The organism is Clostridium sp. TJA038, from assembly GCF_058310255.1.
Window position 1 is genome coordinate 749,727 of the sequence record NZ_JBZEFA010000001.1, and the last position, 57,671, is coordinate 807,397.

Here is a 57,671-nt window from a genome sequence, read left to right on the forward strand (position 1 = left end):
CTTGTAACTGGTTTATTAATGGGAGATATGAAAACAGGTATATTAATGGGAGCTGCTTTAGAGGCAGTATTTTTAGGAAATGTTAACATCGGTGGTGTTATAGCTGCAGAGCCAGTTACAGCAACAACTCTAGCAACAACATTTGCTATTATTTCTAATGTTGAAACAAAGGCAGCAATTACTTTAGCTATACCAATAGGTATGTTAGCAGCTTTTGTTGTTATGTTTTTAAAGAACGTTTTAATGAATGTTTTTGCACCTGCTTTAGATAATGCTGCAAGAGAAAATGATCAAAAGAAAATAGTAGCACTTCATTATGGAACATGGGCTTTATATTATCTTATAATTTCTGCAATATCTTTCTTAGGAGTTTTACTTGGTAGTGGTCCTGTAAACGCTTTAGTAGAAAATATACCAGCTAGATTAATGAATGGCTTAAGTGCAGCAGGAGGACTTTTACCAGCTGTTGGTTTTGCAATGTTAATGAAGTTACTTTGGGATAATAAGTTAGCTGTATTTTATTTATTAGGTTTTATTCTTACAGCATATTTAAAATTACCTGCTATTGCTGTAGCAGTTTTAGGAGTTGTTATATGTGTTATAACATCTCAAAGGGATTTACAAATTTCAAAACTTGTTCTTGTAGGGCCTAAAAATTCAGGACCTATAACTAAAGAGGATGAAGAGGAGGAATTTTTTGCATGATGAAAATGAATGAAAACTTATCAATTGAAGATAAAAAAATGTTACGTTCAGTATTTTGGCGTTCTTGGACTATGAATGCTAGCCGTACTGGGGCAACTCAGTATCATGCTGTAGGGGTTATATATACTCTTTTACCTGTAATAAATAGATTTTATAAAAGTAAAGAAGATAGAGCAGAGGCTTTAGTTCGTCATACCACTTGGTTTAATGCAACAATGCATTTAAATAATTTTATAATGGGTCTTGTTTCAGCTATGGAGAAGCAAAATAGTGAAGATGAAAATTTTGATTCAGGTTCTATAACTGCGGTTAAGGCTTCCTTAATGGGACCTCTTTCAGGAATAGGTGATTCATTTTTTTGGGGAATATTAAGAGTTGTAGCTGCTGGAATTGGTATCTCATTAGCTAGTACAGGTTCTCCACTAGGTGCGATTGTTTTCTTATTATTATATAATATACCAGCATTTTTAATACATTATTATGCTCTTTATAGTGGATATTCAGTAGGAGCAAACTTTATTCAAAAGCTTTATGAAAGTGGAGGAATGAAAATATTAACTAAGGCTTCAAGCATATTAGGACTTATTATGATGGGTTCTATGACTGCATCAAATGTTAAGTTTAAAACTATACTTCAAGTTGCAGTAGAAGGTAGTGATAAACCTATAATGATTCAAGAATATTTAAATCAATTATTTATTGGAATAGTTCCATTATGTGTAACTTTACTTGCTTTTTATCTTTTACGTAAAAAAGTAAATATAAACATGGTTATGTTTGGTGTTATGTTTTTAGGAATAATATTAGGATTAGTGGGAATATGTTAGTTTAATTAAAAAATGAAGGTATATATTTTAATATATCCTTCATTTTTTTACTTTTTAAAGGATAAAAGTAAAAATTAAATATATTTTATACAAATTTTTTTATGTGATATAATTTATATTAATGATTTAAGTATTTGTTTAGGAGATTGTTATGGAAGTAAAAGAAATATTTAAGGATAAGGGTGTTAAAGTTACCAAGGCTAGATTATTAATATATGATTTATTAAAAGAAAGTGATAGAAGCCTTACAGCAGATTACATATATAATAAATGTAAGGAGATAAATTTATCTACTGTTTATAGAACTTTAGAGATTTTTTTAGAAAAAGGTCTTGTTGATAAGTTTGAATTAGGAGATGGTAAAAGTTATTATAAATTAAAAAGTAATAATATGCATAAGCATATTTTAGAATGTGATTTATGTCATAAAGAAATAGAAGTTCCTTGTCCTATGCAACAAATAGAAGAGCTTTTGAGAAATCAAACTGGATTTAAGGTTAAGGAACATAATCTTACTTTAAAGGGAATATGTAAAGAGTGCATAAATGAAAATAATAAATAAATTAGAATTTAAAGCTTTAAGAGAGTGAAATAATTCATTTTCTTAAAGCTTTTTCACTTTCTTGTATAAATTCACAAAAAAGAAAATTTAAAGAAAATATTTTATAAAACTAAAATTTTTCCATTGTTTATAATAATTAGATTACTTAAAATTATGGTAAAAAGAGGAGGGGTTATATGATAAAGTTTAAAGAGCTAAAAAAGGATAATATTACTATAGTTAATATATATAATTTTATAAGAAAAACAGTTTATCCAAGTGGTGAATTTGTAGAGGATGATTTTAATACTGTAGTTAAAGAAATTGAACTTATAAAACAGTATGGATTTCCTGCAACTTATGCCTTAAAACATGATGCATTAATGGATGAAAGGTTTATAAAGCTTATAAAAAGTTCTTTAGAGGAATATGATGAAATTGCTGCTTGGTTTGAAATAACAGAAGAATTAGCAAAAAAGGCAGGAGTTCTTTGGAAGGGAAAAACTCCAATAAATGATTATGTAAATATTGGGTACTCCTTAGGGTATACGCCAGAGGAGAGATTTAAATTAATAGATGCATATATGAAAGATTTTAAAAATATATTTGGTTATTATCCAAAGACTGTAGGTTCTTGGGTTATAGACATAAGAAGTTTAAAATATTTTAAAGAAAAATATGGAGTTATTGGAGGAGCTATTTGTAGAGACCAAATTGGAACAGATGGTTTTACTCTTTGGGGAGGATATTTTAGTCAAGCTTATTACCCAAGTCTTTTAAATGAATATATGCCAGCTCAAAGTTTTGAAAATCAACTAGATTTACCTTTGTTTAGACTTTTAGGGCCAGATCCAATTTATAATTTTGAAGAAGGTTTAAGAGAGGAATTAAAAGGGGTTCACACCTTAGAGCCAGCTTGGATAATTGGACAAGACAAAAGATGGATTGAATGGTTTTTTGATTGTTTAAATAATAAGGATAATTTAGGGTTTTCTTACGCTCAAGTTGGACAGGAAAATACTTTTTTATGGAATACAATGTATAAAGGGTATGAAGTTCAAATAGAACATATATCTAAATTAGAAAAAGAAGGGAAAATAAGAATTGAAACCTTAGAAGAAAGTGCAACTTGGTTTAAGAAAAAATATAGATTAACTCCAGTAACAACAGCTTTAGCTAAAAAAGATTGGAATACTTACAATATGAAAACTCTTTGGTATAATAGTAGATTTTATAGATGTAGTTTTTTATATGAAAATAATATATTAAGTATTAGGGATATACATTTATTTAATGAAAATTATATGTCAAGATATTTTAATGATTTTTTAAAGGAGAATGAAAGTATTTTTGATACTCTTCCTTTGATGACTCCTCATTATTGGAAAAAATATATAAGTGAAAGACCTAATATAAGCTTTTTAAGATATAAAAAATTAGGAGATTATGAGAAGGTAGAGGCTAAGGATTTTGATTTTAAAAAGATAAGTGATGAGATTTGTAAGGGAATTTTAAAATTAAATGATAAAGAGGAAATAAATATTCTTCTTAAAGAAGATTCTATAAATATTGTTTTTAATTTAAAAAATGAAGATAAATATTTATTATGTATAAATATTTTACCAGTTTTAAAGAAGTTAAGTAAAAAGATGTTATTCTGTGAACATAAAGGTTTTGAATTTAATGTTTCTTTAAAGGAAGGAATTTTTATTTATGAAGATGGAAAGGTATTAATAATTCCAGAGAATAATAAAATAATATTAAATTTAAATACACTTTGTGAAAAGGTTTTAAAAGAAAGCTTTTTTACTTCTTATTATTTTAAAAATAAAGAAAAGGTAGACCTCTATATTCCTAAATATAAAGGTGTTAAGAGAGAGAATAAAATTAAGCTAAGGGCTTTTAGGCCAAAAGCTAATATAGATACACTTTTACTTAGTAAACCTTTTTCTAAGGAAATTATTTTAGAGAAAAAAGATGATTTTGGGGAAATTAGATACACTTTAGATGGAAGTGAGCCAAAGATAGATTCTCCTTTATATCAAACTCCTTTAGTTGTAGAGGATAAAACTTTTTTAAAAGCTAAGGTTTTTAGAGAAGGGTATAAGGAAAGTGATACCATAGAAAGCAGAATATATGTAACCTTGCCTATAAAAGATATAAGAGGTTTAACTAATCCTACAGAACATTATATGTATAACAGAAACGGAGTTTATGATTTAATAGATGGAAAAAAAGGAACCTTACATTATACAGATGGAAATTGGTTAGGATATACAGAGGATGTAGTTGTTATAGTTGACCTAGGAGAAGAAAAATTAATAAAAGAAGTAATGATTGGTTTTTTACAAGATACAAGAGCATGGATATATTATCCTAAGTTTGTTGAGTTTTATTCTTCTTTAGATGGAGTGAACTTTTCTCTTTTAGAAAGAATAGAAAAAGACTTAAATGAAAAAAGAGAAGAGGTTGGGAAAAAAGATATATGTGCAAAGAGGAATTTAAAAACAAGATATATAAAGATTTATGCTAAAAATGAGGAACTTTGTCCTTCATGGAGTATAATGCCAGGAGAGGGACCAACATTTATTTTTGCAGATCAAGTAACTGTTATATAAAATAATTTTAAATATTTAGCTTAATAATTATATAGATTATAATTTTTAATGATAATTTTAAAAAAATAAGGGGGCAAAATGGACAAAAGAATTGATTTAACTAAGGGGAAAATAACAAGTAATCTTATAAAACTTTCCATACCTATTATGGCAACCTCCTTTATACAGATGGCTTATAATATGGCAGATATGATTTGGGTTGGTAGAGTAGGAAGTAATGCAGTAGCTGCTGTTGGAACTGCTGGATTTTTTCCGTGGCTTGGTATGGCTTTTGTTATGATTTCAAAGGTTGGGGCTGAAATAAAGGTTGCACAAAGTTTAGGAAGACAAGATATTGAAGGAACAAAGGAATATATAAAAAGTGCTTTTCAAATAAATATTATCTTAGCTCTTTTATACTCACTAATTTTGCTTTTATTTAATAATCAATTAATAGGATTTTTTGATTTAGGAAATCTTGAAGTTATAAAAATGGCTAGAATATACTTAATAACTATTTCAATAGGAATGATATTTAGTTTTTTAAATCCAGTTTTTACAGCAGTTTTCACAGGTTCTGGAGATAGTAAAACTCCTTTTATAGCAAATACTATAGGATTGATTTTTAATATAGTATTTGACCCTTTATTAATATTTGGAGTAGGATTATTTCCTAAGCTTGGAGTTTTAGGTGCTGCTCTAGCCACAGTTTTAGCTCAAGTTATAGTTACTATTACATTTTTATATATAATGATAAAAAGTAAAGCTAAGTATTTAAAGGTTAATATATTTACTAAAATAAATATAAATTATGTAAAGATTTTATTTCATATTGGTTTACCTGCTGCCTTTCAAAGTGGATTATTTACTGTTTTCTCAATGTTTATAGGAAAAATAGTTGCAGTTTTTGGTCCTATTCCTATAGCGGTTCAAAAGGTAGGTTCTCAAATAGAAGCAATTGCATGGATGACCTCAGGAGGAATAGCCACAGCTTTAGGGACCTTTGTTGGGCAAAATTATGGAGCTAAGAAATTTAAAAGAATATCTGAAGGTTTTAATATAACAATGATAATAGCTATTTGTGTAGGGATTTTTGCTTCTTTTATTTTAATTTTCTTTGGAGAAGAAGTATTTAGTGTATTTATACCAGAAGCTAAGGCTATTGAAGAAGGAATTGTTTATTTAAAAATTCTTGGATATTGTCAAATACTAGTTTGTATAGAAATAACTACAACAGGTGCTTTTAATGGTCTAGGAAGAACTTATATACCTTCTATAGTTAGTGTTTTATTAACTGGTGCTAGAATTCCAATGGCTTATATAATGTGTAAACCAGAATTTTTAGGTTTAGAAGGAATTTGGTGGGCTATAAGTATAACAGGAGCTTTAAAAGGTATTGTTATATATGGAATATATAGATATTTATATAAAAAAGATAAATTATTTAAGTATAATGAAGAAGGAAAAGATAAGACTATAAGCTTATAATATTAAAAGTACAAATAAATTAATGAAAATTTTAAAGGTATTTCATTAAATTTATTTGTACTTTTTATTATGATTTTTTTCTATTTAATATTAAGGATAAAATAAGAACTACTACTGAGGTTAAAGCTATAGTTCCACCAGGGGCTAAGTCAAATAAAGAAGATAAAAGTAAACCACTTAAAACATCTATAACACCAACTATCATAGATATGATTAAGGATTTAGTAAATCCCTTCTTAAATTGCATTGCAGTTGCTGCAGGAATTACAATTATAGAAGAAATAACAAGTATTCCCATAACCCTAATAGAAACTGATATAGTAGCTCCTACTATAATAGTAAAAATATAATTTATAAGTTTTGTATTAATTCCAGCAATTTTAGCACCTTCTTCATCAAAGGTTGTGTATATTAATTTGTTATATAATAAAAATATACCTATAAAGCAAAGAATAGAAACTAATCCTATTATTATTAAATCACTTTTTGAAACTGTTAATATACTTCCAAATAAAAAGGAATTAACTGTTGTACTAGATTTACCACTACTAATTAATATAAGTGCTAAACCTAAGCTAAAGGTAAGTATAATAGACATTGATAGTTCTGCATATTTTTTGTAATAATTTCTTAAAAGTTCAATAAGCAAAGCACATATAGTTGTAAATATAAATGCACTTAAAAGAGGATTTATACCAAAAACTAATCCTATAGCAACTCCAGCAAAGGAAGAATGTGATAAGGTATCTCCTATCATTGAATATCTTTTTAGCACTAAGAAAAGTCCTATACAAGGACATAAAAGAGATATTATAAACCCTGCCATAAAAGCATTTCTCATAAATTCAAATTGAAAAATATTTTGTATAATAGACATTTTAAAAGACCTTTCTATATAAATTCCGTATTTGTTTTATTGATTTTTTTAAAGTAATCTGAGGCTTTATATAATTTAGCCTTAGAAGATTTAAGCTCTAAAATATATGAAGAATATCTTAGAGATTTTTGTATATTGTGTTCAACACATATAATTGTCATAGCTTTTTCTTTATTTAATTTATATATAAGTTCATATATATCTTTTTGAGTCTTTTCATCTATTCCTGTGGAGGGTTCATCTAAAATTAAAATTTTAGGATGGCCTATTAAAGCTCTAGCAATAAAAACTCTTTGCTGTTGTCCTCCTGAGAGAGAACCTATTAGCTTATCCTTAAATTCTAACATATTAACAGCTAAAAGAGCTTTATCTATTTCGCTTTTATCCTTTATCTTTAAGGTTTTTAAATGTATTTTTAAGACTTCATAAACTGTAATTGAAAATTGAGAATTGAAATTATCAACCTTTTGAGGAACATAGCCAACACTTTTTAAGTTTATTTCTATATTTCCTTCAATAGGTTTTAAATATCCTAATAAAAGTTTTAAAAGAGTAGTTTTAGAACTTCCATTTTCCCCTACTATAGATATAAATTCCTTCTCTGGTAAATTTAAGTTTATATGGTCTAATTGATAAGGCTTTTTACCATTATAGGAGAAGGAAAGATTGTTTATTTTTATCAAGTTTTATCACTCCTAATTTAATTCTAAATAAATTATACATGGATTTTAAAGTAAGTGCAAATAATTTGCATTTTAAGTTAACCTTTCTATTTTTTCTAAGGACCATATATTATTTTTATTCTTTTTAAAGTATGCTAAGGCATTGGTAGATTTATGGGGCTTTTCATAAGTAAGACCCTGTATATTTAAAATAGCAATATCTTTGTCTAAAAATTTTAAGTCAAAATTTTTTATTGTTAAGAAACTATTTTCTATATCTCCCTTTGTTGATAAATATTCTGTAGCAAAGTATAAATCTTTACATTTTTGATTAACATAAAACTTATTAGCTATAAATAAGGAAGGAAAAATAATAAGAAAGATAAGAGAAATTAAAAAAATAAATCTTCTTATAAAAAATTTATTCATTAAAAAACCTCCTTTAAATATTTATAGTAATATTTTACCATAATTTTACATATCAATAAAAGTTATAAAGCTTATTTATATATATAATATATACTTGCAAATATAAATATAAAATTTATAATTAGTATATATAGATATAGAGGAAAGGATGATATAATATGGATTTTTCTTCATTAGTCATAATGGAAAAGGATAAAGAAAATGGAATTATAAAAGGGGAACTTGGTAGTTATTATATTTTAGAAGGAAGTAATTTTGTTAAGAAGTTATATTGTGTAGATGGTGAGGTAAGTCTTTTTTTTGATACAGATAAAGATGTGTTAGAATGGGAGTTTTCAGCTATATATGATTTATTTGAAAGTGAAAAATTTACTTCTTTAGGTTATAGTATAGAAGAGGTTGATGAAGAATATAATCCAACTTGGAGAGTTAAATTTAATTTTGAAGAAGAACATGAAGAAATGAGAGCAGTCTTAAATGAACTTTGCTCAATTATAAATAATCAAATGAAAAAGGTTTTTTTAGATATAGAAGGTAAGGAAGAAGATTACAAATAATATTTGAAGGGAGAATTAAGATGAGTGAGGTTAAAGAGTTAAAAACAAGAGATGAAATATTAGATTGTTATAAGTGGCGAATTGATAAAATATATAAAGATGAAAATAAGTGGAATGAAGATTTAGATAAATTAAAAAAAGAAGCTAAAGCTTTAAAGGATTTTGAAGGAAAATTAGATAATAAAGATGAATTAAAAGCCTTTCTTTTATTAAATGAAAAATTAAGTAGAAAATTTGAAAAGTTATATGTTTATGCTCATATGAGAAGTCATGAAGATACAACTAATGCTAAAATGCAAGATTTAGTAAATAAAATAGATTTTTATTCAGCAGAATTTTTAAGTTATACTGCATATTTTGTTCCTGAAATTTTAAGTTTAAAAGATGGAGTGATAGAAGAATTTATAAAAGAAGATAAGGATTTAAAAAAGTATAAAATTTATTTTGAAATGATATTAAAGGAAAAACCGCATGTATTATCAAAGGAGGCAGAAGGGATTTTAGCTTCAGTTTCAGATTGTCTAGGAGCCCCTGAGAGTATATACTCAATGCTTACAAATTCAGATATGACCTTTGGAGAAATTTTAGATGAAGATGAAAAGTTAGTTACTTTAAGTGAAGGAAATTATAGTTCTTTTATAAAAAGTAAAAATAGAAGAGTAAGAAAAGAGGCATTTAATCTTTTATTTTCAACTTATAAAAAATACGAAAATACCTTAGCAACAAGTTTATCAAGTTCTATTAAAAATTTTGTTTTTAATAGTAAAATAAGAAAATATAAAAACTCTTTAGAGGCTTCCTTAGAGCCTAATAATATTCAAAGTGATGTATATTATAATGCTTTAAAAGCAGTAGAAAATAATTTAGATTCACTTCATAGATATGTGGAAATTAAGAAAAAGCTTCTTAATTTAGAGGAAATTCATATGTATGATTTATATGTTCCTGTTATAGATAATAATAAGGAAGTTTTAGAGTATAATGATGCTATAAATTTAGTTAGAGAAGGTTTAAGGCCTTTAGGAGAAGAATATTTAAATATATTTAATGAAGGAATAAATGAAGGCTGGGTAGATGTTTATGAGAATAAGGGAAAAAGAAGTGGTGCTTATTCATGGGGTTCTTATGACACTATGCCTTATGTACTATTAAATTATAATTATGAACTAAATGATGCCTCAACTTTAGCTCATGAAATGGGTCATTCTATACATTCTTATTATACTAGAAAGACACAACCTTATATATATGGAGATTATAGTCTTTTTTGTGCAGAGGTTGCTTCAACAACAAATGAAATTTTACTTATACACTATTTAATAGAAAAGGAAAAAGATAAAAATAAAAAGTTATATTTAATAAATCAAGAGTTAGAACAAATAAGAACAACTGTCTTTAGACAACTTATGTTTGCAGAATTTGAACTAAAAACTCATGAAATTGTTGAAAGTGGGGAGTCAATAACATCAGAAGTTTTATGCAACATGTGGAAAAACTTAAATATAAAATATTTCGGTAAGTCAATGAATGTAGACGAAGAAATAGCTATAGAATGGGCTAGAATACCTCATTTTTATTCTGATTTTTATGTATATCAATATGCTACAGGATATGCAGCGGCTTCTTCCTTTGCAAAAGAAATTCTTACAAAGGGAGAGGAGGCTGTTAAAAGATATAAAGAATTCTTAAAGGCTGGAGGTTCAATGTATCCTATAGATACCTTAAAAGTAGCAGGAGTAGACATGACTACAGAAAAACCTCTTCAAGATACATTTAATAGATTTAATGAGCTTTTAGATATGTTAGAAGAAATTATTTAGAAAATGAGGAGAGGCAATGAGTAAATTTGAGCAAGATTATTTTAACTTACTTATAAATAATTATGGCTTTTATGTTGAAGATTTAAAGGGAAAAGGTAAGGAGTTATGGATAGCCTTAAAAACTGTTAAAGATGATGGTAAATATGCAGTTATAATATCTAAGTCTTATGAAGAAGAAGAAAATTTAGAAATAGCAAAAGAGTATTTAGAAACTTTAGATAAGCCTTATTCTCTTCATAATATAGTTATATACAAAAACTATGTTAAAAATGAAAAGGAGGAAGAAGACTTTGCTATAGAAGAAAATTGCCATAGAGTAATTGTTGATGCTGAAAAAAAAGAAATTATAAAAAGTGATAGAAGCTCTGAGCCTTTAGTTAAAATACTTGATTTTTTATTAAAGAAGAAAGAGGAAGTAAAGCTTCCTTGGTATAAAAGATTAAAATGTGGAAAGGTTACAGCTATATTAATAAGTTTAAATATTTTAGCCTTTTTAATTTGTCTTATAATAGCAACTGCTCTTGGAGCAGGATTTTTTAGAAATCTTATAGAGATGAATCCACAGATTTTATATTGGATGGGAGCAAAGCATAATAATGCCATAATATTTAATGGAGAATATTATAGGCTTATAACCTCAATGTTTTTACATGATGGAATTGTACATCTTGTATTTAATATGTATGCTTTATATATATTAGGAGATTTTATAGAAAAAATTTATGGAGCAAAGAAATATTTAGTTATATATTTTGTTTCTGGTATAGTTGCTAGTTTATTTAGTCTTTATTTCTCACCACTTATGGGAGTTGGAGCATCAGGGGCTATATTTGGACTTTTAGGGGCTAGTTTAGTTTTTGCTTATAGTGAAAAGGATAAAATTGGAAAGAGTTTAATAACTAATATAATAGTTATTATTCTTCTTAATATATTTATAGGTCTTTCTCTACCTAATATAGATATTTCTGCACACTTTGGAGGTTTTATAGCAGGAGCTATTTTAGCTATTTTTTTCAATAACTATAAGATAATAAAGAAATAATATAAAAGACTTTTCTTATTATTACATAAGAAAAGTCTTTTTTTAGAATAATTTTAAAAGATTTAATTTTAAAAATACACTTATAGAATTATCTTCAAAATTTATAGTAAATACTATATACTAAAAGGTGGATAATAATTAAGGATAGGAGAGAAATGTTTTGCAAATTTCAAAGGTTGATATAAAGTTAAATGAAGAGGATATAAAAAGTTTTATTAATGACTTTGTTAAAATAAAAGGACTTACTATAAATAGTTTGAAAATAAAAGAAGGGATAGAAGTTGAAGGTGTTTTTAAAAAGGTTCTTTCCTTAGGATTTAAGGCAAGAATAGATATTTTAGGTATAGAAGATAACAACTTAGTTTTAGAATTTTCAAAGGCTAAGCTTATGAGTGTTGGTATATTAAAACCCTTTAGAAAAATAGGGTTAAAAATAGCTTTGAAGGGTTTTAAAGAACAAGGAATTTTAGTAAAGCAAGATAAAATACTTGTAAGTTATAAGAAAATTTTAGAAAAAATACCTTTTTTAAATTTAAACTTTAATACTTTAGAGATTAAAGAAGGACTTTTACATATATCTTTAGATAAAATTGATCTAGAAATTTCAAAACTTAAAGAACCTGTTTTAGAAATAGAAGTTAAAGAAGACATTGAGGAAGAAAAGACAGAAGATTATATAATGAGTATAAATGTAGAAAAGGTTAAGGATAGTTATACAAGTAGTAGGGAATTTGTAGTTGAGCATATTCCAAATAAGGTAAAGGATTATAAAGATTACATAATGTTTATACCAGATATAGTTGCTTTGATTTTTAGACTTTTAAAAGATAAAAGAGTACCTCTTAAAACTAAAGCTATAGTTTCAGCCTCTTTAGGTTATGTAGCTTGTCCTATAGATATTTTACCTGATAAGATTCCTTTTTTAGGAACTCTAGATGATTTTACTGTTATTTTTTTCGCTTTAAATAGAATAATAAAAGATGTAGATATAAATATTATATTGGAAAATTGGCAAGGAAAAAATGAGTTTGTTATTGTTTTAAGAAAAACTGTAGAGTTTTTCGGAGGCTTTACAGGAGCTAACAATTTAGAAAATATATATGAAGTTATAGATTTAATTACAAATTAAAAAGGAGAATAATATGGCTAAAAAGTATTATGCAGTAGCAAAGGGAAAGTCAGGAGTGGCAAAAATTTTTGAAACTTGGCAAGAGTGTCAAAGTGAAGTTATAGGAGTTAAGGGAGCTAAATATAAAAGTTTTGCTTTAAAAGAAGAGGCTGAAGAATTTATTAAGCTTCATGAAAGTGGTGTAAGTATTAAAGAAACTAAAGGATATGAGGAAAATATAGATGATTTAATCTATATTTATGTAGATGGTAGCTTTATGGTGCAAAAAGGTAACTATTCTTATGGTTTTTTAGTTGTAAAAAACAATGAGATTTTACATGAAGATAAGGGAGTTGGATATAATAAAGAAGCTATAGCTTTAAGAAATGTTTCAGGAGAAGTTGAAGGTGCTATGAGAGCAGTTAGTTATGCTATAGAGAAAGGATATGAAAATATAATTCTTTGTTATGATTATCAAGGAATAGAAAGTTGGGCTTTAGGAACTTGGAAGAGGAATAATGACATAACAAAGAATTATCATGAGTTTATGAAAGATAAGTTAAATAAAATCAATGTAAAGTTCAAAAAAATAAAGGGGCATAGCGGAAATAAGTTTAATGATAGAGCTGATATTCTTGCTAAAAAAGCCTTAGAAAGTATTTAATGCTATTACTTACCTCTTATAAAAATTTTTTAACTACACAAAATAGTTATAAATCAATTATTATTAAAGAGGTGATTATTATGGGAAAAAAAATAATGACTACTTTAGCAATAGGAGCCATAGGAGCAGCTGTTGGAATGATGGTTACACCAAATCTAGACAGAAAAACACAAAGAGCTTTAAAAAGGGCTTCAAGAAGAATGATTGATGCCGCCGGCGAAAGTATGGGCTGGATGGAATAAGATTTATTAAAAAAGCAGCTTTAAGCTGCTTTTTTGTATATATATAGAAATTTTTTTTCATAGTGGAGAATTTTTTGATTATAATATATAATATTTTTAAATAATAAGTGTGTATATTAAAAAAACAGAAATATAACTTCTTAAAATTAAAGTATATTATTAAAAGATTTTAAAAAATGCACAAAGATATAGATTTTTTTACAAAAATACTGAATAATTGACATTCAAACCTAAATTTATGATATAATTTAAGTGGTTATGGATGTTAAAATAATAACAGTAAGAGGATGATTTAAGCTATGGAAATATTATCATTGGGAGAAAAAATAAAAAGAAGAAGAAAAGAATTAAATATGACTCTTAAGGAATTAGCAGGAGATAGAATAACTCCAGGACAAATTAGTTTAGTTGAATCTGGAAGATCAAATCCTTCTATGGACCTTTTAGAGTACATTGCACTTACATTAAATACTTCTGTTGAATATTTAATGGAAACTGAGAAAACACAGGCTGAGAAAATATGTTTATACTATGAACAGATAGCTGAAAGTGCTATTTTAAATGATGATATAAAAAAGGGTGAGAAATTTATTGAATATGCTATATATTATGCAGATAAGTATGACCTTATATATAGAAAAGCTAAAAATTTAGCTTTAAAGGCAGAGATGCATTTGAAAAATGAAGAACATCTTTTAGCCCAACAGTATTTTCTGTCTGCAAATATGTTATTTTTACAAATCAATAGTCATATAGATATGGTTAAAACTTACGTTAATATAGCAAAAATAAGCATTCACTCTAAGGCATATTATTCGGCAAATTCATACTTAAAAGAAGCAGAGAAGATATATATAAATAATAAGCTTACAGAGGATTTACTTTTAGGTGAAATTTATTATTTAATATCAAAAACATACTTCTTTATTGAAAATTTACAAAAGGCAATAAATTTTGCATTTTTAGCGAAAAGCGAATTTGAAAAAGTTTACAACAAAAAAGCTTATGCTAAAAGTTTAGAATTATTAGCAGAGGAACATGCTAAAGTAGGAGATTTAGAAAGCGCTATAGCATATTCTAAGCAAAGTCTTAACGTATATAGAGAACTAGAACAATTAGATAAAATAAGTGCTATAGAAGATTCTCTAGGAAAATTATTCTTTGAATTTGATAATATAGAGGAATCTTTTGAGCATTATAATAGAGCTATGAAGATAAGAGAAGAAAATACAGATTCTAAACTTTTAGATACTTTATTTAATTTATGTGAAAATCATATTAAAACAAAAAATATTACTAAGTGTATAGAAATTTTAAATGAAATAAAAAATAAATTAAATATTAGTGATGTTAACAGATTAATAGAATATAAAATTTTAACCTTTAGAATTGAAGTTCTGCAAAATAATATAAAAGAAGCAGAAAATATTTTATTAGATACACTTGAAATTGCAAAAAGAAATAATATGAAAAAGAAAGAAGCAGATATCTCTATTAGACTTGGAAAGTTTTACTTAGAATTAAAGAGAGATTATGAAGCTGCCAAATATTTAGACAAGGGTATAAATAATCTTAAAAATTTAGGTGTAATTAAAAGTTAAGGTATAGGTGAGAGTAATGGATTTTTTATCTACAGGGGAGAAAATAAAAAGAGCTAGAATATATAAAGGTTTAACCTTAAAGCAGCTTTGCGAAGACGACATATCTATATCTAGAATGAGTTGTATAGAAAATGGAAAAGTAAAAGCTGATAAATGGGTATTAGAATTAGTTGCAGATAGGTTAAGTTTAGACCTTGAATATCTTTTATGCGATGATTTAACACAATTAAATAATTCTATTAGTAAATACATGAAAAAAAATATATTAGATGATGAAGAAGCAGAAGAAATTAGAGAATATTTAGAGTATTCTTTAAGTAAAGGTTATGAAGATATATCTTCAAAGCTTATGCATATTCTTTTTATAAGTTACACAAATCTTAGAGATTTTAAAAAGGCTAAGGATTTATTAAGTGAATATTCAAATATTTATGAAAGTAACAAAGACAGTAAAAGAAGATATTATGAAGATTTAGCTTTATATTTTACAGTAAGAAAAAATTTTTCAGATGCTATAACTTACTATAATATGCTTTTAGATTTTTTACTAAAAGAAGGAATAGAAAAAAATACTGAAATTTATATAAAAAATGCAACAGCTTTAGCAATTTGCAATTATAGAGTTGGAAACATAAATAAAAGTAAAGAAATAATTGAAGATATTTTTTCTATAAAAGGAATTAATGTTAATGAAAAGTGCTTAGGAGAAGCGCAAGGAATTTTAGCTATTTTAGAACTTTTAGAAGGGGATTATGAGGAGTTTAGTAATAACTATAATAAGTACAAAGAAAAGGTAGATTGTAATTGTTATAATTGGAAAAGAATAAATAGTTTAATTATTGATGCCTTCTTAAAATGTGGAAAGTATGAAGAAGCACAAAAGCTAACAGAACATTCCATATTTAACGTTAATAAAGAGGATAAAATAGGTTATATAGAACTTCTATTATTTATAATAAATGTATATAATAAAAATGGTTGTATAGAAAGTGTTAAGGAATACTGTGATTTATCCTTAGAACTTGCAATAAATAAAAATAATATGTTTTTTATAGAAAGAAGTTATTATTTTAAGGCTGAACTTAGTAAAAATGAAAGAAGTGATATGCAATGGGAAATGTATATGAATTTAGCTACAGACCTTTTACTTAAGTTTGGTACTTATGAAGAAAAGAGAGCAAGATATTTAGAAATGGCAGACCTTTATCATTATTTAGATGATACTAATGAAGCTTTAAAATATTTAAGCTTTGCTATAAAAGAAGTAGATAACTTATATTAAAACAATAAAAGAGTTAGAATTTAAAATTCTAACTCTTTTTTATATAGTTAATCTCTATAAAATAAATCCATAGTTTGTTGTAAAAAACTTAATTTGCAATTAAAACAGTTTATATTTATAGGTCTAAAAAATTTTTTTAGCCTTGCCATAAAAAATACCTTCTTTCATATCTTCTCTTTTCTTTTATGAGTTTATTATATAATTAATTTAGATAAAAAATAATTTCTATTCATGTTTAAAAAAATGTACAAATGTAAGGAATTTTTAAAAGGTAAATTTTATAAAAAGGCAAAAAAGTACTGTTTTTTCATGTTTATTATACAATATTAAAGCTTTTTAAGTATAAATAGTTCTGCACAATAACCCTGAAGGGTTGTTTGTATATTTAAAATAGTATTTTTCTTTGAATACTTAAATTCTATTTTAGGATAAGAAGCTTTAAAGAGTATATCTTTTTCAGCTTTTCTTAATCTTTTAGGTTTTCCCATAGAAATCCAATAGTTAAAGGAAGAACCAAAGTTTTCTCCTAAGGTGTATTTAGTTATTCTAACGTCACTATCTAAATCTATTAAGTTTAAGGAAAGCTTTTTATCTACCAAGTCCTTAACTCCTCTAAGTTTAGTAAAATCTTTAAAATCTATTATAGAATTAATATCTTCATTATAAGTATAAACTAGAAGTTGATACTCATCTTCTGATTTAGTAAGTATATATCCATTTCCTTTATAAAGAAGAGTATCTCCAAGCTTACTTAGAAAATAATAAGCATAATAGGAAGGTTTTTTAATTCCTTTATCATTTACCATAGCAGGATAACCAAAGAAAACTTCATTTGTAATATCTATTTGTCTATCTAAGGCATCAAAAGCTTTTATAAAGTCTAATTTTTTTCCAGAGTTTATTGTATTATGAATTATATAAGGAAGCATATAAGCTGTATCATAAATTAAATCTATTTTATTATTTAAGGTATAGTAATCTTCTAATAAGCTTATATTTTCCTTATTAAATAATTCTACTAAGGAATCTTTTAAAGCTTTATCTATTGAATTTGTAAATTGAAATTTTAAATCCTTAAGGTCAAAGCTTTCCACTTCCCTAAAGAAATCTATAAAGGATTTTATTATCTCTAAAAAGTTTTCTTTTGAATAACCAAAATCATCTAAAACTATTAAAGGAATTAAGTTTAAAGAAGATATATATTCAAATATATCAAAGGTTCTAGTCCAGTTAAAAAATTTAGAACCAGGGAAAATTCCCATATCAGAGGAAAATACATGTAAAAGTCTAATGTATTTGTACCCTATATGGTCTTGAAGGTCATATACAATGTCTTGATTGTCTTCAAGTAAAAGGTCAAAGGCATCTCCTACATTTAGTACTTCTTTGAAATATTTATTAAATTCTTCTCCTTCAGTATTCATATTAAAGGTTAATTTGTGTATTTTATCTTCGTAATTAAAACGAGGATAATCATCTAAATAATAAGAAAGTTCGCATAGACTTTCCTTTAGTGGAAAGTAAGTTATTAATTTTTCTTTATTATATTCTTCCTCACTTATTTTATTTTTTTTTCTAAACTGTAGAGGGGTGCAATTATAATATGCTTTAAAATGTTTATTAAAATATCTTGTATGAGAAAATCCAATTTCATAGGATATTTCAGATAAGGATTTATCAGTATCTAAAAGTAGTTTTACAGATTCTTCTACTCTAGTTAGGTTTAAAAGGTCTGTAAAGCTTAAACCTGTTGCATACTTTATTTCATGTGAAAGATAATGAGTACTTAAAAATTCTTTATTAGCAATATCTTTTAAAGTTATATTTTTATTATAGTTATTAAATATATATTTAGATATTCTATGATATCTTTCAAGTAGCATATTATTTTCATGAATTTCCTCATTATCATATAAAAGATAGTGAAAATTATTTAAAAGATGAAATAAAAGCTCAACTAAGGACTTTTCTATATATTTATCATAATCATCTACTTTTTGAGCCTCTTCACATAAAATAATAGATAAAAATACTCTAAGTTTATCATAAGACTCATCACTTTGTGCTCCTACATCTGAAGTATTTGTATAAAAAAACATATTTTCTATATCGCTATAGTATTTTTCAAAAAAATGAGGGTCTATTTTAAATATTAAAACTCTGTTTTCTTCATCAGAATAAATTCTGTGAGTTTGTTCTGTATTAACTATTTCAATTTCATCTTCTCCTATTTCATAGCTATCAGTATCTATATCAACCTTTATACTACCTTTAAGAACATATAAAATTTCTATAGCATCATGCCAATGAAGAGGATAGTTTTTTATATTTGCATAGGAAATAGTTACAGGGACACTAGAAGGGAAATTAACATATTCTTTTCTCACTTAAAAAACTCCTTCTTAATATTAATAATATTTATTTAAGCCTTAAGATTAATTTGTAATAAATTTTAATTTTATATACTTAAGGATTAGTTATTAAATAATTTTCCTTTTGTTAATATTATATATCAATAGATTTTAAAAATAAAATTTGCTAAATAATGTTATGCTTATAAGTTGATAAAAATAAGAGTATGATTTAATATTAAAAGAGGTGATAGATTTGAATTATGTTTATATTTTAAAGTGTGGAGATGGGTCTTTATATACTGGTTGGACTAATAACTTAGAAAAAAGAATAAATAATCATAGAAAGGGATGTGGAGCTAAATATACTAGAGGAAGAGGCCCCTTAGAGCTTGTTTATTTTGAAAGCTTTAAAGAGAAGAGAGAAGCACAAAGCAGAGAATACTACATAAAAAAACTTACAAGAAAGCAAAAGTTAGAGTTAATAAGTAGTATGAATATTTAGGAGGAAAATTATGAAAAGAAAATTAACCTATGATATCTATTTTGAAATTATTTTTTATATTTTACTTTTGGCTTATTTAGTCTATGGAATAATAAATAAAAATTTTAATTTACTATCTTCTGTAGTTTTAACTTTTATAACATTAATTTTACCTAGACTTATATGCAAAGTTGCAAAAATAAAATTATCTCCTTTTTTAAACTTTATAATAGTAGGATTTATATTTATTTCTATGTTTTTAGCTAAGGTAAATAATTTTTATGCAATTCCAAACTGGGATACATTTTTACATACTTTATCAGGAATATTAACCTTTATACTTGGTTATATGTTATTTTTATATCTTAATGATTATAAAACAGATAATGTAAAGCCTATTCTTATTTCAGTTTTTGCTATGATATTTGGAATTGCTTGCACAGCTATATGGGAAACTTGGGAGTTTTTTACAGACCAAACTTTTGGCCTAACAGCACAACTTAGCTTATTTGATACAATGAAGGATATAATAACAGGAAGTATTTTCCCTATAATTTTAGCACCTTTCTTAAATAGATTCTTAAAAGGAAAGAAAAACAGATTATTTCAAGATTTAACTGATTTTATGAGAACAAATAATAAAAGAAAATAATTTTATATAAGTATGGTAGAAACTTTAGCTTTTAAGGTTTCTACCATACTTTTTTAAAAATATTTATAAATTGTTAAGCAAAGGTGTATAAATGGTAAAAAATAGATTTTTATTAATTTTTTTCTAGTGATTAAAAGCTTTTTACTTTAGAATCTAAGTGGGAGACTTATAAGTTAGGAGGCTTTAAAATGTTTAGGGAAGAATTTAATAATGTTGTTAACGCTGGTAAAGGAAAAATTTCTTTGTTACATAGAAATAAAGGTGGGTATTTAGTATATTCTATGTTGGCAGGACTTTATGTAAGTTTTGGGATAATTTTGGCTTTTACTATAGGTGGAATATTAAATAGTTATAATTCACCAAGTACTAAAATAATAATGGGAGCATCTTTTGGAGTTGCATTAAGTTTAGTGGTTTTTGCAGGTTCTGAGCTTTTTACTGGAAATAATTTTATTATGACTTTAGGAGTTTTAAAGAAAGAAATAAAATTAAAAGATTGTATAAAAATATGGGGTGGTTCCTATATAGGAAATTTTTTAGGCTCTATTATAGCAGCTTTAGGATTTTTATTAGCAGGATTAGTTAATGGGAGTATAAGTGATTTTGTTATAAAAACTGCTGAAACTAAAATAACTTTACCGCCAGAACAATTATTTATAAGAGGAGTTTTTTGTAATATATTAGTTTGTTTAGCTGTATGGTGTACTTTTAGATTAAAGACTGAAAGTGCTAAGCTTATTATGATATTTTGGTGTCTTTTTGCCTTTGTAACATCAGGCTTTGAGCATAGTATTGCTAATATGAGTTTGTTAACTATGGGGCTTTTATTAACAAAAGGTACAGTAATAAGTTTATCTGGAATTTTTTATAATTTGTTTTTTGTAACCCTTGGTAATATACTTGGTGGATGTCTTTTAGCTATACTTTATTATTATGTAGATAAAAAGGATAAAATATAAGATTAATTATATATTTAAAAAGTTATAATAAAAAATTAATTTAAAAAATAAAAGCACCCTAAGCTTTAGGGGTGCTTTTATTGTATAACTAATATATTATATAATAAATATAAAATTTTAATATAAGTAATATAATTATTTCATTGGGCATATATAATTTTTATGATATTATAAAATAGAGTGTTTTAATAAAATTTTAACAGATGATATAAAAATTTAGGAGGCAGTTCATGATAGGAGTTATAGGGGTTAAAAGAAATGTAGATATAGAAATTAGAGAAAAATTAGCCTTATACCCTAAGAAGCATAAAAAATATGTGGAAAAATTATTGGTTTCTTTTAAAGAAGTTGTAATATTAAATACTTGTAATAGAACAGAAATATATTTTAGTTGTGAAGAAAATTTATCGGAAAATGAAATTTTTGAAAATATTTTTAAGGTGTTTAATTGGAATGAAAATTTAAAAGAATATATGTTTTTATCAGAGGGAAAAAGAGCGGTAACTCATCTTATGGAAGTAATTTGTGGTTTTCATTCAAGAATTTTAGGAGAAGATCAAATTTTAGGACAAATTAAGGATGCATATAAAACAGCTATTTTAGATAAAAGTATTTCTTCAGAGTTACAGAAAATGTTTGAAATAGCTATTTCTTGCGGAAAAAAATTCAAAACAGAGTGCAAAATGTTTGAAGTTCCAGTTTCATCAGTATCTATTTCAATAAATAGTGCTCTTTTAAAAGGATGTAAAAAGTTTATGGTTTTAGGTTATGGAGAAATAGGAAAATTAGCAATAAAACATCTTTTAAGTCACAATATAGAATGTATTTATTTAGTTTTACGAAATAAAAGTAAGGCAGAAAATTTAAAGGATACAATAGTGGAAGTTTTAGATTTTAATGAGAAAAATCAAGTTATAAATGAGGTAGATTGTATAGTTTCTTGTACTTCTGCACCTCATACTGTAGTTAGAGTTGAGGATATAGAAGAATTAGGAGAGAAGATATACATATATGATTTAGCAGTACCTAGAGATGTTGATAAAGAATTAGCTGATAATAAAAGGGTAATTCTTAAGGATATAGATGAAATAAGTAAAATTGATGATAAAAATAAACAAATAAGAAAAGATAGAATGGAAAGTTATAAGTACATAGTAAAAGATAGTATAGATGAATTTTTAAACTGGCTTAAAATAAGAGAGGTTTCAAATAAAATAAGAGGAATTAAAATAAAAGAAAATGAAATTTGTAGTGAGAGAATAAAAACTTTTTCTAATAAAGGAAATGGAGAAAATTTAAAGTTAGCAGAAAAAATGATAAAAAGTACAGCAGATGCTTATGTAAATAGAGCAATAGAACTTTTAAAAAGTGAAGCTTTAAAGGGAAGTGATAATTCTTGTTTAAAAATAATAGAGAAGATATTTTTAACTTAGTACCTATAAATGTTATAGGGAGCAAATTTCATGTTAAAGTAATAGGTGGAGGTAAGGCCTCTACTATAAAGGTTAAGGGCTTATTAGAAAAGGGTTGTTATGTACATATTTTATCTAAGGATTTTTCAAAGGAAATTTTAGATATTAAAAGTGAAAATTTAAAGTTAGAAAAGGGAAGTTATTACAAAGGCTTTATAAAAAAAGCACATCTTATAATAATAGCTGTAGACAACCCTTCTTTAGTAAGAGAAATAAGCAATGATTGTAATGAAGAATATAAATTATACTTAAATGCATCTAATTATAAAGAGGGTTTGGTAGCTATTCCTTATAGTAGATGTTATGAAAATTTAGGCTTTAGCATAAGTAGTAAATTAGGTTCTCCTAAGATAACTAGAGCTATAGGAGAAGAGGTAAGTAAAATAGTAAAGGAAAATGATTTATATTCAATTAAAGTAGCTAAAATAAGAGAAAAGGCTAAAAAGTTAGAAAATAAAAGTGATATTATAGATATAATTTCAAGTAAAGAATTTAAAAAATATTTTTTAGAAGAAAAAGAATATGAATATTTAAAAAATCTTTTAGGAGAAGAAATAGCTAAATTTTTAACCTTAGATTAAAGGTTATTTAAATTTAAAAGCTAATATTTTAAAAGATATTCTATGAAAAATAATCAAAATGCGAGGTTTAGATTAATGGAATTAATAATAGCAACTAGAAAAAGTAAGTTAGCACAAGTTCAAACTGAAAAAGTTATGGAACTTTTAAAAGATAAAGAGAATATAGATAGTAAGAAACTTTTAGTAATGACAGAGGGTGATAGAAGACTAGATGTTTCTTTAAATAAAATAGGTGGTAAGGGTCTTTTTGTAAAGGAAATAGAATTAGCACTTTTAAATAAAGAAGCACATGGTGCTGTTCATAGCATGAAGGATGTACCTTTTGAACTTCCTAAGGATTTTAAACTTGTTGCAATGCCAGAGAGAGAAGATATAAGAGATGCTTTTGTATCTTTAAATGGTTCAACTTTAAGTAATTTAAGAAAGGGAGCTAGAATTGGTACTAGCAGTATAAGGCGTGCAGAACAATTAAAATTATTTAGAAGTGATTTAGAAATTGTGCCAATTAGAGGAAATGTACAAACTAGAATTAAAAAAATAACTGAGGATAACTTAGATGGAATAATTTTAGCAGCGGCAGGATTAAAAAGACTTGGCATGGAGGATATAATAAGTGATTATTTTGACCCTAAGATATTTTTACCAGCTATAGGTCAAGGAGCTTTAGGAATTGAATGTTTAAAAGAGGGCGAATTTAATGACTATTTCAAAGCTTTAGATAATAAGGAAGTTAGAGTTACTGTTGAAGCGGAAAGAAGCTTTATGAAGGTTTTAAATGGTGGATGTCATAGTCTTATAGGTGCTTATTCAGAAGTTAAAGGAAATGATTTATACATGATAGGTACATTTACTGTAAATAATAAAATAGTTAAAAAAGATATATTAGGAAATAAAGAAGATAATATATTATTAGGAAAAAAACTTGCAGAAAAAATATTAGGTGAAGTATAGGAGGAGAATCATGAGTAAAAAAGCATATATAATAGGTGCAGGTCCTGGAGATGAAGAATTACTTACACTTAAAGCAATAAATGCACTAAAAAAATGTACAGCAGTTTTATATGATAGATTAGTTGGAAATAATATACTTAATTACTTAAATGATGATTGTGAAATTTATTATTGTGGAAAAGAACCAGGATGTCATTATAAAACACAAGAAGAAATAAACGAAAGCATAGTGGCTCTTGCTAAAAAAGGTCATATTGTAGGAAGAGTAAAAGGGGGGGACCCATATGTTTTTGGTAGAGGGGGAGAGGAAGTATTAGCTTTAGATAAAGAGAATATACCCTTTGAAGTAATTCCTGGTGTTACTTCACCTATTTCAGTTTTAAATTATGCAGGAATACCAATAACTCATAGAGGTTTAGCTCAAAGTTTTCATATTGTAACAGGTATGTCTGCTAGAACTTTAAATGTGAATTGGGAAGCTCTTTCAAAGGAAAATGGAACTTTAGTTTTTATGATGGGACTTTCTAATCTAGAAACTATTGTAGAAAAGTTATTAGAAAATGGAAAAGATATAGAAACTCCTTGTGCAGTAGTAATGAGAGGAACAACATCAAAGCAAAGAAAGGTTATTGGGAATTTAGAAGATATATGTAAAAAGGTTAGAGAAGCTAAGCTAGAATCACCTTGTATAATAGTTGTTGGAGAGGTTGTTTCTTTAAATGAAAAGCTTTCTTGGTATGAAAAGTTACCTTTATTTGGTGCTAATATCTGCTTAACAAGGTCTAAAGAACAAGCTAAGGATATTAAGTGGAAGTTAAAAGAATTAGGTGCTGAGGTTACAGAAATAAATTCTATAAAAATAAAGGAAACTTCAAGTAATTTAGATGAATATATTGAAAAAATAGGAAAATATGATTATATAATTTTTACATCAGTAAATGCTGTTAATGTTTTTTTTGATTATTTAATAAAAAATAAATTTGATGTAAGAAAAATAACAGCTAAATTTGCTGTTTTAGGAAAAGCAACTGAGAAAGCTTTAGTATCTAGAGGTCTTATGCCAAGTGTAACAGCTCATTCTTTTACAGCAGAAGGGCTTTTTGATTCTTTAAAGGATAGTTTAAAAGGTGGAGAAAATATACTAATTCCATGTTCTTCTTTAAGTAGGGAATATTTATTTGATAAATTAACTTCTTTAGGAACAGTTTGTGAAAGAGTTAATATTTACGATACTCTTTGTGGAGAAGCTAAAAACCCAAGAGCTTTTAATGAAGTTGATATGGTATTATATACAAGCCCTTCAACAGTTAAAAATATGATTGATATAATAGGACTTGAAAATCTTAAGGAAAAAGTAAGTATAGCTATAGGGCCTATAACTTTAAAAGCTTTAAATGAAAGTGGAATTGACGGTAAAATGTGCAAAATACATTGTGGAGATGGATTTTTAAGTGAAATTAAGGAAATATGGCAAGAGGTTAAAAAATAAATTTGTGGTAAAATTAAATCTATAGATATTTTACAAACAAATTAGGAGGAAATATTATGATAAAAAGAGGAAGAAGACTTAGAATAAACAAGGAAATGAGAGATCTTGTTAGAGAAAATATTTTAACAGCTAATGATTTTATATTTCCTATATTTGTAGTTGAGGGTAATAATATAAAGAATGAAATAAGTTCTTTACCAGGAAATTATCATGTATCTTTAGATAGATTAAATGAGATTGTTGATGAGGTTGTATCTTTAGATATAAAAGGAGTAATTATTTTTGGTATTCCAGAGCATAAAGATGCTTGTGGTTCTGAAGCTTATTCAGAGGAAGGAATAGTTCAAAAAGCTATTAGAAAGTTAAGAAAAGATTATGAAAATTTATTAATTATAACTGATGTTTGTATGTGTGAATATACTAGCCATGGACATTGTGGAATAATTGAAGGTAAAGATGTAAATAATGATAAAACCTTAAGTTTCTTAGATAAAATAGCAGTTTCTCATGCAAAGGCAGGAGCACATATGGTAGCTCCTTCAGATATGATGGATGGAAGAATTTTATCTATGAGAAAAGCTTTAGATGAAGCTGGTTTTGTTAATGTTGGAATAATGAGTTACTCTGCAAAATATTGCTCTGCTTTTTATGGACCTTTTAGAGAAGCTGCTAACTCAGCTCCTCAATTTGGAGACAGAAAAACTTATCAAATGGATCCTGCAAATTCAAGAGAAGCTATAAAAGAAGTAGAACAAGATATAGAAGAAGGTGCAGATATTGTTATGGTTAAGCCAGCTTTATCTTACTTAGATATAGTTAAGGAAGTTAGAGAAAAGGTTAATGTACCTCTTTGTGTTTATAATGTAAGTGGAGAGTTTGCTATGGTTAAAGCTGCGGCTAAACTTGGACTTATAAATGAAAAGCTAGTGGCTTTAGAAATGCTTTTATCAATGAAAAGAGCAGGAGCAGATATGATAATAACATATTATGCTATTGAAGCTGCTAAGTGGTTAAAAGAGTAATTAAACTTATTTACTTAACAATTTTATAGTTAGGAGAATTAATATGGATAAAAATAAAGAAATTTTTGAAGAATCAAAAAAATATATGCCAGGTGGAGTTAATAGTCCTGTAAGGTCTTTTGGAAGTGTTGGAATAAATCCTCCAGTTATAAAAAGCGGTAAGGGAGCTATTATAAAAGATGAAAATGGAAATGAGTATATTGACTTTGTTTTAGCTTGGGGACCTATGATATTAGGTCATTGTGATGAAGATGTAGTAGAAGCTATAAAGAAAACTTCAGAAGAAAGTATAGCCTTTGGTGCTTCAACAAAGTTAGAGTTAGATTTAGCTAAGCTTTTATGTGAAACATTAGACAATGTTGATATGATAAGAATGGTAAACTCAGGGACAGAAGCAACAATGAGTGCTGTAAAACTAGCAAGAGGTTACACAAAAAAAGATAAAATCATTAAATTTGCAGGGTGTTATCATGGACATTTTGATGGGTTTTTAATAGAAGCTGGTTCAGGTGTGTTAACAGAAGGAATTCCTGGATGTCTTGGGGTTCCTGAAGAAAGTATAAAAAATACTTTAATAGGAATATATAATGATGAAAAACAAGTTGAAGAGTTATTTAAAAAATATGGAAAGGATATTGCTGCTATAATAATAGAACCAGTTGCAGGAAATATGGGAGTTGTTAAGTGTAATCCTAACTTTATGAGAAAGCTTAGAGAATTATGCGATGAATATGGAGCACTTCTTATATTTGATGAGGTTATGTGTGGCTTTAGAGTAGCTTATAAAGGCGCTCAAAGTTTATTTGACGTAAAGCCAGATTTAGTTACCTATGCTAAAATAATGGGTGGTGGACTACCTTCTGGAGCATATGGTGGAAGAAGAGAAATAATGGAAAATTTATCTCCTTTAGGTGGGGTTTATCAAGCAGGAACAATGTCAGGAAATCCAATAGTTATGAGTGCAGGAATTGCTACTGTAAAAAAACTTTATGAAAATCCATCTTATTATGACCATATTGAAAAAATAGGTGCTAAACTTGAAAAGGGAGTTTTAGATATAGCTAGAGAAAAAGGAATTGGTCTTACTATTAATAGACAAGGTGGAATGATGACTTTATTCTTTACTGATTTAAAAGAAGTTAATTGTTATGAAGATGTAAAAACTTGTGATGGAGAAAGATTTAAAAGATATTTCTTACATATGTTAAATAAAGGATTTAATATACCACCATCACAATTTGAAGCAATGTTTTTAAGTGTAGCGCATACAGAGGAACATATAGATAAATTCTTAGAAGCTTTTAGTAGTTTTGAAGGATAAAATTTAAGAAAGTTCAAAATAAGGACTGATTTTAGGTATACATATTAAAGATAAATTTAATTTATATAAAAGTTTTAATTAAGGCTAATATTTATAAGTTTTTAATAATATGTTTTACCTTTAAATCAGTCTTAATTTTATAATTAATTAGTTTATTTAAGTGGGGTATTTATGAGAGAAAAGGTAAAATTAAAAAAAAGCAAAGAATGTGATGTATTTGTAATGGGAGCTGGAATTGCTGGAATTATAGCAGCTATTGAGGCTTCAAAGGAAGGAGCAAAAGTTATACTTTCAAGTAGTTCAAATATATTTTCAGGGTCTAGTTTTTATCCTGGAACATGGGGATTAGGGCTTATAGGACCTGAAAATGAAGAGGATGAAAAGGATTTAATAGAGACTATTAAAAGGGTTGGCTCTTATGTTGTAGATGATGAATTAGTAGAAACTTTTGTTAAAAATATAAATAGCAGTATAAATTATTTAAAGGATATGGGTGTTAAACTAAAGGAAGCTATAAATTCAAAGGAAAAAGAATTTATACCCTGTTTTGACCATAAGAATAGAAATTGGAATGGACTTTTGTTTAATAGCTTAAAAGAGGTTTTACAAAATAAGTTAGAAGATAATAAGGTTTTTCAATATCCTTTTGCAGAGGTTATAGATATAGTTAAGGATGAAGATAAAATTTTAGGAGTAATAATTATAAATTCTAATAAGGAAATAGAGTTTATAAAGTGTAAGGCACTTATAATTGCTTCAGGTGGCTTTGGAGGGCTTTTTAAATATAGATTAAATACTGAAGATATAAGAGGCGAAGGACAAGCCTTAGCTTTAAAGGTTGGATGTGAGTTAGTAAATTTAGAATTTATGCAAATGATGCCAGGATATATAAAGCTTTGTCCTAAAACTATATTTAATGAAAAAACTTTTAAATATATAGAAGCTAGAGATAAGGATGGAAAAGATATATTTAAGGGAGTTGATAATTTAAAAGAAAAATTAGAATTAAGGTCAACTTATGGTCCTTTTACTTCAAGATTAATTTCAAAGGATATAGATTATAGAATTTTTAAGGAATTTCTTAAAAATAAAGAGGGTATTAGGATAAGGTATAAAGAGAGTTTAAAAGAGAATATGCCAGAATTTATTAAGGTTTATTTTAATTGGTTAAAGGAAAATAAACACTTAACTATGGAAGATGAAATAAATATAGGAATATTTTTTCATGCTTCTAATGGAGGAATTAAAATAAATAAAAAAGCAGAAACTTCAGTAAAAGGATTATTTGCTGCAGGAGAATGTACAGGAGGAATGCATGGTGCTGATAGGATAGGAGGATTATCTACAGCAAATGGTATAGTTTTTGGAAAAATAGCAGGGGAAAGTGCTAGAGAATATTTGAAAAATAACAAGCCTAGCAAAAAAGAAGAAGCTAATTTTGATTATTATGAAATTGAAGGGGCTAAAGAACTTATTTTAATTATTCAAGATATTATGTTTAAAAATGCTATGATAGAAAAAAGTGAAGAAGGACTTGAAAGAGCTTTTTATAAAATAGAAGAAATAAAAAAGGAAATTGATTTAAGAGCAGGAAAAGGAGATTTAATAGACTCTTATAGGCTTAAGAACAATCTTATATTATGTGAAGCAATATTAAAAGCTATTTCTCTTAGAAAAGAGAGCAGAGGTTCTCATTATAGAAAGGATTATGAGAATATGGAGAAATCTATGGAAAAGATGATAACTGTAAAAATGGATAAAAATATTTATGCTTCTTTTAAGGAATAAAAAATACAGTGCGAAAAGCACTGTATTTTTTACATTAAAGGAGCTACTAATCTTATAACAGATTCTCCTATTTTTGATATTATAGACCTTTTTTCAAAACCTTCTAAGGTAACCTCTTTACATACTTCTAAATCTTTAGAAAATTGACTTTCCATATTTTTTGAAATATGTTCGTTATATATAAAGATATTGCTTTCAAAGTTTAGAGAAAAACTTCTGATATCCATATTAGCTGTTCCTATACTACAAATAGAGGAATCGGCTACTATAGTTTTAGCATGAAGGAAGCCTTTTTCATATAAATATATATGTGCACCTGCTTTTAATAAAGCTTCAAAATAAGAGTTTGCAATCCAAGCCATAAATTTATGGTCTGGATTACCAGGTAACATTATTTTTACATCAACACCAGATAAAGCACAAAGTCTTAAAGCTTCTAGCATAGGTTCATCTAAGACAAAATATGGAGTTTGTATAAATAAATTTTTCTTAGCTGAGTTTATTATTTTAAAGTATCCATTTTTTATTTGTTGTTCAACATGGTCAGGACCAGAAGAAACTATTTGAGAGCCAATTATTTTTTTAGGTAGATCTTTACTGTGAGGGTCTATAAAATATTTTTTTAAATCTAAGTCTAAGGAGGAATTATTTGCATAACTCCAATCTAAAAGAAATCTTCCTTCTAAATCATTAATTGCAAGACCTTTTATTTTAGTGTGAGTATCACGCCAATTACCAATATTTTTATCCTTTCCAAGATATTCATCTCCTATGTTAAATCCACCTAAAAAAGCAACTTTACTATCTACAATAAGTATTTTTCTATGATTTCTATAATTTATTCTAAGATTTATATATTTAAAAAGTCCAGGGAAAAATACTTTAAATTCTACACCAGCTTCTTTTAATTTATTTATATCTTTTTTATGAATAGAGTTTCCTATAGAATCTACAAGTAATTTTACTTCAACTCCTTCTTTAGCTTTTTTAACTAAGGCATTTAAAAATTTCTTTCCTATATCATCACTTTTAAAAATGTAAAATTCCATATGAATAAATTTTTCAGCATTATTTATTGCATCTAACATATCCTTAAATAAAGGTTTAGCATCAAAAAATAATTCTATATCATTTCTTTGAGTATATGTTGAATTATCATTATTAAAGTTCATTTTTATTAAGTCTTTATATTTTTGAGAAATATCATCTAATTTATAATGAGCCTTAAAGGAATTTAGATATTTTTGTTTTGTTTTATCATCTGATATTTTTCTTTTAAAGTTTTTCTCTTTAGTTATATTTTGTCCAAATAAGATGTAAATTACAAAGCCTATTATAGGTAAGAAGGTTAAGATTAATATCCAAGCCCAAGTAGTTTCAGGGTTTCTTCTTTCAATAAAAATAATAGAAATAATAAAAATAATGTTAATTATAAAAATCGTTGTTAAAAATAAGTGCATAAATCTTCCTCCTTTGTGTTAAGTCTTTACAAGATTAAATAATCTTATAAAGTAATAAATTATCTTACATAAATTTGTTCTAAAAGTTCGTTTATATTTATAGTAGAACTTTCTTTAGTTGAAGCTAAAAGTTTTATTCCTTTATAGCTTATTCTAAGCTTGCTTTTACTGTTTTTTAATTCACTTGCAAATTCCATTAAGGATACCTTTTGTAAATTCATATTAAAGATGCTTAAAAGAGTAAGATATAAGTACTCTTTATAAAGGTAACTATAATCTTCGTATTCCTTGTAGTTATTCATATAATTACATAAGAATTTAACAAAGTTATCTATATGATTAAAAATTTCTGAAAGCTTGTCTCTATAGATAAACTTAATTGAGTCTATTTTTAAGAAGGCTTTATTTAAAGAGGATAAAATATCTTCTTTTATTTTTGAAACTTCTTCAGAAGAAAAGTTTAAATAAAGATTTAAGTAGGAATCTCTATTTGAAAATATAGTTTCTAAATATCTTATAAAGGAATAAAAATCCTCTCTATTATTACCAGGTTCTATTTGGAAAAGTATTTTAAAAAATAAGTTCCAATGAAAATCATAATTCATTGCATGGGCTAATTTTTTTCCTATAGAATTTGAAAAAGTAGAATCAAAGTTAAGGGAACTTGCCCCTATAGATAATTTATTTTTAAAAGAAATTGAATCTTTAAAAACTTCATTTAACCTAACAGAAGTATTTACAAAGGTATTATAATATTCCTGTGAGGTGTTACAGTTATTTTTTGTAAAAATATAATCTATTATTATATCACAGGCGTTTCTAAAATCTATAGAAATACCTAAATCATTTTTAACCTTAGAAGAATAAATATCGTAAATCATTTTAGATAATAACATTTCTATGCCTTCTTTTTTTAAGCCAACATTATTAGAACTATCCATATGAGTATTTACATGATTAAAAATTGTTAAAAGTTGATTATCTATTAAACAAAGATTATTTTTTATAGAGTTTAATATATTTTTATAAAACTTATCTCCTAAAATCATATTATAATTTTTATAAATTATCTTATGTTCTATTTCACCCCAAAAATTATTTACCATTGATTTTATTTGTAGCTCAAAATTATACTTTTCTCCTTCATTTAAAATAAAACCATCTATTCTATAAAGTTCAAAACCATTTTTTTGTTTAAGAGGTTGTTTTTCTCTAAGGTCTAAAAAAATATTAGGATTTTGAGCAGAATAAGAAAAACCTTTTTCTCCTGTACAATTAAAAATAGTCTTTAAAAATTTAAAAATATGCTCCTCATCTTCTATAAATCTACATTCTATTCTAACCCCTATTAAGTCAGAAAGATTTTTAAATAAATCCTTAGGAGATTTAAATTTTATGTAATAATTATGCCTTATGATTTTTTCCTTTAAACTAGAGGCTGATTTTACTCTAGTTGATATGTTAAAAAAACCATCACAGGAATTTTCAAGCAGAGAATAGAAAAAATCATCTAATAAATTTGCACTATAGGCTAAATCTTTTTTCATATCCTTAAGTAATTCTAAAGTGCTTTTTGTAAAATCAAAAACTTTTAACTCCAAATTTAAGACACCCTCCTTTATTTATTTTTTAACAAACTTATTATATTTTAATAATACCAACATATAGAAAGTATAACAATAGAGTAATTTTAAATAATAAATATATAGAAGAACTTACAAAAATGAATAAATTCTTAATGAAATATCCTTATAATTAAATAATTATTACTTAAAACTTTTTTTTATAATAAATTGTAAGTAATTTTACCTTTAGATTAATAAATTATGAAAGTGAAAAATAGACTTTGACTTTCTTTGACTTTTATAGTATTATAGTAACAGAAGATAGAAAAAAGAGAATATTGAGGTGATAAAATGAATGCAGATAAAATGACATTAAGAGTACAACAAAGCTTAAACGATGCTTATGAAATAGCAGTTAAATATAATAATCAACAATTAGACGTAATTCACTTATTTTCAGCCTTAGTAAATCAAAAAGATGGCTTAATTCCTAATATATTTGAAAAAATGGGTGTTAATATAGATTCATTAAAGAGAGATATTCATGTTCAAATAGACAGGATGCCTAAGGTATTAGGGGAAGCAGCACAATCTTCAGGAGTTACTGCTACAAGAAGAATAAATGAAGTTTTAATAAAAGCAGAAGAAATTTCAAAGCAATTTGAAGATTCATACATAAGTGTTGAACATGTAATGCTTGCAATTATGGAAATAGATAAAAATGGTGTTATAGGAGAAATTTTAAGAAAGAATAATATAACTAAAGATGCTTTCTTAAAGGTTTTAAGTGAGGTTAGAGGTAGTCAAAGAGTTGACTCACAAGACCCTGAAGGAACTTATGAAGCTTTAGATAAATATGGAACTAACTTAATAGAACTTGTAAAACAACATAAATTAGATCCTGTAATAGGAAGAGATGAAGAAATAAGAAGGGCAGTTAGAATTCTTTCAAGAAAGACAAAAAACAATCCTATCTTAATAGGTGAGCCAGGGGTTGGTAAAACAGCTATAGTTGAAGGATTAGCAGAAAGAATTGTAAGAGGAGATGTTCCTGAAGGATTAAAAGATAAGGTAATTATCTCATTAGACATGGGTGCATTAATAGCTGGTGCTAAGTATAGAGGTGAATTTGAAGAAAGATTAAAAGCTGTTTTAAAAGAAGTTCAAAGCTCAGAAGGAAAAATAATCTTATTCATAGATGAAATTCACACCATAGTAGGTGCTGGTAAAACTGATGGAGCAATGGATGCTGGAAACTTAATAAAACCTATGCTTGCAAGAGGAGAGCTTCATTGTATAGGTGCTACAACTTTTGATGAATATAGACAATATATAGAAAAAGATAAAGCTTTAGAGAGAAGATTCCAACCTGTAATAGTTGAAGAACCAACAGTTGAAGAAACTATATCAATTTTAAGAGGATTAAAAGAAAGATTTGAAATTCATCATGGAATTAGAATTCATGATTCAGCAATAGTAGCTGCTGCAAAACTTTCACATAGATACATTCAAGATAGATATTTACCAGATAAAGCTATAGATTTAATAGATGAAGCTGGTGCTATGATAAGAAGTGAAATAGATTCTCTTCCAACTGAATTAGATATTATAAGAAGAAAAATCTTAATGCTTGAAACTGAAAAAGAAGCTTTATCAAAGGAAAATGATGAAGCATCTAAGGAAAGATTAGTTTCTTTAGAAAAAGAACTTGCAGAGCTTCAAGATAAAAATGATGAGATGACAATTAAGTATGAAAAAGAAAAATCTCATATTTCAGCAATTAGAGATTTAAAAGCTGAATTAGATGAAGCTAGAGGATTAGTTGAGAAATATGAAAGAGAGTACGATTTAAATAAAGTTGCAGAGCTTAAATATGGAAAAATTCCAGAGCTTGAAAGCAAAATAAAAGCACAAGAAGAAAGCATGGAAAAAGATAATGAGAATGCTTTATTAAAAGAAGAAGTTACTGAAAATGAAATTTCAGAAATAATTTCAAAATGGACTGGAATTCCTGTTACAAAATTAGTTGAAAGTGAAAGAGAAAAACTTTTAAGATTAGAAGAAGAATTAAGAGAAAGAGTAATAGGACAAGATGAAGCTACAACTGCAGTTGCAAATGCTGTAATAAGAGCTAGAGCAGGTCTTAAAGATGAAAGAAAACCAATAGGTTCATTTATATTCTTAGGACCTACAGGAGTTGGTAAAACAGAACTTGCTAAAACTTTAGCTAGAAACTTATTTGATAGCGAAGATAATATAGTAAGAATAGATATGTCTGAATATATGGAAAAACATGCAGTATCTAGACTAATAGGACCTCCTCCAGGATATGTAGGATATGAAGAAGGTGGACAATTAACAGAAGCTGTTAGAAGAAATCCATACTCAGTAATATTATTTGATGAAATAGAAAAAGCTCATGATGATGTATTTAACTTATTCCTTCAAATACTAGATGATGGTAGATTAACAGATAACAAAGGTAAAACTGTTGACTTTAAAAATACTATAATAATAATGACTTCTAATATTGGTAGTGGATACTTATTAGAAAACAAATCTAATGAGGGTATAGAAGAAGATATTAGAGAAAATGTTATGAATGAAATGAAATTAAGATTCAAGCCAGAATTCTTAAACAGAGTAGATGACATCATAATGTTTAGACCTTTAAGTAGTGAAGGAATTAAGAAGATTATTGATATCTTCTTAAGAGATGTTGAAAACAGATTAAGAGAAAGAAATATAACTCTTGAAGTAACTGATAGTGCTAAAGAAATATTAGCTGAAGAAGGATATGATCCTGTATATGGAGCTAGACCATTAAAGAGATATATAAGCAATGTCTTAGAAACTGAAATAGCTAAGAAGATAATTGCAGGAGAAATTTATGATGGTTCAGTTGCTTTAATAAATGGAGTAGATGGAAAGATTATAGTTTCTAGAAAATAAAATAATTTGAAAAAAGTAGTATCTAACTAGATACTACTTTTTTAATTTATTTTTAATAAAATGATAATAAAGAACGAATTAATAAAAAAATGCCTTAAAATTTACAAAATTTAAATAAAATATTGTAGAAAATTGAAAAAAATATGGTTATAATATTTTAAAAAAACGGAAGTAAAAATTAAAAGAAAAAAAACAAAAAGGAGAGATGAAATTGGCACTTATAGGAATAGTAATCGTAATAATAGGTTTTGCACTTAAATTTGACACTATAGCAGTTGTTTTAGTGGCAGGATTAGCTACAGGTTTAGTTGCAGATATGAGTTTTGTTGAAATATTAGATAAATTAGGTTCTACTTTTGTAAGTCAAAGACATATGACTTTGTTTATGTTAACTTTACCTGTTATAGGAATGTGTGAAAGATTTGGATTAAAAGAAAGAGCAATAACTTTAATTAAAAATATGAAAAACATGTCAACAGGAAAACTTTTAAGTTGTTACTTATTTATTAGAGAAGTAGGTTCTGCCGTTTCTTTAAGATTAAGTGGACAAGCTCAATTTATAAGACCTCTTATAAATCCAATGGCTCAAGGAGCAGCTGTTAGCAAGTATGGTAAAGTAGATGAAAAAAGCGAAGACTTAATAAAAGGTACTGCAGCAGCTATGGATAACTATGGAAACTTCTTTGGACAAAATGTATTCTTAGCAAGTTCTGGTGTTTTACTAATAGCAGGAACTTTACAAGAATTAGGATATGGGGTTACTACTTTAGAAATAGCAAAGGCATCTGTACCAATTGCTGTAATAGCCCTTATTTTAGGAGTTTTACAAAATAGAATTTTAGATAAGAAATTAAGAAAAAACTTATCTAAAAAAGATGAAGTATAAATAAAGAGGTGATACTAAAATGAATATGGAGATGATTTCTAATGCCCTGTTAGAATTCTTTTATATATTAGTTGGTCTTTTAATGTTAAATACAGCAATTTACACTTTAAAAGACAAAAATCATAAAACAAGAATAGGTACTGCAATATTTTGGACTATATTATCAATTATCTTTATAGCAGGAGGAGTTATGCCACCTGTTTTAGTAGGTGCTTTACTTTTAGTTATAGGAGTATTAACAGCAAGTAAAAAGGTTAATATAGGAAACTTAAAAATGCCTAATGTAAAGTTTGCAGAAAATGAAGCTAAGAAATTAAAGAATAAAATTTTCTTACCATCTATTGTAATAGCTTTAGGTTCTTTATTAATTGCACAATTTACAAGTTTATCAGGAACTGTTGCTATAGGAATAGCTTCAGTTGCAGCTGTAATAACTAGTTTCTTAGTTTTAAAAGCTAAACCTAAAAATTTAGTAGAAGATAGTAATAGAATGGTACAATCAGTAGGTTCTACTAGTATATTACCACAGCTTTTAGCAGCTTTAGGAACAGTATTTACAGCAGCTGGAGTTGGTGATGTTATATCTTCTGGTATATCAAACTTTATTCCAGAGGGACATATATTAGCTGGAGTTACAGCTTATTGTGTAGGTATGGCAGTATTTACTATGATAATGGGTAATGCTTTTGCAGCTTTTTCAGTAATAACTGTTGGTATAGGATTACCATTTGTATTTGCTCAAGGAGCTAATGTAGCTATAGCAGGAGCTTTAGCTTTAACAGCAGGATATTGTGGAACATTACTTACACCAATGGCAGCAAACTTTAATGTAATGCCAGCTGCTTTATTAGAAACAAAAGATAAGAACGTAGTTATTAAATGTCAAAGTTTATTTGCTATAATTTTATTAATTGTACATATTGCTTTAATGTATTTCTTAGCATTTTAAATTAGATTTAATTAAAATTTAAGGAGTTGATAAGAATGAAAATATTAATTACAGGTTTCGATCCTTTTGGAGGAGAAAGTGTAAACCCAGCTTTAGAAGCAGTAAAAATGTTACCTGATATAATAGAAGGAGCAGAAATTCACAAATTAGAAATACCTACAGTTTTTAGAAAATCTTTAGAAAAAATAGAAGAAAAAATAAAGGAAATAAATCCAGAGGTAGTTATATCTATAGGACAAGCTGGTGGAAGATTTGGAATAACTCCAGAGAGAGTAGCTATAAATATAGATGATGCTAGAATAGAAGATAATGAAAAAAATCAACCAATAGATATTCCTATATATGAAGATGGAGAAATGGCTTATTTTAGTAATTTACCAGTAAAAGCTATGGTTCAAGAGATGATTAAAAATGGAATACCTGCTTCTTTATCTAATACTGCAGGAACTTTTGTATGTAATCATGTTATGTATGGTGTTTTATATTTAGTTGATAAAAAATATAAAAACATAAGAGCTGGATTTATCCATGTTCCATATATTCCATCACAGGTTGTAAATAAGCCTAATACACCTTCTATGGCTATTTCAGATATAGCAAAAGGATTAGAACTAGCTATAAAAGCTATAGTTTTAAATGAAGAAGACATTAAGGTTTTAGGAGGTGCTATTTGCTAATGTTAGAACCTAGGATAAGAAGAAAAATTTTTGTTTATGGAAGTTTAAGAACAGGGTTTTTCAACTATGAAAAGTACTTAAAGGGTAAGGTTATAAAAAGCGAATTAGGAAGAGTGAAGGGAACTTTATATCATATGCCTAAAAAGGGATATCCAGCTTTAGTTCAAGGAGATGGATTTGTTTATGGAGAAGTTATGACCATATTAGACTATGAAAAAACTATAGAAGATATGGATGTTATGGAAGGATATTTAGGACCTTTAAATGAAAATAATGAGTATAATAGAGTAGAAATGGATGTAGAAATTTTAGGAAAGAATTCTCCTGAAAAATGCTATGTTTATTACTATAACAGAGATAAGGAAGAGGATTTTAAAAAGGATAGCATTTTAATTGAAGATGGAAATTGGAGAAACTTTATGATTAATAAGGCATCCTAAATAAAAAAAAGAGGTAAGCATATGCTTACCTCTTTTTTTATTTTATTATTTCATTGATTGCTCGTATTTTTCTACCATTCTTTTAACCATTTCTCCACCAACACTACCGCATTGTTTTGAACTAAGGTCTCCATTATAGTCTGAGAATGGTACACCCATTTCATTTGCTACCTCATTTTTAAATTTTGATAAACCATTTTTTGCTTCTGGAACTAAATGTTGAGCCATTTTAAATTCCTCCTTTTAAGTTTAATAAGATTTTTTTAAGGTTAAGAATTTCTTTACCTTACACCCTTATAATGTGCAAATTCTTTATATTATAATCTATAAACTTATAACCATAAAAGGAGTAAAAAAGATTTAGTTCTACTTTTTTCCTAGATAAAAGATTAAAATTAAATAAAGATATTTTAATAATAAAAATTAGCGTATAGATTAAAAACTATACGCTAAAATATGTTTCTTTATCTTAAAATTTTCTTAACTCCTAAAACAACAGGAATTGAAATTAAAGCGGATATAAAAGCTTCTGGAATACCATTTGTTATTCCGATACCTGCTAAGGTTACTTTTGCTACAGTTTCAGAAATTCCTAAAGCTGCGGCATATCTTTCTAAATAAAATATATATGTTAAACCAAGAACTCCTACTGTATTTATTAGTGTTCCAACAACAGCTGAAACCCCTATAGATAAAGCTTCTTCTTTATTTTTATGTTTAAACTTAAACATTAAAATTAAGCTTCCTAAAAAGAATACTATACCAATTATAGCAGCTATAGTTGGTGATTTAATTAAAGCATAAGAGCTTATGAATAAAAGTATTCCTAGTAAAAATGAACTTACAATTGTTGTAAGTTTTAGATTCTTTTTAGAACCTCTAATCATAAAAATATAAACATAGTAGCTAACAACTCCTATGAGAATTCTAGGAAGTAGGGCTATAATTGGATTCCAAAACATAAAGCTAGTTGGCGTTGGAGCCATAAAAGCTTGATACATAGAAAATAAACCAAATACTAAGCCTATTAATCCTCCTACAATAGGTCCTTCAACAATAGCTCCTATTATAACAGGAATATGCATAATAGTAGCTCTAACAGGTGGAACGTTTATAAATCCTAATCCTGTTAATCCTAGAAATATTGATATACCAGAGAGCATACCAACAACTACTAGTTTTCTTGTTCTACGTCTAGTTTGATAGACTGCATTCATTTTCTCTCCTCCGTTCTTATTCCCAAAAGGGATATAATTCGGTTTTATTAAGTTTTAACCGTAAAAATTAGTTCAGCTTCTAAAAGAATACCGACATTGATATTTTAACACTAAATTTTCAATTAATTCAAGAAAAAAAGGAAAAAATATGGAAATTAATGATAGATTAAAAATAACAATGGCTTATATAAAGAGGTTAAAGAGATAAATTAACAATTTTCTGACAATTTGTGAAAAAGAATAACTTTCGAATATAAAATTATTTTAATAAAAAAATTAAAGTAACAATTGATTTTTAAAAAGATAAACTATATAATATAAATTAAAATTCAATATGTTCGGATGAAGGTAATGGGAGAGTGATATTTTATATCCACCGAAGAGGGAAATCTTTCAGGTATTAGGACCGTTACTGGACGAGCCTCTGGAGAGACTCTTTTAAAAAAAGAGCACCGAAGGAGCAAGGTCAAATTTTTTGGCTGAAACTCTCAGGTAAAAGGACAGAGGATAAGGTTAGTTACTTAAATTTTTTAAGTATCCTTATTCTCCTCCGCAAATTTAAATTTAAGGAGGATTTTTTTATGGAAAACTTATTAAATCAAATTGACAATTTAGTATGGGGAGTACCACTTCTTATGCTACTTGTAGGTACAGGAATATACCTGACTATAAGGTTAAAATTATTACAAATATTAAAATTACCACTAGCTTTAAAGTATGTATTTAAAAAAGATGATGAAATTTCTTCTAATGCAGAGGGAGATGTTTCAAGTTTTGGAGCTTTATGTACAGCTCTTTCAGCAACTATAGGAACAGGAAATATAGTTGGAGTTGCAACGGCTATAAAAGCAGGAGGACCTGGTGCTTTATTTTGGATGTGGGTAGCTGCTTTTTTTGGAATGGCAACTAAATATGCAGAAGGAGTACTTGCTATAAAATATAGAGTTGTAGATGAAAATGGTCAAATGGCAGGAGGACCAATGTATTATATAAAAAATGGACTTGGTTTAAATTGGCTTGCTAATATTTTTGCCTTTTTTGGAATTTGTGTAGCTTTATTAGGAATAGGAACTTTTGGTCAAGTAAAATCTATAACAGATGCTGCAAGTATTACTTTTAAAATTCCTACAATTGTTACAGCTATAGTTGTAACTTTATTAGTTGCTTTAGTAATTTTAGGTGGTATAAAAAGAATATCTAGTGTTTCAGAGAAAGTAGTTCCTTTAATGGCAGGACTTTATGTTTTAGGAGTTTTAATAGTTATAATTTTTAACTTTAATAAAGTTCCACAGGCAATATCAATAATTATTGAAAGTGCTTTTAATCCTAAAGCAGCTATAGGAGGAGCCATTGGAGTTAGTATAATAACAGTAATGAAAAGTGGAATAGCAAGAGGGGTTTTCTCTAATGAAGCAGGACTTGGAAGTGCACCAATAGCAGCAGCTGCTGCTAAGACTAAATCTCCAGTTAAACAAGGACTTATTTCCATGACAGGTACATTTTTTGATACTATTTTAATTTGTACTATGACTGGAATTGTAATAATTTTAACTGGTGCTTATAGTGGAAGTTTAGAAGGAGCAGCACTTACAACAAGAGCTTTTGAAATTGGTCTTCCTATAAAAAATATAGGAACATATATAGTTAATATAGGACTTATGTTTTTTGCTTTTACAACAATTTTAGGTTGGAATTATTATGGGGAAAGATGTATTGAATATTTATTTGGAATAAAAGCTATAAAGCCATATAGAATTTTATATATAATTTTAGTTGGTATAGGTTCATTTTTACCTTTAACTTTAATATTTATAATTGCAGATATTGTTAATGGATTAATGGCAATTCCAAATCTTATAGGAATTATAGGACTAAGAAAGGTTGTAATAGAGGAAACTGAGGATTTCTTTAATAAAAAATCATTAAATGAAGAAAAGATAGATTTAGAAGGAACAGTTTTAAATTAATATAAAAAAACCATGAGTAAATTTATACTCATGGTTTTTTTTATCTTCCTTTGTTAGGAAGTTTACTTCTAACTATATTTTCAACTCTTTCAGGAAGTTCTGCAATTTCTTCCTTTGTAAGTTTATCTGTGTAAATTGGAGGATGAATATAAAGATTTACTTTTCCAGGTTTTATAAAATAATGATTTCCCTCCATTATTTTATAAGCTCCATCAATTGTAAGAGGAACAATTGGAACCTTTGGTTTAGTTGCAAGTTTAAAACTTCCAGCTTTAAATTCTCCCATTTTACTACTTTGACTTCTAGTTCCTTCAGGAAAAACAACCATAGAGTATCCTTCTTTTAATTGTTTTATTCCTTGTAAAATACCTGCCATGGCTTTTTTAGGATGTTCTCTATCAATGAATATAGCCTTTGAAAGTAAAATCCAATCTTTTAATATAGGCATTTTCTCTAGTTCTTTTTTTGCTATAAATCCCTTTGGTCTATCAATAGAGTACATAATTACAGGTATGTCCATATTGCTTTGGTGATTACAAACAAAAAGAACTGGCCCCTCAGGAATATTTTCTAAGCCTTCAACATTAACTTCAAGTCCAGCAGCCTTAAGAAAAGTATAAGCTATTTTTCTACTACACTGATATATATACTCATCTCTTTCTTCAAGCTTGCCTTCTTCTTCTAACTTATTAATTTTTTTAATGTCAGACAAGGATTTTATTAATGTCCAGGCATATCCTTTTCCATACCAATATATAGATCTAAACATATATTTCGCTCCTTTAATATTACTATTACTAGTAATATTATAACAGTTTTTTTAAAATATAAAATATAGACTTTCTTTTAATAGATAAAATAATAAAAAAATTATGTTTTTATTATTTATTTTTTAAATGTAAAATATAAATAATATAAGATAATAATTTTGTTTTAAAAAATAAAATTTATTATCTTTCTAATAAATTTATTTTGATTGGAGAATAAAAAATGAAGGCTTTAAACTTAAAAGATAGGTTAATAATAGCAGATGGCGCTATGGGAACTAGATTAATTGAGTTAGGTGGTAATTTAAAGGAAACCTCCTCAGAAATTTTAAATTTAAAAAACCCTAAATTAATAGAAAAAATACATAGAGAATATATAAATTCTGGAGCTGAATTAATACTTTCAAATACTTTTATGTGCAATATTATAAATGAAAAAATAAATGGATATAACTTAGAAAAGGTTATAAAATCTAGTCTGAATATTTTGAATAAAGTTAAGGAAAAGGATATTTTAGTTGCTTTAGATATAGGAGCTATTTCATACTATTTAGACGAAAATTCCCCTTCTTTTGAAAATATTGTTTATGAAAATACTGAAAGAATAATTAAAGCTGGAGAAGATAAGTTTGATTTAGTTATTTTTGAAACCTTAGGAAGTATAAAAGAAGGAGAATTAGCCTTAAAAAAAGCTAAAACTATAACAGATAAAGCTATTATATGCTCCTTTACCTTGTCTAATAAAAAGAATATTTATAACTTTTTAAAGGAAATGGTTTCAACCTTAGAACCTCTAGGAGTAGATGCTTTAGGTATAAATTGCACATCATATGAAGAAATATTAAAGGCTTTAGATATTATTAAGGAGCTTACTAAGCTTCCTATATATATAAAGGCTAATTTAGGAATGCCAAAGAATGTAGAAGGAAAGTTGATTTATGACTTAAATTTAGAAGAATTTAAGACTTTATCTAAAAGTGCTATTGAAAAAGGCGTTAATATAATAGGAGGTTGTTGTGGAACTAATAAAGCCTATATAAAGGCTCTTTCTAAATTAAAAGAAAATAATAAGAATTAATAATTTAATAAATAATATTATTTTTCTAGATAATTATTAAAAAACATAAGAAATAGATATTAAAATATTATTTTTATAGTATATAAAAACTAAGATTAAGATTAAATAATCTATAAAAAGTCCAGTAAACATATAAGATTGAAAATTGAATGAATCCTTTGTAAACGTATATAATCTATGTATAAGTTAATGAACTTTAGATAAGGAGAGGTTAGGTATGAAAAAAGTACATGTAGTTTCACATAGTCACTGGGATAGAGAGTGGTATATACCATTTCAAAAACATAGAGTTAAATTAGTAGATTTTATGGATTCATTAATAGATACTTTAGAAAATAATGAGCATTTTAAATATTTTCACTTAGATGGACAGACTATAGCTTTAGATGATTATCTAGAAATAAAACCTTATATGTTTGATAGAATAAAGAAGCTTGTAGAAGAAGGAAAACTTCATATAGGTCCTTGGTATGTTCTTCAAGATGAATATTTAATAAGTGCAGAGGCAAATGTTAGAAATATGCTTTTAGGAATGAGATTTGCAAAAAGATTTGGAAATCCTGTAAAAATAGGATATTTCCCTGATTCCTTTGGTAATATATCTCAAGCACCTCAAATATTAAGAGGTTTTGGTATTGATAATGCCGTATTTGGTAGAGGAATAACTCCAATAGCTTTTGATAATCAAAAGGTAGAAGAAGTAGGGGAAAATGAATATCATTCAGAGGTTTTATGGAAATCTCCAGAGGGTTCAGAAGTATTAGGAATACTTATGGCTAACTGGTATAGTAATGGAAATGAAATTCCTTCTGAAAAGAAAGAGGCTATTGAATTTTTAGAAGATAGAGTAAATAAAGCAGAAATGTATGCTACAACAAATCAAATATTACTAATGAATGGCTGTGACCATCAACCTGTTCAAACAAATGTTGGAGATATAATAGATAATGTAAAAAATGATGTTGATTTTGAGTTAGTTCATAGTAATTTAGTTGATTATATAAAAGATGTTAAAAAGGAAGTTAAGGATTTAAAAACTGTTACAGGAGAGTTAAATGGACAGTATACAGATGGATGGTGGACTTTATGTAACACAGCTTCTTCAAGACTTTATTTAAAGCAAATGAATAATAGAGCTCAAAATCTTTTAGAAAGATATGTTGAGCCTTTAGGAGTTATGGCATCTTTAGAAGGTAAAAAATATGAAAGTGATTTTATACTTCAAGGATGGAAATATTTAATTCAAAATCACCCTCATGATTCTATTTGTGGATGTAGTATTGATGAAGTTCATCAAGATATGGTAACAAGATTTAAAGCTAGTATGCAAATATCAGAGGAAATGATAGATAGAAGTACTGAATATATGTTAAATCTAGTAAATGGAACTACTACGGATAGAAAAAATATAGTTGTTTTTAATACTTTAGGATGGGATAGAAGTGAGGTAGTAGAAGCTATAGTTGATATAAATAAAGATTCTTCTATAGAAAGTTTTAAAGTTGTTGAAGAAAACGGAGAGGAAGTACCTTCTTCAGTTGAAGCCTTAGGAGAAACTTTTAAATATACCTTACCAAATAATAGGTTTAGACAACCTGAATATGTAAATAGATTTAAGGTTAGATTTTTAGCAAGTAATATAAAAGCTTTAGGATTAAAATCCTTTGAAATAGTACCTTGTGAAAAGAAAGAAAATAAAGAAATTAATAAGGATTTAACTTTTGAAAATAAATTCTTTTTACTAAAATTTAATGAAAATGGTACTTTTAATTTACTTCACAAAGAAACAAAGAAAGAATATAAAAATTTAAATTACTTTGAAGATTGTGGAGATATAGGAGATGAATATATATTTAGAGCTCCATTAAAAGATGAAATAATAAATACTTTAGATAATAAAGCTACTATAAATGTTTTAATAGATAATGAAGTAGAAAAGGTAATAGAGGTTAAAAATACTTTAAAAGTTCCTTTTGAAGCTAGTAAAAAAGAAAGTAGAAGATTAGAAGATAAAACTGAGATAAACTTAACTTCTACCATAACTTTAAATGAAATTTCAAAGAGAGTAGATGTAAAAGTTGTAATAGAAAATAAGGCAAAAGACCATAGAATAAGAGCTTTATTCCCAAGTGAAATAGAAGCAGATACTCATTTTGCAGAGGGACACTTTGATGTTATAGAAAGAGAAACTACTCCATGGGAAGGATGGCAAAATCCTTCTAACTGTCAAAAGCAAACAAATTTTGTTGATGTTAATGATGGAAAAGTTGGACTTATGATTGCCAATAAAGGACTTCCTGAATATGAGGTTTTAAGAGATAGTAAAAATACTATAGCCTTAACTATTTTAAGAGCTGTTGGAGAATTAGGAGATTGGGGTGTGTTTAAAACACCAGAGGCTCAATGCCTAGGAGAAAATATTGCTGAATATTCAATAATTCCTCATAAAGGAGATTATACCTTTGAAAATTCTTATGAAGAAGCTTATAACTTCAATGTTAATATGCTAGCTCTTCAAGGAGATTTTAAGAATGAGGATTCTTTAGTTACAATTAAAGGAGACAATGTAGTTTTATCAGCCTTTAAGAAAGCAGAAGATAGAGATTCTATAATAATAAGAGTGTTTAATATTTCTAATAAGGATGAGAACTTTGAAATAAAAGTTAATAGAGAAGTTAAAGAAATAAATGAAGTTAATTTAAATGAGGAAATTATAGAAAAATTAAATGTAGAAGAAAATTCTATTAAAGGTGTTATTTTAGGAAAACAAATAAAAACTTTTGAAATAGTATTATAATAATCTGTATAGAGGATATATTTATATATCCTCTATTATATTGTGTATTTTATAGAGATACACTTGTCTTTTAGAATTTGTGGTGATATAATTTATTTATAATGTTAAAAACTTAATAATAAAAATAAATACTTTAATCCAAAATAATAATTTATTAATACTTTAATTTTATTGTTAAAGTGTTTTTTAATTTTCATTTATAAAGTATAATATTTATTGAAAATATTAATTATAGATGATATTTTAGTAAGTGGTAATAAGAATTTACTGTTTTGCTAGTATTTAATATTTTATAGATGTAAAGAGGTGAATATTTCCAAAATGGAAGGAAATTTATTAGTTATAGATAAAAGAGTTTTACCAGAAGTTTTTGAAAAGGTAATAAATGCTAAAAGACTTTTAAAAGAAGGAAAGGTAAAAGAAATAACAGAAGCCACTAAGCAGGCAGGAATTAGTAGAAGTGTTTATTATAAATATAAAGATTATATTTTTGAGTTTTCAGAAACATTACAGGGAAGAAAAGTTATATTTAATATGGTAGTTACTCATGAAAAAGGTGTTTTATCTTCTGTTTTAAATATATTATCAGAGGTTGGAGGAAATATATTAACAATAGATCAAGGCTTGCCTATACATGGGTTAGCTCATGTTAGTTTTACAATAGATATATCAACTATGAATTGTGATATAAAAGAGATGTTAAATGAAATTCAATTAGTGCGTGGCGTTGAAAAAGTAGAATTTGTTGCTATGGAATAAAAAAATCTCAACTTAGTTAAGTCTAAGTTGAGATTTTTTAATTTTTATTAATGGAAAAAAATGTTTTTGATAATAAATAATTATTATGGTTTAATATTAAATGTGAAATAATAGTAATTAAATGAAGTTTAGGGAGGTTTAAATGGAGGTTTATTTTGATAATAGTGCAACTACAAAACCTTTAAAAGAAGTAAGAGAAGAAGTTTATTATGCTATGGATGAATTTTGGGAAAATCCCTCTTCTTTATATACTTTAGGAATAAAGGTTCAAAGAAAGATAGAGGAGCTTAAGGAAAGCATTTCAAAAAAGATAAATTCATCTAGAGAAGAAATAGTATTTACTTCAGGAGCTAGTGAAGGAAATAATATGATAATTAAAGGGCTAGGTAAAAAAAACACTCATGTTATAACTACAGCTTTTGAGCATTCTAGTGTTTTAAATACTTATAAAGAACTAGAAAGACAAGGAGTAAGGGTAACTTATTTAAAGGTTAATAAAGAGGGTTTTATAGATTTAGAAGAATTAAAAAACTCAATAAATAAAGATACAGTTTTAATATCTATAATTCAAATTAACAATGAAATTGGGAGTATACAAAAAATTAAGGAAATTGGGAATTTAATAAAAGAAAAAAGTAAAAGAGCAAAATTTCATGTAGATGGCGTTCAAGGCTTTGGAAAGTTTTTAATTGATGTTAAAGAATTTAATATAGATTTTTATACAGCTTCTGCCCATAAATTTCACGGACCAAAGGGCATTGGGTTTATGTATATTAGAAAGGGAATAAATTTAAAGCCTTTAATAACCGGTGGAGAACAGCAAAGTGGATTAAGAGCAGGTACAGAAAATACACCATCTTATATGGGTATGGTAAAAGCTATGGATATTTCATATGAATTAATGGAAGAATCCTATAAACAGGTAAGTAGTTTAAAAAAATATTTTATAAAAAGGCTTTCAGAAATAGAAGATGTAATAATAAATACTCCTTTAAGTAATAACTATACTCCTTATATATTAAATGTTTCCTTTTTAGGAGTTAAATCAGAGGTTTTACTTCATATGTTAGAGGAAAATAACATATTTGTTTCAACAGGTTCTGCTTGTTCATCAAAAAATTCTATACAAAAGGGGAGTTATGTACTAAGGGCTATAGGTTTAGAAGAAAGATGTATTCAAGGAGCTATAAGATTTAGCTTTTCTAGGTATAACACTTTAGAAGAGGTTGATTATACCATAGAGGTGTTAAAAAAAGCTTTAAAATTTTTAAGGAGAATAAGATTATGAATAATTTAATTTTAGTAAAATATGCTTCGGAAATATTTTTAAAGGGACTTAATAAAAATAAATTTGAAAGAAGATTAAAAGAAAATATAAAGAAAAAGTTAGAGGGAATAAACCATGAAATTATAACAGATCAAAATAGATGGTTTATAAAAGCAGATGATTTAGATGAAGTTATAAATAGAGTTAAAAAGGTCTTTGGGGTTAAGGAACTTTGTTTAGTTACTCAAGTAGAAAGAAATCTTTATGATATTAAAAGAGAAGCTTTAAGAAAAATAAGAGAAAGTAAAACTAAAAGTTTTAAGGTTGAAACAAAGAGAGCAAATAAAAAATTTGATATGAATTCTATGGAAGTTTCAAGAGAAGTTGGAGGATATATACTTTCAGAGCTTAATGGAGAAATAGAAGTTGATATACATAATCCAGGATGTAGGGTTTATATAGAAATAAGAGAAAAAGCATATATCTTTACTGATAAAGATAAAATAAAAGCAGTAGGTGGTATGCCTTATGGAATGAATGGAAGTACTATGGTTATGTTATCTGGAGGAATTGATTCTCCTGTTGCTGCATATTTAATGGCAAGGAGAGGTGTTGAAACTCATTGTATTTATTACCATTCTCATCCTTATACTTCTGAGAGAGCTAAGGATAAGGTTAAGGAGTTAGCAAGAATAGTAGGTAGTTATACAGAGAAAATAACTCTTTATGTAGTTCCATTTACGGAGATACAAATGGATATAATAGAAAAATGTAGAGAAGATGAACTTACTATAATAATGAGGAGGTTTATGATGAGAGTTGCCTGTGAACTTTCAAAGAGAAAGAATATACAATCTATAACTACAGGAGAAAGTATAGGACAAGTTGCATCTCAAACTATGGAAGGGCTTATGGCAAGTAATGATGTTTCTGATAGACCAGTTTTTAGGCCATTAATAGCTATGGATAAAGAAGATATAATGGATATTGCAAGAGAAATAGGAACTTATGATACATCTATACTTCCTTATGAGGATTGTTGCACAATATTTGTTCCTAAGCATCCAAAAACTAAGCCAAGAATTAAAGATTTAGTAAGGGGAGAGAAAAAGTTAAATATAGAAGCTTTAGTAGATAAAGCAATAGAAGAAATGGAGACCTTTATATTTTAAATAAGGTTATAATTGTTTTTAAAAATTCTTAAGTATAAAATAATAAGTAGATTGTGTATTAAAAGAGCTTTTAAAGTTTTTATATACAATCTTCTTTATTTTTAGGAGGAATATTTATGGAAAGAAATATTGAAAAATCTTTAGGAAAAATTTTTAGACATTTTAAGGGAGACCTTTATTTAGTAGAAGGAATTGTTACTCATTCAGAAAGTGGAGAAAAGCTGGTTTTATATAGAGCTTTGTATGGTGATTGTGGCCAGTTTGTAAGACCTTATAATATGTTTTTAGAAAAGGTTAAAGAGGGAAAGGAAAATCCTACAGGACAAAAATATAGATTTGAAGAGGTTACTATTGAAAGCTTAAATAAAAGATAATATTTTATAACGTAATAGCTAAGAAAATTTTTAAAATTTTCTTAGCTATCTTTAATAAATAAGAGTTGTTACAGTTATTTACTATAACTAAAGATTAGTTTTAGAGAAATTTAAAACCCTAAAATAATAACGCGTACATTTTAGAATTTAGTTTTAAATAAAGCCTCTAAGTAGAGAAATATAGGAACAGCTGCATAGATTAAATAACCCTACAAAAATATTATTGCCTAAAATATTAATTATATACTTTTAAAAATTTATTTTTCTTCACAGAAGGTTTTAGGCTTTATAAAGTTGTCTATAACAGGAACAAGTAAATTCATAAATATAATTGCATAGGAAACACCTTCAGGGTAACCACCAAAAATTCTTATTATAGTTGTAACAAGTCCGCAACCAAAGGCGAAAATTACTTGACCTTTTTTTGTTATAGGAGAAGTTGTATAATCAGTAGCCATAAAAAACGCTCCTAAAAATAATCCACCTGTAAATATTTCATAAAATCCATTTCCAGTGAATAGTCCATTTCTACCTATAACTGTAGTTAAAATCAAAACAGTACCTATATAGACTACAGGTATATGCCAAGTTATAACCTTTCTATAAAATAAATAAATTGCACCTATAAGTATAGCTAAAGCAGAAACTTCACCAATACACCCTGCAATGCTACCTAAAAACACATCACTTATAGGAGGCATGTTTCCTTGACCATTTTTTAAAAGAGTAAGTGGAGTTGCAGAGGCTATACCATCTATTGTAAAATTACCAAGACTTTCAGGCCAGGCAGCTAATAAAAAGGCTCTACTAGCTAATACAGGATTCATAAAGTTACAACCTATCCCACCAAAAATTTGCTTAACTAAAACTATTGCTACAATAGAGCCAATAGAAGCAACCCAAAGGGGAGTATTTGCAGGTAAATTTAATGCAAGTAATAGACCAGTAACTATAGCACTTAAATCTTTTATAGTTATCTCTCTTTTTGTTACTCTTTGAAAGATATATTCAGATAATACTGATGATACTATACAGGTTAATATTACAAAAATAGCTCTTATACCAAAAATCAAAACCCCAACTAAGGAGGTTGGAATTAAGGCTATTAAAACATCTCTCATTATACTTTGAGTAGAAGGTTTATCCTTTATATAAGGAGCAGAATCCATTAAGAGATTTTCTTCTACTTTCTTTATATTTAAAGATTCCTTTGAATCCTCTTTTACAAAAACCATGCTTTCACCTCACTAATTTTGATTTTTTAAAGATTTCTTAGCTTTTTTTATATTTTTTACTAAGGAAATTTTAGCAGGACAAGAAAAAGAACAACATCCACATTCTAAACAATTCATTCCCCCAAGAGATTTAAATTCTTCTAAATCATTTTTTTCTATAACTTCATTTAATCTTTGAGGAATTAAATTCATAGGACATGAACATATACATTTTCCACATCTTATGCAGGAAGTACTTTTAAAATCTTCTGTATTATTTAAACATAAAATTCCTGAAGTTCCTTTAGTAATAGGAGTATTTAGTGAGTTTATAGAAGTACCCATCATAGGACCACCTAAAATTATTTTTCTTGGTTCTTTTTTAAATCCATCACAAAACTCTATTATATCTTTAATTGGAGTTCCTATTTTAACTTTTAAATTTTTAGGTGTTTTTATTGCATCACCTGTTACAGTTATGATTCTTTCTGTTAAAGGTATTCCTTCTATAAAACTTTTATACATTTGATATATAGTAGATATATTAAATACAATACAGCCTAAATCTAAAGGAAGTTTTTTTGGAGGAATTTTTATTTTTGTAAGAGCATATATTAAATGTTTTTCAGAACCTTGAGGATATTTAGTTTTTAATTTAAAGACTTTTATTTTTGAATTTTCCTTTAAGTTTGATTTGAAAATTTCTATAGCATCTAATTTATTATCTTCAATACCTATGTAAATTAGAGCTTTAGGAAAATAATTAGATAAAATTTCTAAAGAGGTTATTATTTCCTTTGTGTAATTTGTCATAACCTTATAATCACAGGTTAAATAAGGTTCGCATTCAGCTGCATTTATTATTAAGTAATTAACTTCCTTGTCTTTTTTTATATTAAGTTTTACATGAGAAGGAAAGGTAGCACCACCAAGACCAACTATTCCATTTTCTCTTACTAAGGAAATTAAGCTTTCTAAGGGCATATCTTTAGAAAATTTTAAATTATCTTTAGGAAGAGATTCATATTTGAAATCATTTTCTATAATTATTGAATTAACTTTAATATTATCTTTATAAGTAATTTCTTTTATATCCTTTACAAAGCCAGATACACTAGAATGAATAGGTGAGGATATATATTCTTTAGAATCTGCTATCTTTTGATTTAATAAAACTCTTTCTCCAATTTCAACTAAGGGTGAACAAGGACTTCCTATATGTTGAGAAAGTGGAAATATAAGTTCTTCTTTAGGAGAAAAACTTTCTATATCTTTATTTTTTGTAAGTTCTTTATTATAAGGTAAATGTAGTCCTTTTTTAAAGGTAAAAAGACTCATGCACATACATCCTTTCATTATAATATTCCTTGTTTTAATACTATGAATAAACTTTTAAATAAATTACATATTTTTAGTTAATTAGCTTTTATATTAAATTTAATAATTTTATAGGAAATAAGTAAAAAAATACTTTAATTATTTTTATATGAAAAAATAATTAAAAATTTGAGTTTAATTAAATTTGAAAGTGTAAAAACATAAGGGTATAATAGTTGTGTTAATAAAATGAAAAATAAGGAGGGGAAGGCTTTGATTAATGAGAGTACTAAAACGGTACTGTCCCATAGAAAAGACTTAAGGTTTAAGCTAGTTTTAGAAGGTGCTATTATAGGGCTTGTATGTTCACTAGTACTAGTCTTAAATAGAGTCATTGTAAGTTATTTATTTCCACTTTTTAAAAAGCTTTATGCCTTTGCTACTTTAAGTGTAGGAAATATGCTAATAGTCTTAGCTATTTTAGCAATTTTAGGTGCTTTAGTAGGATTTATGGTTAGAAGAGAGCCTATGATTTCAGGTAGTGGTATTCCACAGGTTGAAGGTGAATTAATAGGTAAGCTAAAGATGAATTGGGCAAGAATATTAATATATAAATTTTTAGGAGGAGTAATTTCACTAGGTGCAGGTTTATCCTTAGGAAGAGAGGGCCCTTCAGTACAGATGGGGGCTGCAATAGGTGAAGGATTTAGCAAGTGTTTAAAGAGAGTAAATATAGAGAAAAAGTATTTAATAACATCAGGGGCTTCTGCAGGACTTGCTGCAGCTTTTAATGCACCTTTATCTGGTGTTATATTTGCTTTAGAAGAAGTACATAAAAGTTTTTCTCCTTTAGTTTTAGTTTCTGCTATGGCTGCATCTCTAGTTGCAGATTTTGTATCAAAACAATTTTTAGGTATGAATCCAAGTTTAGGAATTGAAAATGTTCCTGTGCTACCATTAAAATATTATTGGCTTTTAATAGTATTAGGAGTTGTTTTAGGAATTGGCGGTACAATTTTCTCAAAGGGGATTTTAAAAGTTCAAAGTTTTTATGGAAAATTTAAAAAGGTTCCTGTAGAAATTAAGGTTATGGTACCTTTTTTAATAACAGGATTATTAGGAATTTTTATCCCTATAATCTTAGGAGGAGGACATGAACTTATAATGGACTTGGTAACTAAAAGTTTTCCAGTAAAAATACTTTTAGCTTTACTTTTAGTTAAGTTTTTTTTAACAATTGTAAGTTTTGGTGCTGGTACTCCTGGAGGAATATTTTTTCCTTTATTATTATTAGGAGCAATAATTGGTAATATAGTTGGGTTATTAAGTTTTACAAGCTTAGGATTACCAAAGGAATATATAATAGATTTTGTAATTTTAGCTATGGCAGGAAATTTTGCTTCTATAGTAAAGGCGCCTATAACAGGAATAATCTTAATTACTGAAATGACAGGTTCCTTTGACCATATGTTAGCTTTATCTATTGTGGTAATAGTTTCTTATGTAACATCTGACATATTAAAGAGTGAGCCAATATATGAATCTTTATTAGAGAGATGGATAGAAAAAGCTGGAGTTAAAGTTGATGAACCTTCAAATAATAAAACTTTATTAGAATTTGGTGTTGAATTAGGAAGTGAAGCAGAAGGAAAGAAAGTTAAAAATGTTAATTGGCCAGAGGAAGCTTTATTAGTTGCTATAAAAAGAGGAAATAATGAATTTATTCCAAGAGGTTCAATTGAAATACAAAATGGAGATTACTTAGTTGTTATGGTAGATGAAAGTAATGCAAGTTCAGTTTTAAATAAAATTCAATCTTTAACTTCTGCAAAGGAAGAAATTTAATAGAAATTAAAAAATACACTAAGAAAAATATCTTAGTGTATTTTATTTATTATTTCTTTACTTTTTTCTTTTTTATTGAGTATCCAAAGGAGCCTAAGGGCTTTGAATTAAGACCAAAATATTCTCCATGACTATAGGATATAAGATTTGCTTTAGTAAAGTGAATTTTACCCTTCTCATCTATAAGAGTTTCATCTACTTTTACATTTACAACTTCAAATAAGAACATGTCATGAGTTCCTAAAGGAGTTATAGATTTTAATTTGCACTCTAAGGCAACAGGAGCTTTTTCAATAGAAGGAGTACTTATGGAAACTCCTTTACTAAGAGCATATCCAAAATGTTTAATTTTGTCTACTTTTCTTCCTGATTTAACTCCACAAAAATCAACAAACTTAACCATATCTCTACAAGGTAAATTTATAACACATTCCTTACTTTCTTTTATGTATTCATGGGATAATCTTTCTGGTCTTATTCCCATTGCTATTATTGGCGGTTTAGTACAAACAGTACTAACCCATCCTACAGTAAAAGCATTTATTTTATCTTCTTTATTTTTAGATGTAACAAGAACTACGGGAGTAGGATTTAACATTACACTTCCTTTAAAATTAAGTTTTTTCATAGTTATCTCCTTTATTTATATTAAAATCTTTAGTTTTTTTAAATTTAAGACTTTAAAATTATAACATGAAAAATTTATATATAAAACTAAAGATTATAATATTTTTTCTTTTTAGTGAAATAATATTTATTATTTATATTATTTTAGAGAGGATATTTTTATGAGAAAAAAATTTGTATTATTAATTATTTTTATAATGATTTTAAATTTGATTTTACCAAGGGAGATAGTTTCTGCAAAGGATAAAGAAAAATTTACTATATGTATTGATGCAGCTTATCAAGAGGATTATGATAAGGATATTAATTTTATATCATCTTATTATGAAAATAGAAATTTTAAAGTTCCCTTAGAAACAAGAGGAGTTTTTACTAAAAATAAAGAATATGAAATAAATTTAGAGGTAGCTTTAATTTTGAGAGAGCTTTTAAATAAAGAAGGATATAAAGTTTTTATGACTAGAGAGAGAAATAAGGTTTATTTAAGTGATAAAGATAGAGCTAATATAGGAAATAAATCAGGAGCTGATATTTTAATAAAACTTTATTGCGATAGAAGTGATGATTTTAAAAAAAGAGGAGCTTCAATTTTAATTCCTTCTTTAAAGAGTTGTAAAAACAATAATTTTGATGATTTATACAAAAATAGTAGAAATTATAGTGAAATATTAAATGAAACCTTAAGAGAAGGAGATATAAGGGTAAATGGTATTTTTGAAAGAAATAATATTAGAGGATTTGAGTTTTCAAAAGTTCCTGTAATAATTTTAAGAATGGGATTTATGAGTAATTTAGAAGAGGATGTTTTGCTAGGAAATAAATTGTATCAAGAAAAGTTAGCTAATTTAATAGTTAAATCTTTAAAAAGATATAAAGAAACTTTATAGTTTAGAACCTACTAAAGCTTAGAAGAAAATAAATTTATAATTTTCATAAGCTTTTAGTAGGTTTTATATTTAAATTTAATAATAAACATCAATTAGATGGAAAGAAATATTAGAATTACTCCAACCTAAATCAAAGGGAACAAGAAGTCTATCAGTATTATGACAGGTTACTAAAGGATACCCTTTGCTATCTAAACCTGTAACAGTTGATATATGCGTTATTCGGCCATTTTTTTCATAGGCTACAAAATCACCAGGTCTTAAGTTATAAGCTTCTTTATATATTTCTGGATATTTTCCTTTAGCTATATAGGAAGCCCTTCCACTATTAATCATATAATTTTTAAAAGCTTGTGCATTTACCCAAGCTTTAGAACCTTCTTTTCCATTATAGTTCCATGTAGAATTTTTTCTAAAGCCTCCACCTTCAAAAAGTATTTGAGAAGCAAAATTTGCGCAATCTCCTCCTTCATCATTGAAATTTTTATAAGCTTTATTATATTTAAAAGTTTTTTCATTATTTAAAGGAACTCCACAATAAGAATGAGCATAATCTATTGCCTTTTTAGTCCTTTCATCAGGGGTATAAGGAGTAGGTGTGCTTTTTAATATATAAGATTTAATTTCTTCTGAATTTATATTTTTTAAATCAAGAGAGTCTGAAAAAGGGTCTGTATACCATTCTTTAGTTATAATATATTTGTTATCTTCGTTTTTTAAGGTAAGATAATGATAGGTTCCTAAAGTAAATTTATTATAATTAAGAGGTTCATTTAAATAGTAATATGTAAATTCACTAGAAAGGGAACATATTATTTCATAAAGACCATTTTCGGTTTTGTTAATTTTAATAATTTCACTAGTTGAGTTTATATCATTAAAATTAATACCTTGTTTTTCAGACCAGCTATTTAAATACTTAATTTTTTTAATTTCTTTTTCATAGGCAAAAAGGCTAGTTTTTTTATTTAAGTCATAAAGTGTTTTTAAAGCTTCTAAATTATTATTTAGTATTGTTTTATTTCTAAAATTAAAAATATCTTTTAAAACTAAACTAAATTTATCCTTTAAGATATCTTCCTTATCCTTTGAAGGTTCTTCTAAAAAATAAAGGGCTTCTTTAGGAATTTTATTTTCCTTATGATTTATAATTGATTTAATTGAGAGTATTACTATTATGCTTAATAATATTCCTAATAATATTAATTTTTTTCTTTTCATCAATTCCTCCTAATTTAATATATAATTTAATAATCTATATGATAGATAAAGATAAAAAATAATAAGTAAATATAAATGTTAAATAATAAAACATATATACTTTTATTATTTATGAATTATTGGTAAAATTAAAAAGTAATAAAAGCGTAAAGGAGAATTACATAAGATGAAATTAGTAAAAGGAAAGGTCTCATTTATAAGAAGTATTTTTGCATGTTTTATTTTCCCTCTTGTAATCGGATACTTCTATACATATTTAAATCCAGCATGGTTTTTAACAAATCAAGGCATTGGGTTAGTTTTAGGAATATTACTTATACTTAGAGGTCTTTTTGAAAAGTCTGTAGCTAAAAATATAAGAAATGCAAAAATAAGCTTTTTAGGTGGGGGGGCTATAACTTTATATGTAATTGCAAGATATATTGGAATTTTGTAATTTATAAATAAACTTTTAATTTTAAAATAAGAATAATATTAAGTTAAAAAAGAAATGATATATTAAGGTATCATTTCTTTTTTTATTTAAAAGTATATAGTTTTATGTTTTTAAATAGGGAGAATTAGTTAAAAACTTTTTAATAAAGGTTAATTATGGTACAATTATTAAAATAAGCATATTAAAAATACCTTTTAAGGGGAGTGTGAAAGATGGATTTTAAAGAGAATAATATTTATAGCGGTTTTAAACTTTTAGACATAAAAAAAATAGATGAAATAGGCG

At 26.6% G+C, this 57,671-nt stretch carries 52 protein-coding genes, 1 pseudogene and 2 riboswitches (2 of these 55 cut by a window edge); of the genes and pseudogenes, 39 read left to right on the forward strand and 14 right to left on the reverse strand.

What is annotated here, in order from left to right:
- The 5 genes from AC4FQV_RS03590 to AC4FQV_RS03610 all read left to right on the forward strand — a co-directional run.
- Positions 1-705 carry the 3' portion of a PTS mannose/fructose/sorbose/N-acetylgalactosamine transporter subunit IIC gene (locus tag AC4FQV_RS03590; RefSeq protein ID WP_491164480.1) on the forward strand. It extends 102 nt beyond the left edge of the window, so the window shows 705 of its 807 coding nt (coding positions 103-807); its start codon lies off the left edge, out of view; it ends in the stop codon at positions 703-705.
- The gene (locus AC4FQV_RS03595) at positions 705-1,532 is read left to right on the forward strand and encodes a PTS system mannose/fructose/sorbose family transporter subunit IID (RefSeq protein WP_491139518.1); all 828 of its coding nucleotides are present in this window, start codon (positions 705-707) and stop codon (positions 1,530-1,532) included. Before AC4FQV_RS03590 ends, AC4FQV_RS03595 begins: the two co-directional genes overlap by 1 nt.
- Positions 1,533-1,683: 151 nt before the next feature.
- On the forward strand, positions 1,684-2,094 hold the full coding sequence (locus tag AC4FQV_RS03600) for a Fur family transcriptional regulator (protein ID WP_491138785.1): 411 nt from the start codon (positions 1,684-1,686) through the stop codon (positions 2,092-2,094).
- 176 nt (positions 2,095-2,270) lie between these two features.
- Positions 2,271-4,691, forward strand: a complete 2,421-nt coding sequence (locus AC4FQV_RS03605; RefSeq protein WP_491164484.1) for an FN3 associated domain-containing protein — start codon at positions 2,271-2,273, stop codon at positions 4,689-4,691.
- A gap of 78 nt (positions 4,692-4,769) precedes the next feature.
- Positions 4,770-6,158, forward strand: coding sequence for an MATE family efflux transporter (locus AC4FQV_RS03610; RefSeq protein WP_491164486.1), 1,389 nt, complete (start codon positions 4,770-4,772; stop codon positions 6,156-6,158).
- A 67-nt stretch (positions 6,159-6,225) separates the two neighbouring features.
- Here AC4FQV_RS03610 and AC4FQV_RS03615 read toward each other — a convergent pair whose 3' ends face one another.
- The 3 genes from AC4FQV_RS03615 to AC4FQV_RS03625 form a co-directional block, all read right to left on the reverse strand.
- Positions 6,226-7,035 (reverse strand): metal ABC transporter permease, encoded by an 810-nt coding sequence (locus AC4FQV_RS03615; protein ID WP_491138781.1) that lies wholly within the window; start codon positions 7,033-7,035, stop codon positions 6,226-6,228.
- A gap of 14 nt (positions 7,036-7,049) precedes the next feature.
- On the reverse strand, positions 7,050-7,718 hold the full coding sequence (locus tag AC4FQV_RS03620; protein ID WP_491164489.1) for a metal ABC transporter ATP-binding protein: 669 nt from the start codon (positions 7,716-7,718) through the stop codon (positions 7,050-7,052).
- Between the two features lie 72 nt (positions 7,719-7,790).
- Positions 7,791-8,126 carry a hypothetical protein gene (locus AC4FQV_RS03625; RefSeq protein ID WP_491138778.1) on the reverse strand — a complete coding sequence of 112 codons (336 nt, stop codon included), beginning with the start codon at positions 8,124-8,126 and terminating at the stop codon, positions 7,791-7,793.
- Between the two features lie 158 nt (positions 8,127-8,284).
- Here AC4FQV_RS03625 and AC4FQV_RS03630 point away from each other — a divergent pair, with 158 nt between their 5' ends.
- The 8 genes from AC4FQV_RS03630 (at position 8,285) to AC4FQV_RS03665 (ending at position 16,442) form a co-directional block, all read left to right on the forward strand.
- Positions 8,285-8,683, forward strand: a complete 399-nt coding sequence (locus tag AC4FQV_RS03630; protein WP_491138776.1) for a DUF6762 family protein — start codon at positions 8,285-8,287, stop codon at positions 8,681-8,683.
- Positions 8,684-8,703: 20 nt separating this feature from the next.
- Complete coding sequence (pepF, locus tag AC4FQV_RS03635) at positions 8,704-10,503, forward strand: oligoendopeptidase F (RefSeq protein ID WP_491164491.1); 1,800 nt, start codon at positions 8,704-8,706, stop codon at positions 10,501-10,503.
- Positions 10,504-10,519: 16 nt separating this feature from the next.
- Positions 10,520-11,545: a rhomboid family intramembrane serine protease gene (locus AC4FQV_RS03640; RefSeq protein ID WP_491138773.1), complete on the forward strand. Its 1,026-nt coding sequence runs from the start codon at positions 10,520-10,522 to the stop codon at positions 11,543-11,545.
- Positions 11,546-11,705: 160 nt separating this feature from the next.
- The gene (locus tag AC4FQV_RS03645) at positions 11,706-12,674 is read left to right on the forward strand and encodes a YkvA family protein (protein ID WP_491138771.1); all 969 of its coding nucleotides are present in this window, start codon (positions 11,706-11,708) and stop codon (positions 12,672-12,674) included.
- Between the two features lie 13 nt (positions 12,675-12,687).
- Complete coding sequence (locus AC4FQV_RS03650; RefSeq protein ID WP_491164493.1) at positions 12,688-13,317, forward strand: ribonuclease H1 domain-containing protein; 630 nt, start codon at positions 12,688-12,690, stop codon at positions 13,315-13,317.
- A gap of 80 nt (positions 13,318-13,397) precedes the next feature.
- Positions 13,398-13,559, forward strand: coding sequence for a hypothetical protein (locus AC4FQV_RS03655; protein WP_491138769.1), 162 nt, complete (start codon positions 13,398-13,400; stop codon positions 13,557-13,559).
- Between the two features lie 299 nt (positions 13,560-13,858).
- Positions 13,859-15,160 (forward strand): helix-turn-helix domain-containing protein, encoded by a 1,302-nt coding sequence (locus AC4FQV_RS03660; protein ID WP_491138767.1) that lies wholly within the window; start codon positions 13,859-13,861, stop codon positions 15,158-15,160.
- A 16-nt stretch (positions 15,161-15,176) separates the two neighbouring features.
- Positions 15,177-16,442: a helix-turn-helix domain-containing protein gene (locus AC4FQV_RS03665; RefSeq protein WP_491138765.1), complete on the forward strand. Its 1,266-nt coding sequence runs from the start codon at positions 15,177-15,179 to the stop codon at positions 16,440-16,442.
- Between the two features lie 326 nt (positions 16,443-16,768).
- On the opposite strand, the gene AC4FQV_RS03670 is transcribed toward AC4FQV_RS03665, so the two are convergent.
- Complete coding sequence (locus tag AC4FQV_RS03670; protein WP_491164495.1) at positions 16,769-18,829, reverse strand: helix-turn-helix domain-containing protein; 2,061 nt, start codon at positions 18,827-18,829, stop codon at positions 16,769-16,771.
- Between the two features lie 220 nt (positions 18,830-19,049).
- Here AC4FQV_RS03670 and AC4FQV_RS03675 point away from each other — a divergent pair, with 220 nt between their 5' ends.
- From AC4FQV_RS03675 to AC4FQV_RS03720, 10 genes are all read left to right on the forward strand, one after another.
- The gene (locus AC4FQV_RS03675; protein ID WP_491138762.1) at positions 19,050-19,298 is read left to right on the forward strand and encodes a GIY-YIG nuclease family protein; all 249 of its coding nucleotides are present in this window, start codon (positions 19,050-19,052) and stop codon (positions 19,296-19,298) included.
- A gap of 10 nt (positions 19,299-19,308) precedes the next feature.
- Entirely contained in the window at positions 19,309-19,929 is a 621-nt protein-coding gene (locus tag AC4FQV_RS03680) for a DUF2238 domain-containing protein (protein WP_491164498.1), read from the forward strand.
- A gap of 188 nt (positions 19,930-20,117) precedes the next feature.
- Positions 20,118-20,888: a formate/nitrite transporter family protein gene (locus AC4FQV_RS03685; RefSeq protein WP_491138759.1), complete on the forward strand. Its 771-nt coding sequence runs from the start codon at positions 20,118-20,120 to the stop codon at positions 20,886-20,888.
- A 230-nt stretch (positions 20,889-21,118) separates the two neighbouring features.
- The gene (gene hemA / locus AC4FQV_RS03690) at positions 21,119-22,321 is read left to right on the forward strand and encodes a glutamyl-tRNA reductase (protein ID WP_491138758.1); all 1,203 of its coding nucleotides are present in this window, start codon (positions 21,119-21,121) and stop codon (positions 22,319-22,321) included.
- A complete protein-coding gene (locus AC4FQV_RS03695) occupies positions 22,285-22,941 on the forward strand; it encodes an NAD(P)-dependent oxidoreductase (protein ID WP_491164500.1) in 657 nt (218 codons plus the stop codon). Before hemA ends, AC4FQV_RS03695 begins: the two co-directional genes overlap by 37 nt.
- 75 nt (positions 22,942-23,016) lie before the next feature.
- A complete protein-coding gene (gene hemC, locus AC4FQV_RS03700) occupies positions 23,017-23,892 on the forward strand; it encodes a hydroxymethylbilane synthase (RefSeq protein WP_491138754.1) in 876 nt (291 codons plus the stop codon).
- Positions 23,893-23,902: 10 nt separating this feature from the next.
- Positions 23,903-25,381 carry a uroporphyrinogen-III C-methyltransferase gene (cobA, locus tag AC4FQV_RS03705; protein WP_491164502.1) on the forward strand — a complete coding sequence of 493 codons (1,479 nt, stop codon included), beginning with the start codon at positions 23,903-23,905 and terminating at the stop codon, positions 25,379-25,381.
- A 56-nt stretch (positions 25,382-25,437) separates the two neighbouring features.
- The gene (gene hemB, locus AC4FQV_RS03710) at positions 25,438-26,403 is read left to right on the forward strand and encodes a porphobilinogen synthase (RefSeq protein WP_491164505.1); all 966 of its coding nucleotides are present in this window, start codon (positions 25,438-25,440) and stop codon (positions 26,401-26,403) included.
- 43 nt (positions 26,404-26,446) lie between these two features.
- A complete protein-coding gene (gene hemL, locus AC4FQV_RS03715; protein ID WP_491164508.1) occupies positions 26,447-27,724 on the forward strand; it encodes a glutamate-1-semialdehyde 2,1-aminomutase in 1,278 nt (425 codons plus the stop codon).
- Between the two features lie 171 nt (positions 27,725-27,895).
- Entirely contained in the window at positions 27,896-29,512 is a 1,617-nt protein-coding gene (locus tag AC4FQV_RS03720; RefSeq protein WP_491164510.1) for an FAD-binding protein, read from the forward strand.
- A 29-nt stretch (positions 29,513-29,541) separates the two neighbouring features.
- Here the strand turns inward: AC4FQV_RS03720 and cls are convergent, their stop codons facing one another.
- Both cls and AC4FQV_RS03730 read right to left on the reverse strand, forming a co-directional pair.
- Positions 29,542-30,972, reverse strand: coding sequence for a cardiolipin synthase (gene cls / locus AC4FQV_RS03725; RefSeq protein WP_491138747.1), 1,431 nt, complete (start codon positions 30,970-30,972; stop codon positions 29,542-29,544).
- Positions 30,973-31,031: 59 nt separating this feature from the next.
- Positions 31,032-32,573, reverse strand: coding sequence for a GTP pyrophosphokinase (locus tag AC4FQV_RS03730; RefSeq protein WP_491164513.1), 1,542 nt, complete (start codon positions 32,571-32,573; stop codon positions 31,032-31,034).
- A gap of 315 nt (positions 32,574-32,888) precedes the next feature.
- Between AC4FQV_RS03730 and clpB the strand changes: the two genes are divergently transcribed.
- From clpB to AC4FQV_RS03755, 5 genes are all read left to right on the forward strand, one after another.
- On the forward strand, positions 32,889-35,489 hold the full coding sequence (gene clpB, locus AC4FQV_RS03735) for an ATP-dependent chaperone ClpB (protein ID WP_491138743.1): 2,601 nt from the start codon (positions 32,889-32,891) through the stop codon (positions 35,487-35,489).
- 211 nt (positions 35,490-35,700) lie between these two features.
- The gene (locus AC4FQV_RS03740; RefSeq protein WP_491138741.1) at positions 35,701-36,375 is read left to right on the forward strand and encodes a DUF969 domain-containing protein; all 675 of its coding nucleotides are present in this window, start codon (positions 35,701-35,703) and stop codon (positions 36,373-36,375) included.
- A 19-nt stretch (positions 36,376-36,394) separates the two neighbouring features.
- Positions 36,395-37,324, forward strand: coding sequence for a DUF979 domain-containing protein (locus tag AC4FQV_RS03745; RefSeq protein ID WP_491138740.1), 930 nt, complete (start codon positions 36,395-36,397; stop codon positions 37,322-37,324).
- Positions 37,325-37,359: 35 nt separating this feature from the next.
- Positions 37,360-38,001 (forward strand): pyroglutamyl-peptidase I, encoded by a 642-nt coding sequence (gene pcp, locus AC4FQV_RS03750; protein WP_491164516.1) that lies wholly within the window; start codon positions 37,360-37,362, stop codon positions 37,999-38,001.
- On the forward strand, positions 38,001-38,441 hold the full coding sequence (locus AC4FQV_RS03755) for a gamma-glutamylcyclotransferase family protein (RefSeq protein WP_491138737.1): 441 nt from the start codon (positions 38,001-38,003) through the stop codon (positions 38,439-38,441). Before pcp ends, AC4FQV_RS03755 begins: the two co-directional genes overlap by 1 nt.
- A gap of 45 nt (positions 38,442-38,486) precedes the next feature.
- Here the strand turns inward: AC4FQV_RS03755 and AC4FQV_RS03760 are convergent, their stop codons facing one another.
- From AC4FQV_RS03760 to AC4FQV_RS03770, 3 genes and pseudogenes are all read right to left on the reverse strand, one after another.
- Positions 38,487-38,669: an alpha/beta-type small acid-soluble spore protein gene (locus AC4FQV_RS03760; RefSeq protein ID WP_491138736.1), complete on the reverse strand. Its 183-nt coding sequence runs from the start codon at positions 38,667-38,669 to the stop codon at positions 38,487-38,489.
- A gap of 236 nt (positions 38,670-38,905) precedes the next feature.
- Positions 38,906-39,130 carry a hypothetical protein gene (locus AC4FQV_RS03765; RefSeq protein WP_491164986.1) on the reverse strand — a complete coding sequence of 75 codons (225 nt, stop codon included), beginning with the start codon at positions 39,128-39,130 and terminating at the stop codon, positions 38,906-38,908.
- Positions 39,110-39,658, reverse strand: a pseudogene (locus AC4FQV_RS03770) (ECF transporter S component); the annotation flags it as partial. The gene AC4FQV_RS03765 and the pseudogene AC4FQV_RS03770, both read right to left, overlap by 21 nt.
- A gap of 342 nt (positions 39,659-40,000) precedes the next feature.
- Positions 40,001-40,077, forward strand: a riboswitch (glycine riboswitch).
- Positions 40,078-40,079: 2 nt separating this feature from the next.
- Positions 40,080-40,165, forward strand: a riboswitch (glycine riboswitch).
- A 74-nt stretch (positions 40,166-40,239) separates the two neighbouring features.
- On the opposite strand from AC4FQV_RS03770, the gene AC4FQV_RS03775 reads away from it, so the two are divergent.
- On the forward strand, positions 40,240-41,625 hold the full coding sequence (locus AC4FQV_RS03775) for an alanine/glycine:cation symporter family protein (protein ID WP_491138733.1): 1,386 nt from the start codon (positions 40,240-40,242) through the stop codon (positions 41,623-41,625).
- A 40-nt stretch (positions 41,626-41,665) separates the two neighbouring features.
- Here the strand turns inward: AC4FQV_RS03775 and AC4FQV_RS03780 are convergent, their stop codons facing one another.
- Entirely contained in the window at positions 41,666-42,394 is a 729-nt protein-coding gene (locus AC4FQV_RS03780; protein ID WP_491164519.1) for a lysophospholipid acyltransferase family protein, read from the reverse strand.
- A gap of 221 nt (positions 42,395-42,615) precedes the next feature.
- Between AC4FQV_RS03780 and AC4FQV_RS03785 the strand changes: the two genes are divergently transcribed.
- The 6 genes from AC4FQV_RS03785 (at position 42,616) to AC4FQV_RS03810 (ending at position 49,839) form a co-directional block, all read left to right on the forward strand.
- Entirely contained in the window at positions 42,616-43,470 is an 855-nt protein-coding gene (locus AC4FQV_RS03785; RefSeq protein WP_491164521.1) for a homocysteine S-methyltransferase family protein, read from the forward strand.
- A gap of 217 nt (positions 43,471-43,687) precedes the next feature.
- A complete protein-coding gene (locus AC4FQV_RS03790) occupies positions 43,688-46,267 on the forward strand; it encodes an alpha-mannosidase (protein WP_491138728.1) in 2,580 nt (859 codons plus the stop codon).
- A 321-nt stretch (positions 46,268-46,588) separates the two neighbouring features.
- Positions 46,589-47,026: an ACT domain-containing protein gene (locus AC4FQV_RS03795; protein ID WP_491138727.1), complete on the forward strand. Its 438-nt coding sequence runs from the start codon at positions 46,589-46,591 to the stop codon at positions 47,024-47,026.
- Positions 47,027-47,168: 142 nt separating this feature from the next.
- Complete coding sequence (locus AC4FQV_RS03800; RefSeq protein ID WP_491164523.1) at positions 47,169-48,314, forward strand: cysteine desulfurase family protein; 1,146 nt, start codon at positions 47,169-47,171, stop codon at positions 48,312-48,314.
- A complete protein-coding gene (gene thiI / locus AC4FQV_RS03805) occupies positions 48,311-49,465 on the forward strand; it encodes a tRNA uracil 4-sulfurtransferase ThiI (RefSeq protein ID WP_491164526.1) in 1,155 nt (384 codons plus the stop codon). Before AC4FQV_RS03800 ends, thiI begins: the two co-directional genes overlap by 4 nt.
- Positions 49,466-49,581: 116 nt before the next feature.
- Positions 49,582-49,839, forward strand: coding sequence for a DUF1653 domain-containing protein (locus AC4FQV_RS03810; RefSeq protein ID WP_491138722.1), 258 nt, complete (start codon positions 49,582-49,584; stop codon positions 49,837-49,839).
- A 257-nt stretch (positions 49,840-50,096) separates the two neighbouring features.
- Here the strand turns inward: AC4FQV_RS03810 and AC4FQV_RS03815 are convergent, their stop codons facing one another.
- Positions 50,097-51,074, reverse strand: a complete 978-nt coding sequence (locus tag AC4FQV_RS03815) for an RnfABCDGE type electron transport complex subunit D (protein WP_491164528.1) — start codon at positions 51,072-51,074, stop codon at positions 50,097-50,099.
- A 12-nt stretch (positions 51,075-51,086) separates the two neighbouring features.
- On the reverse strand, positions 51,087-52,391 hold the full coding sequence (gene rsxC, locus AC4FQV_RS03820; protein ID WP_491164530.1) for an electron transport complex subunit RsxC: 1,305 nt from the start codon (positions 52,389-52,391) through the stop codon (positions 51,087-51,089).
- A gap of 252 nt (positions 52,392-52,643) precedes the next feature.
- Here rsxC and AC4FQV_RS03825 point away from each other — a divergent pair, with 252 nt between their 5' ends.
- Positions 52,644-54,215 (forward strand): ClC family H(+)/Cl(-) exchange transporter, encoded by a 1,572-nt coding sequence (locus AC4FQV_RS03825; RefSeq protein WP_491138717.1) that lies wholly within the window; start codon positions 52,644-52,646, stop codon positions 54,213-54,215.
- 49 nt (positions 54,216-54,264) lie between these two features.
- Here AC4FQV_RS03825 and AC4FQV_RS03830 read toward each other — a convergent pair whose 3' ends face one another.
- Positions 54,265-54,843: a flavin reductase family protein gene (locus tag AC4FQV_RS03830; RefSeq protein ID WP_491138716.1), complete on the reverse strand. Its 579-nt coding sequence runs from the start codon at positions 54,841-54,843 to the stop codon at positions 54,265-54,267.
- Positions 54,844-55,003: 160 nt separating this feature from the next.
- On the opposite strand from AC4FQV_RS03830, the gene AC4FQV_RS03835 reads away from it, so the two are divergent.
- Entirely contained in the window at positions 55,004-55,729 is a 726-nt protein-coding gene (locus tag AC4FQV_RS03835; RefSeq protein ID WP_491164532.1) for an N-acetylmuramoyl-L-alanine amidase, read from the forward strand.
- Between the two features lie 75 nt (positions 55,730-55,804).
- Here AC4FQV_RS03835 and AC4FQV_RS03840 read toward each other — a convergent pair whose 3' ends face one another.
- On the reverse strand, positions 55,805-56,950 hold the full coding sequence (locus tag AC4FQV_RS03840) for an amidase domain-containing protein (protein WP_491164534.1): 1,146 nt from the start codon (positions 56,948-56,950) through the stop codon (positions 55,805-55,807).
- A gap of 166 nt (positions 56,951-57,116) precedes the next feature.
- Between AC4FQV_RS03840 and AC4FQV_RS03845 the strand changes: the two genes are divergently transcribed.
- Positions 57,117-57,386, forward strand: coding sequence for a hypothetical protein (locus AC4FQV_RS03845; RefSeq protein WP_491138713.1), 270 nt, complete (start codon positions 57,117-57,119; stop codon positions 57,384-57,386).
- Between the two features lie 212 nt (positions 57,387-57,598).
- Positions 57,599-57,671, forward strand: the beginning of a protein-coding gene (locus AC4FQV_RS03850) for an insulinase family protein (RefSeq protein ID WP_491164536.1). The gene runs 2,846 nt beyond the window's last position; the window shows 73 of its 2,919 coding nt (coding positions 1-73); it begins with the start codon at positions 57,599-57,601; its stop codon lies off the right edge, out of view.

What these genes read in the sequence shown, in the direction of transcription:
- AC4FQV_RS03595 (WP_491139518.1), top strand. Translation starts at nt 705, where the DNA reads ATGAAAATGAATGAAAACTTATCAATTGAAGATAAAAAAATGTTACGT.
- AC4FQV_RS03600 (WP_491138785.1), top strand. Translation starts at nt 1,684, where the DNA reads ATGGAAGTAAAAGAAATATTTAAGGATAAGGGTGTTAAAGTTACCAAG.
- AC4FQV_RS03605 (WP_491164484.1), top strand. Translation starts at nt 2,271, where the DNA reads ATGATAAAGTTTAAAGAGCTAAAAAAGGATAATATTACTATAGTTAAT.
- AC4FQV_RS03610 (WP_491164486.1), top strand. Translation starts at nt 4,770, where the DNA reads ATGGACAAAAGAATTGATTTAACTAAGGGGAAAATAACAAGTAATCTT.
- AC4FQV_RS03615 (WP_491138781.1), bottom strand. Translation starts at nt 7,035, where the DNA reads ATGTCTATTATACAAAATATTTTTCAATTTGAATTTATGAGAAATGCT.
- AC4FQV_RS03625 (WP_491138778.1), bottom strand. Translation starts at nt 8,126, where the DNA reads ATGAATAAATTTTTTATAAGAAGATTTATTTTTTTAATTTCTCTTATC.
- AC4FQV_RS03630 (WP_491138776.1), top strand. Translation starts at nt 8,285, where the DNA reads ATGGATTTTTCTTCATTAGTCATAATGGAAAAGGATAAAGAAAATGGA.
- pepF (WP_491164491.1), top strand. Translation starts at nt 8,704, where the DNA reads ATGAGTGAGGTTAAAGAGTTAAAAACAAGAGATGAAATATTAGATTGT.
- AC4FQV_RS03640 (WP_491138773.1), top strand. Translation starts at nt 10,520, where the DNA reads ATGAGTAAATTTGAGCAAGATTATTTTAACTTACTTATAAATAATTAT.
- AC4FQV_RS03650 (WP_491164493.1), top strand. Translation starts at nt 12,688, where the DNA reads ATGGCTAAAAAGTATTATGCAGTAGCAAAGGGAAAGTCAGGAGTGGCA.
- AC4FQV_RS03655 (WP_491138769.1), top strand. Translation starts at nt 13,398, where the DNA reads ATGGGAAAAAAAATAATGACTACTTTAGCAATAGGAGCCATAGGAGCA.
- AC4FQV_RS03660 (WP_491138767.1), top strand. Translation starts at nt 13,859, where the DNA reads ATGGAAATATTATCATTGGGAGAAAAAATAAAAAGAAGAAGAAAAGAA.
- AC4FQV_RS03665 (WP_491138765.1), top strand. Translation starts at nt 15,177, where the DNA reads ATGGATTTTTTATCTACAGGGGAGAAAATAAAAAGAGCTAGAATATAT.
- AC4FQV_RS03680 (WP_491164498.1), top strand. Translation starts at nt 19,309, where the DNA reads ATGAAAAGAAAATTAACCTATGATATCTATTTTGAAATTATTTTTTAT.
- AC4FQV_RS03685 (WP_491138759.1), top strand. Translation starts at nt 20,118, where the DNA reads ATGTTTAGGGAAGAATTTAATAATGTTGTTAACGCTGGTAAAGGAAAA.
- hemA (WP_491138758.1), top strand. Translation starts at nt 21,119, where the DNA reads ATGATAGGAGTTATAGGGGTTAAAAGAAATGTAGATATAGAAATTAGA.
- hemC (WP_491138754.1), top strand. Translation starts at nt 23,017, where the DNA reads ATGGAATTAATAATAGCAACTAGAAAAAGTAAGTTAGCACAAGTTCAA.
- cobA (WP_491164502.1), top strand. Translation starts at nt 23,903, where the DNA reads ATGAGTAAAAAAGCATATATAATAGGTGCAGGTCCTGGAGATGAAGAA.
- hemB (WP_491164505.1), top strand. Translation starts at nt 25,438, where the DNA reads ATGATAAAAAGAGGAAGAAGACTTAGAATAAACAAGGAAATGAGAGAT.
- hemL (WP_491164508.1), top strand. Translation starts at nt 26,447, where the DNA reads ATGGATAAAAATAAAGAAATTTTTGAAGAATCAAAAAAATATATGCCA.
- AC4FQV_RS03720 (WP_491164510.1), top strand. Translation starts at nt 27,896, where the DNA reads ATGAGAGAAAAGGTAAAATTAAAAAAAAGCAAAGAATGTGATGTATTT.
- cls (WP_491138747.1), bottom strand. Translation starts at nt 30,972, where the DNA reads ATGCACTTATTTTTAACAACGATTTTTATAATTAACATTATTTTTATT.
- clpB (WP_491138743.1), top strand. Translation starts at nt 32,889, where the DNA reads ATGAATGCAGATAAAATGACATTAAGAGTACAACAAAGCTTAAACGAT.
- AC4FQV_RS03745 (WP_491138740.1), top strand. Translation starts at nt 36,395, where the DNA reads ATGAATATGGAGATGATTTCTAATGCCCTGTTAGAATTCTTTTATATA.
- pcp (WP_491164516.1), top strand. Translation starts at nt 37,360, where the DNA reads ATGAAAATATTAATTACAGGTTTCGATCCTTTTGGAGGAGAAAGTGTA.
- AC4FQV_RS03755 (WP_491138737.1), top strand. Translation starts at nt 38,001, where the DNA reads ATGTTAGAACCTAGGATAAGAAGAAAAATTTTTGTTTATGGAAGTTTA.
- AC4FQV_RS03760 (WP_491138736.1), bottom strand. Translation starts at nt 38,669, where the DNA reads ATGGCTCAACATTTAGTTCCAGAAGCAAAAAATGGTTTATCAAAATTT.
- AC4FQV_RS03775 (WP_491138733.1), top strand. Translation starts at nt 40,240, where the DNA reads ATGGAAAACTTATTAAATCAAATTGACAATTTAGTATGGGGAGTACCA.
- AC4FQV_RS03780 (WP_491164519.1), bottom strand. Translation starts at nt 42,394, where the DNA reads ATGTTTAGATCTATATATTGGTATGGAAAAGGATATGCCTGGACATTA.
- AC4FQV_RS03785 (WP_491164521.1), top strand. Translation starts at nt 42,616, where the DNA reads ATGAAGGCTTTAAACTTAAAAGATAGGTTAATAATAGCAGATGGCGCT.
- AC4FQV_RS03790 (WP_491138728.1), top strand. Translation starts at nt 43,688, where the DNA reads ATGAAAAAAGTACATGTAGTTTCACATAGTCACTGGGATAGAGAGTGG.
- AC4FQV_RS03795 (WP_491138727.1), top strand. Translation starts at nt 46,589, where the DNA reads ATGGAAGGAAATTTATTAGTTATAGATAAAAGAGTTTTACCAGAAGTT.
- AC4FQV_RS03800 (WP_491164523.1), top strand. Translation starts at nt 47,169, where the DNA reads ATGGAGGTTTATTTTGATAATAGTGCAACTACAAAACCTTTAAAAGAA.
- thiI (WP_491164526.1), top strand. Translation starts at nt 48,311, where the DNA reads ATGAATAATTTAATTTTAGTAAAATATGCTTCGGAAATATTTTTAAAG.
- AC4FQV_RS03810 (WP_491138722.1), top strand. Translation starts at nt 49,582, where the DNA reads ATGGAAAGAAATATTGAAAAATCTTTAGGAAAAATTTTTAGACATTTT.
- AC4FQV_RS03815 (WP_491164528.1), bottom strand. Translation starts at nt 51,074, where the DNA reads ATGGTTTTTGTAAAAGAGGATTCAAAGGAATCTTTAAATATAAAGAAA.
- rsxC (WP_491164530.1), bottom strand. Translation starts at nt 52,391, where the DNA reads ATGAGTCTTTTTACCTTTAAAAAAGGACTACATTTACCTTATAATAAA.
- AC4FQV_RS03830 (WP_491138716.1), bottom strand. Translation starts at nt 54,843, where the DNA reads ATGAAAAAACTTAATTTTAAAGGAAGTGTAATGTTAAATCCTACTCCC.
- AC4FQV_RS03835 (WP_491164532.1), top strand. Translation starts at nt 55,004, where the DNA reads ATGAGAAAAAAATTTGTATTATTAATTATTTTTATAATGATTTTAAAT.
- AC4FQV_RS03840 (WP_491164534.1), bottom strand. Translation starts at nt 56,950, where the DNA reads ATGAAAAGAAAAAAATTAATATTATTAGGAATATTATTAAGCATAATA.
- AC4FQV_RS03845 (WP_491138713.1), top strand. Translation starts at nt 57,117, where the DNA reads ATGAAATTAGTAAAAGGAAAGGTCTCATTTATAAGAAGTATTTTTGCA.